The sequence below is a fragment of the Lysinibacillus sp. NPDC093190 genome (genome assembly GCF_050280425.1).
GTDB lineage: Bacteria > Bacillota > Bacilli > Bacillales_A > Planococcaceae > Lysinibacillus.
In genome coordinates this window covers 1-57671 of sequence record NZ_JBNNVG010000029.1, presented here as the reverse complement: position 1 = coordinate 57671, position 57671 = coordinate 1, and the positions used below count along the sequence as shown (strand labels likewise).

67 protein-coding genes and 1 pseudogene are annotated in these 57671 nt (G+C 36.0%); 19 read left to right on the top strand and 49 right to left on the bottom strand.

Annotation, left to right across the window (positions count from 1 at the left end; translation table 11 throughout):
• Positions 1-28 precede the first annotated feature (28 nt).
• The 14 genes from ACQKOF_RS19855 to ACQKOF_RS19790 form a co-directional block, all read right to left on the bottom strand.
• Positions 29-508, bottom strand: coding sequence for a hypothetical protein (locus tag ACQKOF_RS19855; protein ID WP_427560765.1), 480 nt, complete (start codon positions 506-508; stop codon positions 29-31).
• Between the two features lie 163 nt (positions 509-671).
• Positions 672-1016 carry a hypothetical protein gene (locus ACQKOF_RS19850; protein WP_427560763.1) on the bottom strand — a complete coding sequence of 115 codons (345 nt, stop codon included), beginning with the start codon at positions 1014-1016 and terminating at the stop codon, positions 672-674.
• A 68-nt stretch (positions 1017-1084) separates the two neighbouring features.
• Positions 1085-1393, bottom strand: a complete 309-nt coding sequence (locus tag ACQKOF_RS19845; RefSeq protein WP_427560761.1) for a hypothetical protein — start codon at positions 1391-1393, stop codon at positions 1085-1087.
• A 113-nt stretch (positions 1394-1506) separates the two neighbouring features.
• Complete coding sequence (locus ACQKOF_RS19840; RefSeq protein ID WP_427560759.1) at positions 1507-1941, bottom strand: hypothetical protein; 435 nt, start codon at positions 1939-1941, stop codon at positions 1507-1509.
• Positions 1942-1993: 52 nt separating this feature from the next.
• Entirely contained in the window at positions 1994-4210 is a 2217-nt protein-coding gene (locus ACQKOF_RS19835) for a tape measure protein (protein WP_427560757.1), read from the bottom strand.
• A gap of 5 nt (positions 4211-4215) precedes the next feature.
• A complete protein-coding gene (locus tag ACQKOF_RS19830) occupies positions 4216-4551 on the bottom strand; it encodes a hypothetical protein (protein WP_427560755.1) in 336 nt (111 codons plus the stop codon).
• A gap of 131 nt (positions 4552-4682) precedes the next feature.
• Positions 4683-4874 (bottom strand): XtrA/YqaO family protein, encoded by a 192-nt coding sequence (locus tag ACQKOF_RS19825; RefSeq protein ID WP_427560752.1) that lies wholly within the window; start codon positions 4872-4874, stop codon positions 4683-4685.
• A gap of 52 nt (positions 4875-4926) precedes the next feature.
• Positions 4927-5742, bottom strand: coding sequence for a hypothetical protein (locus ACQKOF_RS19820; protein WP_427560750.1), 816 nt, complete (start codon positions 5740-5742; stop codon positions 4927-4929).
• Between the two features lie 55 nt (positions 5743-5797).
• Positions 5798-6424 carry a hypothetical protein gene (locus ACQKOF_RS19815; RefSeq protein WP_427560748.1) on the bottom strand — a complete coding sequence of 209 codons (627 nt, stop codon included), beginning with the start codon at positions 6422-6424 and terminating at the stop codon, positions 5798-5800.
• Positions 6425-6428: 4 nt separating this feature from the next.
• Complete coding sequence (locus tag ACQKOF_RS19810; protein WP_427560746.1) at positions 6429-6860, bottom strand: hypothetical protein; 432 nt, start codon at positions 6858-6860, stop codon at positions 6429-6431.
• Between the two features lie 22 nt (positions 6861-6882).
• On the bottom strand, positions 6883-7068 hold the full coding sequence (locus ACQKOF_RS19805) for a hypothetical protein (protein ID WP_427560743.1): 186 nt from the start codon (positions 7066-7068) through the stop codon (positions 6883-6885).
• A gap of 1 nt (position 7069) precedes the next feature.
• Positions 7070-7192 (bottom strand): hypothetical protein, encoded by a 123-nt coding sequence (locus ACQKOF_RS19800; RefSeq protein ID WP_427560741.1) that lies wholly within the window; start codon positions 7190-7192, stop codon positions 7070-7072.
• A gap of 241 nt (positions 7193-7433) precedes the next feature.
• Complete coding sequence (locus ACQKOF_RS19795; RefSeq protein ID WP_427560738.1) at positions 7434-8054, bottom strand: BRO-N domain-containing protein; 621 nt, start codon at positions 8052-8054, stop codon at positions 7434-7436.
• Between the two features lie 373 nt (positions 8055-8427).
• A complete protein-coding gene (locus ACQKOF_RS19790; RefSeq protein WP_008179092.1) occupies positions 8428-8721 on the bottom strand; it encodes a hypothetical protein in 294 nt (97 codons plus the stop codon).
• Between the two features lie 123 nt (positions 8722-8844).
• Between ACQKOF_RS19790 and ACQKOF_RS19785 the strand changes: the two genes are divergently transcribed.
• Positions 8845-9123 (top strand): group-specific protein, encoded by a 279-nt coding sequence (locus tag ACQKOF_RS19785; protein WP_427560735.1) that lies wholly within the window; start codon positions 8845-8847, stop codon positions 9121-9123.
• 123 nt (positions 9124-9246) lie between these two features.
• Here ACQKOF_RS19785 and ACQKOF_RS19780 read toward each other — a convergent pair whose 3' ends face one another.
• The 7 genes from ACQKOF_RS19780 to ACQKOF_RS19750 form a co-directional block, all read right to left on the bottom strand.
• The gene (locus ACQKOF_RS19780; protein WP_427560732.1) at positions 9247-9618 is read right to left on the bottom strand and encodes a hypothetical protein; all 372 of its coding nucleotides are present in this window, start codon (positions 9616-9618) and stop codon (positions 9247-9249) included.
• Positions 9619-9689: 71 nt separating this feature from the next.
• Entirely contained in the window at positions 9690-10211 is a 522-nt protein-coding gene (locus ACQKOF_RS19775; RefSeq protein ID WP_427560730.1) for an ERCC4 domain-containing protein, read from the bottom strand.
• Complete coding sequence (locus ACQKOF_RS19770; RefSeq protein WP_427560729.1) at positions 10212-10463, bottom strand: hypothetical protein; 252 nt, start codon at positions 10461-10463, stop codon at positions 10212-10214. It abuts the gene before it with no gap.
• A gap of 104 nt (positions 10464-10567) precedes the next feature.
• The gene (locus ACQKOF_RS19765; protein WP_427560726.1) at positions 10568-11506 is read right to left on the bottom strand and encodes a hypothetical protein; all 939 of its coding nucleotides are present in this window, start codon (positions 11504-11506) and stop codon (positions 10568-10570) included.
• Positions 11507-11544: 38 nt separating this feature from the next.
• Positions 11545-11862, bottom strand: coding sequence for a hypothetical protein (locus ACQKOF_RS19760; protein WP_427560723.1), 318 nt, complete (start codon positions 11860-11862; stop codon positions 11545-11547).
• Positions 11863-11933: 71 nt separating this feature from the next.
• Entirely contained in the window at positions 11934-12203 is a 270-nt protein-coding gene (locus tag ACQKOF_RS19755) for a hypothetical protein (protein ID WP_427560721.1), read from the bottom strand.
• The gene (locus ACQKOF_RS19750; RefSeq protein WP_375199981.1) at positions 12204-12410 is read right to left on the bottom strand and encodes a helix-turn-helix domain-containing protein; all 207 of its coding nucleotides are present in this window, start codon (positions 12408-12410) and stop codon (positions 12204-12206) included. It abuts the gene before it with no gap.
• Positions 12411-12638: 228 nt separating this feature from the next.
• Here ACQKOF_RS19750 and ACQKOF_RS19745 point away from each other — a divergent pair, with 228 nt between their 5' ends.
• Both ACQKOF_RS19745 and ACQKOF_RS19740 read left to right on the top strand, forming a co-directional pair.
• Entirely contained in the window at positions 12639-13295 is a 657-nt protein-coding gene (locus ACQKOF_RS19745; RefSeq protein WP_427560716.1) for a helix-turn-helix domain-containing protein, read from the top strand.
• Between the two features lie 70 nt (positions 13296-13365).
• Entirely contained in the window at positions 13366-14568 is a 1203-nt protein-coding gene (locus ACQKOF_RS19740) for a tyrosine-type recombinase/integrase (protein ID WP_427560713.1), read from the top strand.
• A gap of 44 nt (positions 14569-14612) precedes the next feature.
• Here the strand turns inward: ACQKOF_RS19740 and ACQKOF_RS19735 are convergent, their stop codons facing one another.
• The 5 genes from ACQKOF_RS19735 to ACQKOF_RS19715 form a co-directional block, all read right to left on the bottom strand.
• Complete coding sequence (locus tag ACQKOF_RS19735; protein ID WP_427560710.1) at positions 14613-15347, bottom strand: hypothetical protein; 735 nt, start codon at positions 15345-15347, stop codon at positions 14613-14615.
• A 183-nt stretch (positions 15348-15530) separates the two neighbouring features.
• Entirely contained in the window at positions 15531-16337 is an 807-nt protein-coding gene (gene phnE, locus ACQKOF_RS19730) for a phosphonate ABC transporter, permease protein PhnE (protein ID WP_427560707.1), read from the bottom strand.
• 10 nt (positions 16338-16347) lie between these two features.
• The gene (gene phnE, locus ACQKOF_RS19725; protein ID WP_427560704.1) at positions 16348-17163 is read right to left on the bottom strand and encodes a phosphonate ABC transporter, permease protein PhnE; all 816 of its coding nucleotides are present in this window, start codon (positions 17161-17163) and stop codon (positions 16348-16350) included.
• Entirely contained in the window at positions 17120-17920 is an 801-nt protein-coding gene (phnC, locus tag ACQKOF_RS19720; protein WP_427560701.1) for a phosphonate ABC transporter ATP-binding protein, read from the bottom strand. Before phnC ends, phnE (ACQKOF_RS19725) begins: the two co-directional genes overlap by 44 nt.
• A gap of 163 nt (positions 17921-18083) precedes the next feature.
• Complete coding sequence (locus ACQKOF_RS19715) at positions 18084-19151, bottom strand: phosphate/phosphite/phosphonate ABC transporter substrate-binding protein (RefSeq protein ID WP_427560699.1); 1068 nt, start codon at positions 19149-19151, stop codon at positions 18084-18086.
• A 182-nt stretch (positions 19152-19333) separates the two neighbouring features.
• On the opposite strand from ACQKOF_RS19715, the gene ACQKOF_RS19710 reads away from it, so the two are divergent.
• A complete protein-coding gene (locus ACQKOF_RS19710) occupies positions 19334-20896 on the top strand; it encodes a bifunctional metallophosphatase/5'-nucleotidase (RefSeq protein ID WP_427560696.1) in 1563 nt (520 codons plus the stop codon).
• A 92-nt stretch (positions 20897-20988) separates the two neighbouring features.
• Here the strand turns inward: ACQKOF_RS19710 and ACQKOF_RS19705 are convergent, their stop codons facing one another.
• From ACQKOF_RS19705 to ACQKOF_RS19685, 5 genes are all read right to left on the bottom strand, one after another.
• Positions 20989-21777, bottom strand: a complete 789-nt coding sequence (locus tag ACQKOF_RS19705) for a GNAT family N-acetyltransferase (protein WP_427560694.1) — start codon at positions 21775-21777, stop codon at positions 20989-20991.
• Positions 21770-23569, bottom strand: coding sequence for a ribosomal protection-like ABC-F family protein (abc-f, locus tag ACQKOF_RS19700; protein WP_427560691.1), 1800 nt, complete (start codon positions 23567-23569; stop codon positions 21770-21772). The genes ACQKOF_RS19705 and abc-f overlap by 8 nt, the downstream gene beginning before the upstream one ends.
• 103 nt (positions 23570-23672) lie before the next feature.
• Positions 23673-23813, bottom strand: coding sequence for an RAxF-45 family protein (locus ACQKOF_RS19695; protein ID WP_427560689.1), 141 nt, complete (start codon positions 23811-23813; stop codon positions 23673-23675).
• Positions 23814-24182: 369 nt separating this feature from the next.
• A complete protein-coding gene (locus tag ACQKOF_RS19690; RefSeq protein WP_427560686.1) occupies positions 24183-24764 on the bottom strand; it encodes a YjdJ family protein in 582 nt (193 codons plus the stop codon).
• Positions 24765-24842: 78 nt separating this feature from the next.
• On the bottom strand, positions 24843-25871 hold the full coding sequence (locus tag ACQKOF_RS19685; protein WP_427560683.1) for an AbrB family transcriptional regulator: 1029 nt from the start codon (positions 25869-25871) through the stop codon (positions 24843-24845).
• A gap of 224 nt (positions 25872-26095) precedes the next feature.
• Between ACQKOF_RS19685 and ACQKOF_RS19680 the strand changes: the two genes are divergently transcribed.
• The 6 genes from ACQKOF_RS19680 (at position 26096) to ACQKOF_RS19655 (ending at position 29995) form a co-directional block, all read left to right on the top strand.
• Complete coding sequence (locus ACQKOF_RS19680) at positions 26096-26545, top strand: LytTR family DNA-binding domain-containing protein (protein ID WP_427560681.1); 450 nt, start codon at positions 26096-26098, stop codon at positions 26543-26545.
• 1 nt (position 26546) lies between these two features.
• Positions 26547-26954: a DUF3021 domain-containing protein gene (locus ACQKOF_RS19675; RefSeq protein ID WP_427560678.1), complete on the top strand. Its 408-nt coding sequence runs from the start codon at positions 26547-26549 to the stop codon at positions 26952-26954.
• Positions 26955-26960: 6 nt separating this feature from the next.
• Positions 26961-27881 carry an ABC transporter ATP-binding protein gene (locus tag ACQKOF_RS19670; protein WP_427560676.1) on the top strand — a complete coding sequence of 307 codons (921 nt, stop codon included), beginning with the start codon at positions 26961-26963 and terminating at the stop codon, positions 27879-27881.
• The gene (locus ACQKOF_RS19665; protein WP_427560673.1) at positions 27881-28756 is read left to right on the top strand and encodes an ABC transporter permease; all 876 of its coding nucleotides are present in this window, start codon (positions 27881-27883) and stop codon (positions 28754-28756) included. The genes ACQKOF_RS19670 and ACQKOF_RS19665 overlap by 1 nt, the downstream gene beginning before the upstream one ends.
• A gap of 125 nt (positions 28757-28881) precedes the next feature.
• A complete protein-coding gene (locus ACQKOF_RS19660; protein ID WP_427560670.1) occupies positions 28882-29637 on the top strand; it encodes a DUF2087 domain-containing protein in 756 nt (251 codons plus the stop codon).
• A gap of 16 nt (positions 29638-29653) precedes the next feature.
• Complete coding sequence (locus ACQKOF_RS19655) at positions 29654-29995, top strand: GIY-YIG nuclease family protein (RefSeq protein WP_427560667.1); 342 nt, start codon at positions 29654-29656, stop codon at positions 29993-29995.
• A gap of 211 nt (positions 29996-30206) precedes the next feature.
• Here ACQKOF_RS19655 and ACQKOF_RS19650 read toward each other — a convergent pair whose 3' ends face one another.
• The 9 genes from ACQKOF_RS19650 to ACQKOF_RS19610 all read right to left on the bottom strand — a co-directional run bounded on the left by ACQKOF_RS19650 (position 30207) and on the right by ACQKOF_RS19610 (position 38839).
• Entirely contained in the window at positions 30207-30581 is a 375-nt protein-coding gene (locus ACQKOF_RS19650) for an MmcQ/YjbR family DNA-binding protein (RefSeq protein WP_427560665.1), read from the bottom strand.
• A 183-nt stretch (positions 30582-30764) separates the two neighbouring features.
• Entirely contained in the window at positions 30765-31580 is an 816-nt protein-coding gene (locus ACQKOF_RS19645) for a YitT family protein (RefSeq protein WP_427560662.1), read from the bottom strand.
• A 113-nt stretch (positions 31581-31693) separates the two neighbouring features.
• Entirely contained in the window at positions 31694-33019 is a 1326-nt protein-coding gene (locus ACQKOF_RS19640; RefSeq protein ID WP_427560799.1) for a M48 family metallopeptidase, read from the bottom strand.
• A gap of 229 nt (positions 33020-33248) precedes the next feature.
• Positions 33249-33773 (bottom strand): hypothetical protein, encoded by a 525-nt coding sequence (locus ACQKOF_RS19635; protein ID WP_427560659.1) that lies wholly within the window; start codon positions 33771-33773, stop codon positions 33249-33251.
• A 57-nt stretch (positions 33774-33830) separates the two neighbouring features.
• A complete protein-coding gene (locus tag ACQKOF_RS19630) occupies positions 33831-34046 on the bottom strand; it encodes a hypothetical protein (protein ID WP_427560657.1) in 216 nt (71 codons plus the stop codon).
• The gene (locus ACQKOF_RS19625; protein WP_427560655.1) at positions 34043-35137 is read right to left on the bottom strand and encodes an MBL fold metallo-hydrolase; all 1095 of its coding nucleotides are present in this window, start codon (positions 35135-35137) and stop codon (positions 34043-34045) included. Before ACQKOF_RS19625 ends, ACQKOF_RS19630 begins: the two co-directional genes overlap by 4 nt.
• On the bottom strand, positions 35130-36791 hold the full coding sequence (locus ACQKOF_RS19620; protein WP_427560652.1) for an ABC transporter permease: 1662 nt from the start codon (positions 36789-36791) through the stop codon (positions 35130-35132). The genes ACQKOF_RS19625 and ACQKOF_RS19620 overlap by 8 nt, the downstream gene beginning before the upstream one ends.
• 60 nt (positions 36792-36851) lie before the next feature.
• The gene (locus ACQKOF_RS19615; protein WP_427560649.1) at positions 36852-37877 is read right to left on the bottom strand and encodes an ABC transporter substrate-binding protein; all 1026 of its coding nucleotides are present in this window, start codon (positions 37875-37877) and stop codon (positions 36852-36854) included.
• The gene (locus tag ACQKOF_RS19610; protein WP_427560646.1) at positions 37874-38839 is read right to left on the bottom strand and encodes an ABC transporter ATP-binding protein; all 966 of its coding nucleotides are present in this window, start codon (positions 38837-38839) and stop codon (positions 37874-37876) included. Before ACQKOF_RS19610 ends, ACQKOF_RS19615 begins: the two co-directional genes overlap by 4 nt.
• A 137-nt stretch (positions 38840-38976) precedes the next feature.
• On the opposite strand from ACQKOF_RS19610, the gene ACQKOF_RS19605 reads away from it, so the two are divergent.
• From ACQKOF_RS19605 to ACQKOF_RS19580, 6 genes are all read left to right on the top strand, one after another.
• On the top strand, positions 38977-39873 hold the full coding sequence (locus tag ACQKOF_RS19605; protein WP_427560643.1) for a LysR family transcriptional regulator: 897 nt from the start codon (positions 38977-38979) through the stop codon (positions 39871-39873).
• Positions 39874-39952: 79 nt separating this feature from the next.
• Positions 39953-40402: a PTS sugar transporter subunit IIA gene (locus tag ACQKOF_RS19600; protein WP_427560640.1), complete on the top strand. Its 450-nt coding sequence runs from the start codon at positions 39953-39955 to the stop codon at positions 40400-40402.
• 5 nt (positions 40403-40407) lie between these two features.
• The gene (locus ACQKOF_RS19595; protein WP_427560637.1) at positions 40408-40671 is read left to right on the top strand and encodes a PTS sugar transporter subunit IIB; all 264 of its coding nucleotides are present in this window, start codon (positions 40408-40410) and stop codon (positions 40669-40671) included.
• Between the two features lie 60 nt (positions 40672-40731).
• Positions 40732-42000, top strand: a complete 1269-nt coding sequence (locus ACQKOF_RS19590) for a PTS ascorbate transporter subunit IIC (protein WP_427560635.1) — start codon at positions 40732-40734, stop codon at positions 41998-42000.
• A 334-nt stretch (positions 42001-42334) separates the two neighbouring features.
• Positions 42335-43321, top strand: a complete 987-nt coding sequence (locus ACQKOF_RS19585) for a BMP family lipoprotein (protein ID WP_427560632.1) — start codon at positions 42335-42337, stop codon at positions 43319-43321.
• Entirely contained in the window at positions 43318-44979 is a 1662-nt protein-coding gene (locus tag ACQKOF_RS19580) for a methyl-accepting chemotaxis protein (RefSeq protein WP_427560629.1), read from the top strand. The genes ACQKOF_RS19585 and ACQKOF_RS19580 overlap by 4 nt, the downstream gene beginning before the upstream one ends.
• A gap of 179 nt (positions 44980-45158) precedes the next feature.
• Here the strand turns inward: ACQKOF_RS19580 and ACQKOF_RS19575 are convergent, their stop codons facing one another.
• A complete protein-coding gene (locus ACQKOF_RS19575; RefSeq protein ID WP_427560626.1) occupies positions 45159-45731 on the bottom strand; it encodes a helix-turn-helix domain-containing protein in 573 nt (190 codons plus the stop codon).
• A gap of 84 nt (positions 45732-45815) precedes the next feature.
• Here ACQKOF_RS19575 and ACQKOF_RS19570 point away from each other — a divergent pair, with 84 nt between their 5' ends.
• The gene (locus ACQKOF_RS19570) at positions 45816-46781 is read left to right on the top strand and encodes a DMT family transporter (RefSeq protein WP_427560624.1); all 966 of its coding nucleotides are present in this window, start codon (positions 45816-45818) and stop codon (positions 46779-46781) included.
• 108 nt (positions 46782-46889) lie between these two features.
• Here ACQKOF_RS19570 and ACQKOF_RS19565 read toward each other — a convergent pair whose 3' ends face one another.
• Genes ACQKOF_RS19565 through ACQKOF_RS19555 form a run of 3 tightly spaced genes read right to left on the bottom strand, consistent with a single transcriptional unit; the run spans position 46890 to position 48647 of the window.
• Positions 46890-47186, bottom strand: a complete 297-nt coding sequence (locus ACQKOF_RS19565; protein ID WP_427560621.1) for a hypothetical protein — start codon at positions 47184-47186, stop codon at positions 46890-46892.
• Positions 47168-48166 carry an anti sigma factor C-terminal domain-containing protein gene (locus tag ACQKOF_RS19560; RefSeq protein ID WP_427560618.1) on the bottom strand — a complete coding sequence of 333 codons (999 nt, stop codon included), beginning with the start codon at positions 48164-48166 and terminating at the stop codon, positions 47168-47170. The genes ACQKOF_RS19565 and ACQKOF_RS19560 overlap by 19 nt, the downstream gene beginning before the upstream one ends.
• Complete coding sequence (locus tag ACQKOF_RS19555; RefSeq protein WP_427560615.1) at positions 48159-48647, bottom strand: sigma-70 family RNA polymerase sigma factor; 489 nt, start codon at positions 48645-48647, stop codon at positions 48159-48161. The genes ACQKOF_RS19560 and ACQKOF_RS19555 overlap by 8 nt, the downstream gene beginning before the upstream one ends.
• Positions 48648-48966: 319 nt before the next feature.
• On the opposite strand from ACQKOF_RS19555, the pseudogene ACQKOF_RS19550 reads away from it, so the two are divergent.
• A pseudogene (locus tag ACQKOF_RS19550) lies at positions 48967-49913 on the top strand (permease).
• Positions 49914-49923: 10 nt separating this feature from the next.
• Complete coding sequence (locus tag ACQKOF_RS19545; protein WP_427560612.1) at positions 49924-50850, top strand: TIGR03943 family putative permease subunit; 927 nt, start codon at positions 49924-49926, stop codon at positions 50848-50850.
• Between the two features lie 105 nt (positions 50851-50955).
• Here ACQKOF_RS19545 and ACQKOF_RS19540 read toward each other — a convergent pair whose 3' ends face one another.
• The 5 genes from ACQKOF_RS19540 to ACQKOF_RS19520 form a co-directional block, all read right to left on the bottom strand.
• Positions 50956-52335, bottom strand: coding sequence for a YfcC family protein (locus tag ACQKOF_RS19540; protein ID WP_427560609.1), 1380 nt, complete (start codon positions 52333-52335; stop codon positions 50956-50958).
• Between the two features lie 692 nt (positions 52336-53027).
• Entirely contained in the window at positions 53028-53492 is a 465-nt protein-coding gene (locus ACQKOF_RS19535; RefSeq protein WP_427560606.1) for an ANTAR domain-containing response regulator, read from the bottom strand.
• Positions 53493-53764: 272 nt separating this feature from the next.
• Positions 53765-54628, bottom strand: coding sequence for an ethanolamine ammonia-lyase subunit EutC (gene eutC, locus ACQKOF_RS19530; RefSeq protein ID WP_427560604.1), 864 nt, complete (start codon positions 54626-54628; stop codon positions 53765-53767).
• A 15-nt stretch (positions 54629-54643) separates the two neighbouring features.
• Positions 54644-56005, bottom strand: a complete 1362-nt coding sequence (locus ACQKOF_RS19525) for an ethanolamine ammonia-lyase subunit EutB (RefSeq protein ID WP_427560796.1) — start codon at positions 56003-56005, stop codon at positions 54644-54646.
• A gap of 274 nt (positions 56006-56279) precedes the next feature.
• On the bottom strand, positions 56280-57371 hold the full coding sequence (locus tag ACQKOF_RS19520; protein ID WP_427560601.1) for a sensor histidine kinase: 1092 nt from the start codon (positions 57369-57371) through the stop codon (positions 56280-56282).
• Positions 57372-57671: the final 300 nt, after the last annotated feature.

Genomic DNA, 57671 nt, shown 5'->3' with positions numbered 1-57671 from the left:
TTTTCAAAGCATAATAAAAACATCCTTATTAGGATGTCTTTTCATTTTCATCATATTGCATATTTGTTATTAACGAATTAAAGTAAATTGCTGTTGAACGATATTCAATAGTATTAGTAAACAACTTTGTAGTAAAAAGGACCATAAAGACAATAACCAAGACATTAATTATAAATGTAATAAATGTATCAGAAAGATCTCTAAGCATTCCATAGAGTGATATTATAATACCAATTATCGCTATTAATATTGGAAAATATTTAGATGGATCATTGGATTCTTCAAAATGTTTAGCTCTACCTCTCACTAATAATTGTTCATTTTTATCCATTTTTTTCAAAGCATTTATGTTATCATTAATTGCTTCAATACTTAAAGAAGACCTCCTCGGAAATAAATTATCATCAATAAATTTTTTTAATTCTTTATCCTTTTTTCTGGTAACCTCTATTAAATTACTTATGAAGATTTTTTGCTGAACAATATCTGTTTTTATTGATTCTGTCATTTCATTCACCTCCAACCCAATCATAATCCAGAAGATAAAAATTATGTAACACAAATTTGATACAAAAAGCCTTACCGTGCTAGGTGTAAGGCTCGTCTACTGCGGTAATATTTAATTTAATGTTTTAGCAATAGGAAAAACACTTGAAATATGAGTTTAAGAATTAAAACATTGTTTGGATTAATGTTTTATATAATTTTTCATTAATTTCAATTAAGGATTTTTTTCCGTTAGTAAACTCAATTGCGATAACATGTGTACCTTTATTTTTCGCTGATAATCCAGCTAATAACCCCACAGGACCTAAAAGAGCACCACCAACTAAACCTCTAGTTACACCGCTCACAGCACTCTTCCTATGTTCTTCTGTAATTAACTCATAAGATTCAATTGTACTTTTATTTAGCGGAAATGATTTTGTAAACGATGTATAAAGTAAAACTTCATTTCTTCCTAACATCATATTTTTCCCCTGGTATTCACCAGCAATTACTTTATTTTGAGCCATTTTCATCCCTCCATATTCTTAAATATACATAATTTAGGGTAATTCTACTACACCCATCTTCACATAATCTATTTAGAGTTATTTTTTATCCACTCAAATACCTCATCTCGTGGATACCTCCCTTGAATATAGGGAAAACTCGGAAAACCTGATATATTTTTTAATCGATGTACTACTGAACCACTACATTGAAATATTTCCTTTAAATCGGAATTCGTTAGTACGGGAGGCCATTTATGCTGTTGCTTTCCATATTCTACTCCTTGTAGAAAAGCCTCTTCCGCTACCTGCTCAATTTTTAATTTAACTAATTCTAGTTCGAGTTCAGCTATTTTAACCTCAATATTAACTTGATTTGTATCGTCTTTTTTACCCACAACCATACCACCTTTATTATTTAATTTATCAAATATTTTATAAGAAACACCTACATCAGTCTTATAAAAATAAAGAAGCGGCTAGATCATTTTTTTGATCTAAACCGCTTCTTCTATTTGAGTCCATTTCCAAAATCCTTTTTCGATTTCTTTTTCCACATTTGTTTCAACACATCATCCAATTGCTCTCCCTTTTTTACTTCTTCCTCCATGGTTAGTACTTCATCATTAGTGACTTCAAAATAACCTTTATTACTTTGAGCAGCAGACACTTCATCTAAAATTAAGTTTAAATCCTTACCTTCAGTATCTATACCCTGGCTCTTTGTAAGATTGTCCAAAATAATTTGTTCTAGTCCATTTCGTTCGAAAAGGTACTCACGAAATGAATAAAGCTCACTTCTTAAATGGGCTTTATTCAATATTTTTTTTCGTTTTGTGTATATTACAACTCCTGTTAATTTATGAATTACCTTCATCACTAACATATCTCCAATGGTTTTCGCAGTAAATGTATAACTCTTCGTGAAATCTACGCTTTTACTCAAATTTACATACCACCCTTTTTACTACCATTATAAACCATTTAATACATAGTTTTTAATTAAATTCTGTTGGACCTCCTTCCGCTAACATTTGTGCTGCCTCTTCAGCTTTTTCAGTGAAGCGATCAATAACACCATCAATGTCCATTTCGTTATTGATATGGTTTTCACTTCGAGCATCGATATTGATTTCAGCTATAGTATAACGATCTATTGATTCTCGTTCTGCAATGTCACGAAGGTATTTTAGATCCTCTCCTGAGCCCTCCATCGATTTAGCCATTTTTGCTGTATTGCCAGCTGTTTTAGCACCGTTGCGATTTCCTTTGTCTAACTTATCGCCAAGACCTTTACTAGGACCTGCAGCACCATTCATGGCATTTTTCATTGCATTTTCAATTGCTTTATCAGAATTACTCTTATCGGCATTTTTGTCGCTACCAAACAAATTAGCTCCCCAGTTGTAACCTTTATCATAAGCAGCGCCCAATGACTTCATTTCCATCTTAGGAGCTTCCCAGTAATCAGCAGGAGCTTCACCAACCCAATCTTTCAATGCACCTTTCATGGCATTTAAATCACTTGTTATAGATTCACGGTGTGAAAATTCTGTTCCTGTTTTTAAACCAATCCGAGAAGTTATTCCATCTGGCAACAAATTAATAAACCAATTCCATGCCTGTATAGCTAAATTTACTGCTTTAATAATCGCGTTCACGAAACTAGTGGCAAAACCATCCCAACCTTTTGTCATTGAAATTACCACATCTAATACATTTGTGGCTAAATTGTAAAACAATCGTCTAACAGCGTATGTTTTATTTTTTGAAACATTTGCAAAAAATTCAATAAATGAAGCCCACATATTCCACATATAAGCTACTACGTTATAAACAACCGCACCTAACATCATGAAGAAACCTGCTATTGCACCCGTTGCACTATAAGATGTACCTGCGAAATGATTAATAGTAGCTATAGCAAGATAAAACAGGCTGATTAACAATACTATTCCTACTATTATTAATCCTATAGGATTCGCAGTCATTGCTGCGTTCCATGCCCATTGAGCTGCAGTCATTAACATTGTTGCAGTTCTAGCCAAAGTTAAATAGCCTACAAATGCTAATAGTGCTCCGGCAACACCTAAGATTATTGGACCTAGAAATGCCCAATGATCATAAACGAAGCTTCCTCCAGCTATTAATATATCCATAGCGAATGTAGCAACTATAGCCAAATTCTCAATTGCTAATGTAATATTTTCCATCATTTGTTTTACTTTATCGCTATTAGCCACATCATTAATTTTTTGCAAAATAGGATTAAAAGCTCTGAGTGCCCTGTCTGTCATTACTGTCCAAATACCTGACCAAGTTGCAGGCATCTTACCAAATGCCGCGTTTGTTTCTTCGGCTGCATAAAACATCGCTTTTTTAATGATGTCTGCCGTAATAATACCGTCTGATGCTAGTTTTTTAATGTTAGATGCATCTATATTCATTGCTTCTTTTAGGTATCGTTGAATATTAGCTACAATAGGTTGTGCGTTATCTAGAATGGCGTTTAATTCTTCGCCTTGTAATACTCCGGCTGCCATTGCTTGAGTTAATTGGAGCATAACAGAATCTACTCCTTCTACTGAAGTACCAGCAATCCTAAAAGTTTTATTAATTTGCTCTGCGAATGCTACAATCTCTGTTGTATTACTAAATGCTGCCGATGCCTGCATCCCCAATTTACCTACCATGGCTGCCGTGGATTGATAAGATGTATAAGTTCGTTGTGCAGAATCAAAAATCATTTTTTGTAATTCCGATGTTGTCATAAGCATGCTGTTAATGTTATTAACAGCTTCTGCATTTTTATGATAACCGCTATTCATCAACTCAAGGCGAGCTTGCGTATTAATCATTTCATCTGATAAACCAACAATATTTTTACCCGTTTGAAATGAAAAATATGCTGCGGCTATACCCATGATTTTATTCAATAATCCATCAGCTGCACTAGTGCCATCCCTAATATTATTATTAAATTTCCGTTGACCATTATCAGCATTACGAACTTCGTCTTCAATTCTGCTAAATTCTTCAGCAGCTCTCGCCAACTCTCGCCTTGAAATTTCAATACTAGATGTATCCATCATGTGGCCGGAAGCAATATTCATAGCCTCCATCTGATTGACCATCATCGAAATAGAATTATGCATAGCACGCACAGGTCGGCTCAATTGGTCTTGGATTTGAATTGCTGTACGGATTGTTGCCATGAAATTCACTCCTCTCTCATACACCGCTCCATTTTGTGATACGATAATTGATTCTTTATAATCTTTCTGATTTTTTTAACCAACTTGATAGCCTCAATCTTGGGATATCCTTTCATCATAGAGGTACTTTGGCAGAGTCGATTCACACTAATTTGAACTTCCTTAAAGCCTTTCATTGCTTCTTTATACTTTTCCTCATATTCGTCATATATTCGATCGTATGTGACTTTATCAGAAGCAGTTTGTAACGCTACTTTATAATCTTCATGTGTTAGTTGAAACTGTTTCGCTGTTTCTTGTACTGTGTCTAATAAATGTTCTATTGTTTGAAGAATATGCATATATTACATCTCCTTAATTAGATTTAATAAACAAAAAAGGACAACAAACAAAAGCACTTTCCGTGCCATACTTGTTTGTTGCCCTCGATTTTTTCGATAGACAAAATCTTTATTCTCTTAACTATTATACCTCAAAATAGAATAGATTCCTTGCAATTTATACGAGAAACTTTATTATCCTGAGTGATAATTTCCATCGTTCCAAACTGTTGCAATGACTTAATTTTCGCTTTTCCGTCTGAAAAAACAATCACACAAGGACTCTTTAGTTTTTCGTTTGGAATATACAACGCTCCATTAGCATCTATTTTTAACGACTCCATTTACTTCACGTCCTCTTTAAGTAGTTTCATGAAATTCGTCACCCTTCACCATTTATAGCTCCCACTGATCTTTTAATTTGGTTAGAAGCTTCATCTTGCTACCATCATCACCGCATACATCAGGATGAAACTTCTTGGATGCCATTCTATAGATTTCATGCAACATCTTCTTTTCATCATCTGTGTAGTTACTTTGTGAAGTTATATAGTAACTACTATCATCACCCGAATAGTTACTGTAGTTACGTTTGAAACTTTCCTCGTAACTACGTCTTGTATATTCGTCACGTATTTTTTTGTCAGCAATTACTTTTTCTAAGTATTCGGGATTCCTCAATTCGCCAAACACGTCATAGCAATATCTATATGTGTCTTCACCGTATAAATCCTCGAAAGCCTTTTGTACTTTTCTATGGGTTTCTAATATTGCATCTTGCTTCTTCTTAACTCGATATTCTTCTGTTTGTTGAAAGTCCGATTCAATTTGTTCTATTAGTGGTTCCAACTTAGCGTTAATCATTTCATGAAAGGCATCTTCGTCAATGCCCATTTCATTTAATTTCTCCTCTAAAGCACGACTAATATAATGATCGCCGTACCAGGAATCTATGAAATCATAGTAGCCCATTGTGCAAATAACCCATTGTTTCTTTTTAACTTTGCCATTCTCTCGGTAGCTGTGATGAATACTAATTTTATATGCATCTAATACAGGCCTTTCAAAACGTTCATCGCTATATGTGTAACCGTATGATGTTTTCGGCTCTTCACCAACGAAGCCGAATTTTGTTTCAGTGACAATGATTTCTTTTCGTGTGCCATACAGATCCGGCTTCTTCTTTTGTATTTTCTGAATAACACAAAACATGTACCTTACTCCTTTCTGTGTAGTTACTTTCCGATTGTATAAAGTACCTACACGACTAATAACACGCTACTGCCTTATGGAAGCGGTCTTTTATCGTAAATCTATTCCCATAGTTCTGTAACGCTTTTTCAGATAATTCCACACGGCCATACTGTTTTTCTTTTTCTCGCCGCTTCTTAATCTCCTCATCAAATGATCCATCACGATCCCAGTAATCTGAAAACAGCTCTTCATCATCCATCGCCTCTATCTGTGCATCCCATTCAGTTACCGAAATTTCAGCATCTTCATTTATTTGCTCACGCTTTATAACATAGTTCAAGCACTCTCTCAGCGTTTTAAATACATCGGGGTATAAATCAACAGGATTTGCTTTCCAATCCTCATACTGCGCTCGCTCGTCATCATAGAGAAGGGAAACTGCTTCTTCCAATACTTCAACACGCTTTTTTACTTTTTCCATGCGCTGATTACGTTTTTCATAAAGCTCTACCAGGTAACTAGCATAATCTTCAACGTGACAAGCCAATTTGTAGATACGGCCACTACCATAATCGAAACCTGTTATCGTCGGAGCAATACCTTCATAAGCTTCTTGACGCTCTGCATGATATACTCGTTCGATTTCTTCTAATTCTTGTTGTGCATGTAAGTACGTCCAAAATTGGCTGTCTGTTAGCATGCTATCACCCTTTCATTCGTTGTTCTCTAACTTTTAAGCGCTCTGCCATACTCAGCCACCTTTCAACTTCTATGCCAGCTGAATTGGCTTTCTGTACGCATAGAATCTTATACAATTTTTTATAAGCTATTCCCTCTAAGGCTTGAAGATTATGAATAGCTCTTTTAGGTTCAACATGAGCGTATTCATAGAGAATCTGAGCTGTGAGTTCCACCGGCACATTCTCAACTCTATGAGCTAGGATAAGCTCATCCTTAAACCTCAATTCATCCCAGCAACTTGTTAGAATATCCTGAGCCTTTTCAATCACCTCAATAGCAGCAGATATTTTATAACGCTTTACCTCACCTTTTGGCATGGTCTCCGCTTCTTTTAGTGATTCATAAGCAGCTGGTATTTGCTTTTTGAAAAGGCGTTTTAGTTCATCTAAAGTCAATATTTCCACCGCCTTTTAGGTGCTATTTAACTTTCACTCTTTTAAATGGCATTCCTAGCAATTCTTTAGCTTGTTCTCCTTTTTCACCAAGAATAATGAAGCTGTCTCCTTTATTAATCCATTCACCTTCATAGAAGCGGACAGAAACGCCTTTGTGAAAGGCATGCAAAATAAGTTCATCACCAACTATTTCTTGAGCAAATAGCAATTTAGTGCATTCCGTGCTTTTTTGCATTCTCATTGCCATATTTTGAATGACGGTTTCCTTTGTTACCTACTGCCACTGTATTACCTCTTACAAAGCGCCCTCGTTCGTCTCTTTGGCGTTGCATAGTATCACCTCATTCACGGTGTTCGTTCGGGAAAAAATCTGAGTAAAACAAAGTCACATCTTTACATAGAAAACGTTATCAAAAGCTATCATTTATAAAATGAACCTTAGCATTTCTTAGCATCCTTAATACGAAAAAATGTTAGCAAAAGTTAGCATGGTTGCATTCTAGGTGCACACTATTTATGTTTGAATTCATGTATTTGTTTGTTTTTATCACATATTAATAAGTTTACTGCCTGTTATTGCACATACTTTTCATACACTTTCTTACTGACTGATAAATCTAGTCGGAATTTCTCTTTTGCGATCATTAAATCAACTGTATCGGCTAAGATTGGCTCTCGTTCAATTAACATCTCAGGTGTCATCTGATTTTTCTTTAAAGATTTCACGTGTCCATGACGACTAGAAACTGCTTTGTTAGCAATTGTGTTTGCTTTTATAAAGCTCACCGTTGTTGGTTCTAGCAATGATTGTTGCAACTTAGCCATTGTTTCCTTTTGATGCACTTTGTCTAGCATCCTAAAGATTTGAAAACCTTCTAACCCTGACGACTGGCGAAGTGTTTTAACTACTTCAAATAGCCAATCTTCAAATGCTTCTGCTTCAGGTCTTTGTGAACGAGTTATAGCTTTGTAAATCCCTTGTTCGGATATTGCTGTAAACTTACCATTTCCCTTATTTTTACCAACAGTCAATTTGACTGTTTGCAGAAATTTACTTTTGATATGTCTAACCATTGCTTGAGAATCTACGTAACCAAGGGCATCTGCAATATCTTTAGCAATCCCCCACCACTCACCTTCAATTTCCACGAAACGAATTTCATAATCGAGCCAATTCTCTGTTTTGATTTTCACTAGATTACTCCTCCTTTCATTTTTTAAACATTGCAACCGTCGCATGAAAAGGTTGCATCCTTTTTCGTTTGGTATGCACACTTTGGGATGCGTACTTTTTCTATTCTGCAACATGGTAGTACTACGAAGAATTGTCGTAGTTGATTGGAGTACTGCAATGAAGCGCTCCGTAAAATATCAGTTTTCACCAAGCTCTGACACCACATATACCTTACGTTCTCTCACTATCTGTTCCGTTTGGGAAGCGAATTGAGTTCCGTTTTGGAACGTTGCAACCTTAACATTTCTCTACATGCCCAATGCAATGAAAAGCGTAATTTTTCTTGGCTTTTGTAGCCTTTCAAAAGGAACGTTGTTTGTTTTGTAACGAACGTTACCATTCATCGAACCGTTGCATTTCTTCCAACTTCTCATAATCTCGATGCGCTAGTGAAACAGCCAATTTCAAATATTGTTCCTGGTATTCAGTATCCGGAAAATACTTAATCAATTCAGCGCATCGGCATACTGCTACGTTGCCTACCCAGTTTTCTTTTGCTGCTACTCTTCTAACAGTTTGATAAGGTACCTCAAAGAGATTAGAAACATCCTTTAACGATGTACGGCTATTCTGTTGTGAGCGTGCGTAATATTCCCTCATCCAATCCCAATCGAATTTAAGATTCAAAATAGACACTCCTTCACAACATTTTTGTTATAGTGTTTCATTTGAAATTATGTTGTACTACATTAAAAATACGCCCTGCCAAATTATCGACTATGAGATTTACTACAAAGGAGAGATTTAATTATGAACTCAATAATCACCGTTTCTATTGATAAAGCTGAAATGGAACGTCTTGTACAGAAAGAAATCCGAACACAGATTCAAGAAATCAATGCAGAACTAATCTTTTGGGATTTAAAAGAGTTATGCCGTCGAACATGTATGAGCAGACCATTCGTTCTCGATCAATTCTTTTATCATCCAGATTTCCCAAAATTCAAAATTGGGTCAAAGTGGCTTATGCCAGCAAAGGAAACTGAAGCCTTTTTGTTGGACTGGATAAAGAAACAAGCACGTAGTTAATAGTGAATGCCGATAAATGCCAACATTTCGACAGCATTTAAAGTTTGTTAAGCGTTTCTTTATGTTTCGTTAGGTTTTTATGAACGAACGCACAAAATCGCTCTATCAAGTTCCTGCGTGTTCTTATGCTATATCTCCGCCGAATGTTTCTGTTACTTCCGCTTTTCGCAGTTCCTCATAATAGATTCGTTCGTGTTCAGTTAATGCAGATCGTTTTTTATAAAACTGAATGAGCTTTATAACTTGATATATTGCACGTTCCTTATAAATCACTTTTAAGTCACTGGCCCATATTACGAGTGCCTTGTCTTTTCTACTATGGCGTGCACTTGACCATAGACGGACCGCTAACTCTTTTTCATCTATGTTACTTCTCACATTGCGACTGAAATAGTGAGAGACTTTTGCTATATTATTACGTCCATTTGCTTTTAATATTGGGCGTACATCTTCTACAAAAACTTTGTATAATGCTTCAACTTTTACTTTATCCATGTAGTTCCGCTCCTTTACTACGTTTTTAGGGAGATTCAAATTTGACACACGTCGTTTCAGGACTAACATCTCTATCCTTTCAACGCGGCTCGAACATGATAATAAAGATGGTTGTATATCCAGTTACCACTTAATTGCCTATCATTTAAAAAGGTTGTAGAGAAGCTGTAGCGTGCCTCAAACGTTTTGATTCGTGCTAGTAATGCTTTTGCATTGTATTGGCTTCTATAGTTACCGTGTACTAAGTCCGAGTAACTACTTTCAACCAAAAGCGTAAAGTTTGACTTTTGAGATCGAATCAACTCATGTTCGAATCGTTCCTCTTTGATGCTGCTGGCTAATTCGTCAATGCTGTTCTTACGTTCCACAGTGAATGGAAAGTAGGTGTCTCGGTATATACCCAGCTCGAAATTTTGCGGAATCATAGCACTATAATCCCCTGTATCTAGCTTTATAGCTGTATATGGGATATTATTGACTTGAAGAAAGTTTATAATATGCTGATTCACTTGCTCCCTCGTATCAATGAGTATCATCATTGACGAGAGGAGCTTTTTTAGTTCTGTGTCTGTGTACTTGAATTTAGTGATCATTTATAGCTCACCTTCATTCCCTTGATACTCGTTAAATTCATAGCCCATGCTAAAGCCCTGTAAAAAAGCACCCTTTTCCGCTTCCCTTACATTTTGCACCATCAAAGCTACTAATCTGTCATTATCCTCACGACTCAAAGGTAAAGCTTTTAAGAATGCACTTAATTCGTTCGCTGTCTGTATAAAAGCCTCTGTACGTTTAATTTCAATAAACACGTTATCTAAATCAGGAAAATTTATTACGTCCCCCATGTTCCTACCATCCTTTCCAATAGTGTTTAAACAGCCCTAGAAAAGGTTTCAAATTCAGGACAAGTATTAATGTCCACTAGCTTGCTGTTTGCTTCTAATGCACGTTAACCACTCATAGCTTTTAGACTTTGCTTCTTCCATTCGTTCAACATATTCAATATATGGCTACTAAGTTTGGTTGGCGTTTCTTCCAGCTGAGCTGTTTCTTGTAATGCTTTCATGATAGATTCGTAATCGTACATCATGAGCCAACCTGAGATTTCTTTATAAACATTTTCATCAACAGTATCGAAAGTGAACTGGATTGATTTTTCGATGCTAGCTATCTGTTCTGAGCGGGTACGAGTGTTTAAAGATTGTTTTTCTAATACATTTGAATCTACTGGAGAATGGACCGACTGACCGACGACTGTTTTTTCTTTTTTCTTTTCTTCTTTTTCTCTACCTACGCTATTAGTAATACTAGGGTCGTGAAAAGAGTCTTTAAAAGATGTCGTCGGTCTGTCTTTTTTAGTACTTAGTTTGTCAGTCTTTATTTCATCAGTACTTTGTTTATCAATAATTGGTACATCAATACTTTGTTTATTTAATACTTGGTTAATATCAGTACTTAGTAGCCCTTCCTTTTGTACATCTACAAAAACTACATCTACGTTTTGTACTTCTACCTTTTCTACTTGTACATTACCTACTTGTACGTTTTGTACTTCTACCTTTTGGGCAAGTACGGGTGGTTCTAAGGTTTGTGACACCTCATAAACAACGGTGACCCATTTAGTAATTTTTCTATTTTCATAAACAGGAAATTTTTTTAGGTATCCATGTTCTTGTAATTCTTTAAATCCTGCTCTTAATGATTTTTCACCGTCTGTCGAATGTGTCTGTAATTCGTCCATATAAAACACCCAATCGTCAGGTCTTGAAAGCATCATCGTTAACAACCCTTTCGCCTTCAAACTCAAACGAATATCAAATATGTAACCATTGTTAACGACTGTGTAATTTTTATCTTTTTCCACTCTATTAATGTATGGCGGTTCCAACATCACACCCCCTGCCTATTCATTAGTTACTGTACTACTTAAAAAATCGCTTCTGCAGCTCCCTTCATTGCTTCAATGATTTTCTTATGTGTAGCTATATAAAGCTCCTTTTCATGTAAGTAAGCTGCAATTTCATCCTTATTTTGTGCTAACCAATAACCCGAATGATTCCCATTCTTGACACTCACAACTGGTAGACCCTTAGTTCTCAAATTGTATATAAGCTGGTGAAAATAGCGGCGATCCTTAATCATTAATCGCTCCATAATTTGTGAACCTGTTAAACTCTCTGAATCTCTTAAACCCTCTAATATGCGATAGACACGTAATTCGTCATTTGTTAGATTTTCATACATTTCCTTTGACCTCCATTCTTCTTTAACTATTCCTGTACACACGTCCGCCAAGACTTTTTATATTTGTTTTATCACCAAGAATTCGTTATTTCACTTATTACTTCAAAAGCTTGTCTATACGGCCACCAGCGCTTGCGGTTCTTCTTAATCTCAATAGCTCGCATACGCACATCACAAGTAATTACATCCTCTAACCACCGCTTCGACATACATGTTAGCTCAGCCATTTTATCCAAATCTATCAGCCACAGAGTCTCTCTAATTTCCTCGTCAAGTCGCTTTTCGATGTACTGACGAACTGCTATTTTATCGATGTTCACTTCAATTTGTGCTGGTAACAATTAAACAACCTCCTTTGGAATTACAATTAAATCATTTGGAGTACATTTAAAATAATTACAAAGTAAAGTAATTGTTTTTATATCCATACGAGTAGTTTTTTCATGATAAATGCTAGCAATTGTATTTCGTGATATTCCTGTTGCCCCTGAAAGTTGTGTAATATTTATGTGTTTCTGAGCCATTAACAAACGCAAATTATTTTTCATCCATACCCCTCCTTTGATCTCTCGAAAATAAAATGACAACCAAACTAAACATTTTAACAACACATAAAACGACACGTAATCAAAATGATAACTTTACTTGTCATTATGCTTTTAACGAATTCTACCATACGAATTATAAATATACAAGTTTGATTGTCGAATAGATAAGTTAACTTGTCATTTTGCTGAATTATTGATATATTTTCATTAAGAAAGGTGGTTATATAAATGATAAGAAACCGTTTAGCTGCTTTAATGGGGGAAAGGGGATTAAAAATAACGCGGGTAGCGAAAGATACCGGAATATCAAGAAACACAATTACTTCGATCGCTCAAAATGATAGTGAAATGATACGCATGGAAACTATAAATACCTTATGTAAATACCTCGGTGTTACTCCTTGTGAATTTTATGAATACGAACCTATTGATATAGATTTTTCTGTTTTTCTAAATAGCTTTAATTACTATTTAGAAACTGAATTTATCTACTCTTATATTAGTGTCAGTAGTATAGATATTGAGGTAATTTTAGATGTAGATAAATCGCCTCAAAAACAAAGTATCGATTTAAAATGTTCGCTGGTTATGTCTAAAAAATTTGCATTAGAAGAACCAGATACACCTATTCAAATAAAAATTGATTTCGAAAACGATTCAGAGAAAAATAGTTTTATTTACGAGACTTATAACAAAATAAATAGTTCATTCCGCCAAGACATTTATAAAAAATTTACTGATGTCTTAGAAAGTGAACTGAAAGAAAAAGTATTGCAAGAATTGGGCAACACTGCATTCGACATTAATCAAAAACAATTTCTTGAAAAAGGGATAAAGAACAATTTTAGTATTGAATTACTTTCTGATGTGTTTAAAAAGTTTTAATATTATTTGTAAAAACAATCAATAAAATCACTCACCTATTCCTGTACACACGCCGCCAAGCATGAAAGGAATGGACAAGGTGAAGTTATATAAATCAGCAAAAGAACCTGAAATATATCACTATTTCAATACGAATAAAGAAAAACTATGGATGTTTCGGCATAAGTATTATGATGCTGCTGGGAAGCGGAGAGAAAAGAAGAAAAGTGGCTTTAAAACAGAAAAAGCAGCATTGAAAGCCCTGTTGGAAGTGAAGGCTGCAACGCTGCGTGGTGAAACTAAACATATAGAAAATGATAACCTAACTGTCGGACAATGGCTAGATATATGGTATGAAGCCAATCAAAAAAAATGGAAAATCGCGTCACAGAAACAACGTGAAATGGCTATTCGTTTACAAATGAAGCCATTAATCGGTCATTTTAAACTACATCAACTAACAAAAGCGATCTATCAAAAACATTACATTAATGAATTAGAAAAGAAATATAAACCTAGTACTGTCAGATTACTTCACGATTTATTTAAAATTGCTATCAATGCAGCGGTAGAAGAAGAAATCCTAACACGGAATAAATTTCATGGTACTGTCTTGCCTTCTCTAAGAGGAAAAGAAGCAGATAAAAATTATCTTACACCTGAGCAGTTAAGTTTATTACTAAATCATATCAAGCATCACGAAAATATTGCCTATTACAGTTTATTTTTAACGATTGCTTATACTGGAATGCGTAAAGGTGAGGCATTGGGACTTCAATGGCGGAATATCGACTTTACCAATCAAACGATTACCATTGAGCGTCATAGAGGTAGTAATGGTGTAGACTCCACGAAAACAAAGAATAGTGAGCGTACCATAAAAATAGATGAAGTTGTTTTGCAGCAGTTGAAGACTTATCGAAAAGCTGTTAAAGTGCTGTTGCTGTCGCATGGTCGGAAATTACATGACGATATTACGAAAGATGATTCCTTTATTTTTATATCACCTAATACTATCGAACCTTTTGCTTCTACAGGATTAAATGCCACTTTTAACCGTATTGTAGCAGCAGTTGGGTTGCCAGCTACCACTATACACGGCTTACGGCACACACATGCTACAATTTTGATGAATAATGATATTCCTGTGAAAGCCATTGCCGAACGATTGGGGAATACGCCCGAAATAATCCATACAACATACGGGCATGTTTTGAGAGAGATGGAAGATAAAATTATCGACATATTTGACCGTGCTATTGGAAATGGGGCTAAAAGTGGGGCTAGCTCATAGCTAACCCCCTCTCAAACCGCATTATATAGGCATTAACATAGCCTTTAAGATTCTAGTACATTTAAAATAGCATCAAGATCGTTGACAGCAATATCTAGGCGTTCCTTTGCCTCAATATTTTGCTGTTTTAATTGACTAAACTCTAGCAAATTTTTCTCATGCTTTAACTTGATAGAAGACAAGCGTTCAATTCGCGATTCAACCTTTTCAATTGCTTGCTCACAAACTCCTGTCCATATCTTTTCTGAATGCTGCATTTCAGTTGTTGATGGGTTGTGGTGACGCATAATTCGTGCATATACTACTTCAATTTGTTCAATTAGTTCAGAATAAAAATGTCGCTCAACACGAGTTGTTTGGAATGTTGGGTGCTCTACCTCTTTTGCATATGGGGTAATTTGACGTAGCAGCTTTCCAGCATTTTCTCCGAAACCATGTGATAAATTCAATACATTCATTAACTGTAAAAGTAAACGAATTTCTTCTAGATTAATAAGCTGTAAATCGATGCTTTCCTTTACCTTTAAGGATTCCATATAGCGTCGATCAAAGTGCTCAATTTCTCCATTGCGTTGTTCTACTAAATGATCACCTGCATTGTCTTTTAAGCTTTTAATATAGCGAATTGCATGGCTTTTTAGCTCTTCCATCGATAGCAAGTTGTCATTGTCTTGTTGTGGCTTTCCTCGTTGAACATACGCAAATGCATCCATTTTTTTGGGCCATTGTGCTGTTGGGGTTTCTTCTAAGACATTATAGCGTATATAAATTCCGTGCATTCCATATCCTCCAAGTCCATTAAACAAGTATCTCTAAAGAGATTAAATCGAATTCGCCATTTTTTCAAGTAAAAAACTTTTTAAGATTGAAAATCCTTCTTTTGAACAGTAATTCAAAAATCCTGAATAGTAGATACCATTCAGGATTGCCTCATTTTTTATCATGATAAAAATTTTATCATTTTACCCTCTGACAAGCTTTGTTCGTATTCGGTTTGAAACATACTCCACAACTAAAATAAGCAAAATTAGTCCCAATAAAATAGCTCCTACCTCTGACCACTTATAGGCATTCATAGCAAAAATAAGTGGTGCTCCTATTCCGCCAGCCCCAACTAGGCCGAGTACTGTTGCATCACGCAAATTCATATCAAAACGGTAGATCACAATAGATAAAAATAATGCCGTCAGCTGTGGCCATATTCCAAATCGGATCTTCTCCATTAATGTGCAGCCGATAGCCTCCATTGACTCTAGTACACTTTTATCTAAGTCCTCAATTACATCTACATATAGCTTTGATAGCATTCCGATAGACGTCAATGACATTGTTAACACACCAGCAAATGGGCCAGGGCCTGTTACTCTGATAAACATAAGTCCGTAAACGATTGCTGGAATAGTGCGAATGATGATTAACAACAAACGAACTACAAATGCAATTGGTTTTGGCATAATATTTGAAGCTGATAAAAAGGCCAAAGGTATTGCCAACAATGCACCTACAATCGTACCGAGAAAGGCAATTGCCATTGTTTCGATTAATAAATAAGGGATACCACCAGTGGACACATTAAAAATTAATGACCAATCAGGATTTAGAAGTCCTACAAATATGTTTCTAGCAATCTTCGCACCATTTAACGATACATTTTCAAAATGAATTGTTGACACAGACCATACAAATAATATACTTAAAATAAAGATGGTCATGATGTATGACATGCGGCGATTTGGTTGTAATTGTAATTGCTTGTCGATTGCATTCATAGCATCACCCCTACATTAATTTCTTGCGAAGATATTCGCTAGTTGTTTCAATAATAAAAACGGTACAAACAAGCATTAGTAAAATCATGCCCACATTCGCATAGCTTCTCCATCCTAGACTTTCGTTGAGAAGTAAACCAACCCCACCAGCACCGACATAGCCTAAAATAGACGCATAACGAACATTTCCTTCAAAGCAAAATAAAGATGTCGATAAGTAATTAGGAAGAATCTGAGGCATTATCGCATAACGAAATGCTTGAATCGTTGTCAGTCCCATCGAATGCATTGCTTCATATGCCTTCATATCGACATTTTCAATTTGCTCATATAACAATTTTCCAACATATGCAATGGTAAATAAAAAAATAGCAATCGTACCAGCCATTGTACCGAGCCCGAATATAAATGTTGCTATAAGAGCAACAATCAAAGTAGGCAATGTTCGAAGCAAGCTTAAAATAAATTTGCTCGACATAGTGATCCATTTATTTTTTGTAATATTTGTCGCAGCAAGCATTGCAATAGGCAAGGCACAGATAGCACCTACTATGGAACCAAACAATGACATTTTAATCGTATCGAATAACGGCTGCCATAGCTTCGATAAATACGTCCAATTAGGTGGTATCATCTGTTGTATAATGACGAAAAACTGACTGATTCGATTGACAATAACCTCTATGCTAAAACCTGTAATACGCATTGAAAGGAATGTTAATAGAAGCAGAATAAGCCACATCAATGGCATTATCGAGCGTTTCTCCAGCACTTCTTTGCCATTAGGCAATACTATTTTTTTCTGGGATAGCAGCCTCCATTGCATGATTGTTTGCCCCCCTCCTTTCACTATTGTTATAGATATACGAAAGAATTTCCTCGTCAACCTCACTAGCTCGCCCATCAAAAACAATTTCACCGCTTCTCACACCAATAACACGAGTTGCATAGGCTAATGCCAGTTCAACGTGATGAATATTAATAATAATCGTCATATTGAACTCATGATTAATGCGTTTAAAATCCTCCATGACTTGCTTTGCAGTGACGGGGTCTAATGAAGCAACAGGTTCATCCGCTAAAATAATTGATGGATTTTGCGCGAGAGTACGCGCTAAGGCTACACGCTGTTGTTGACCACCAGATAACTGATCTACACGTACATAAGCCTTGTCTAAAATACCTACCTGATCAAGTGCCATCAATGCTTTAAGCTTCTCTTCTTGCGTAAAAATGCCGAGCATTTTTCGCCAAAACGGCATATTAGGCACAAAGGAAACGAGGACATTTTTCAAAACAGATACACGTGTTACAAGGTTAAAAGATTGAAAAATCATCCCGATATTACGTCGTAATTTTCGTATCCCCTTGCTCTTAAGCTGTTGTACGTCAACAGAATCAACTCGTAATGATCCTCCTGTGATGTCATGCATTTTATTTATACAGCGCAATAAGGTTGATTTCCCTGCACCAGATAAGCCAATAATAGCAACAAATTCGCCCTGCTCAATTTGTAGGTTAATTTGATTTAAAGCAAGAAAGCCATTTGGGTATCTTTTTTCTACCTCTTTAAATTCAATCATAGAACCGCTCCATTTCTGACAAAGTGCTGTAGTATTATAAAAAGGGCTTATCGCCATAAAGTCATTCCTAACTTTCGATGAAGAACAAAAAAGAATCTGAAAGCCTTCTGCGGGTAAGCCGCAAGTTTAGCAGATTCTTTACTATGAACAGCTCTGTTCCATTCTATTTAAGGTTTTGAACTAATTCCTGAGCCTTACGCTCATTGTCATAGTCACTATCCTTTGCTACCTGATAACCTTCATGGCTGTAGATAGCGATAACTTCCTTACCTTTTTCAGAGTTTCCAATATTAATAAATGCTTGCTGAATAGCCTTTTTTAAATTATCATTCATGACCTTCGAATTTTTACTTACGCTAATTGTGTCATTATAAATAGCAGGCATTACACCAATTAAATCTGTTTCCTCCCAAATAGATGCTTTGCGACCAAATTCACCTTTCCAACTTTCCTCATAATCTCTACGTGCATCTGCATATGTGACCAGTACATCAGTTTGACCTATAGCCAAACGTGCAAAGGCATTGCCATAGGAATCAGCCTGAACAACCTTCGCTAAATCTAGGATTGTTTTATTAAACTTCTCATGTAACCATAATGTTGGGTAAATATAACCTGCTGGTGAAGACGAAGACATAACATTCCAAGTGACATTATTTAAATCCTCGAAAGTTAATTCTTCACCGTTATTTACTTTCGCTGCTAAAGCTTTTCCTTTTTCCGATGGCCCCGCAACTAAAATCGCTCGATAAGATGTCGTTTGTGTCGTTGTTGGTGCAGTCGGCTTGTTTTTATTCCAATCGACTGGATTATCTGAATCATTATTTAAACTTGCGCGCGTTGCCGTTAAAATGACTTCTGCACCATCATCATAAAGGACATATGTTCCCCCAGGAATTAAACCAATATCAGTAGTACCTGCTGATAATGCTTCGCCAACTGCTTCATAATTTGTGCCTACTGTAATATCAATTTCACCTACGTCATAGCCTAAACTTGCAAGCTCGTCCTTTAATAAATTTTTTAAAGGCTCCGTTGCTGTAATAATTTCATCCGGATCACGCGAAGGCACAAAGCCAATCGTTAATTTTTTTATAGATTCATTGCCTTTTACTCCTGAGGACACATCTACAGTCTCGTCAGAATTAGATGTTTTGGAAGCCTCGTTTCCACATGCCATCAAGAACACTGAAAACATTAATGTTAAACAGAAAAAAAGTATTTTCTTCAAGTTATTATCCTCCCCATTTTCGAAATGCCTCCTCAGTATAAACAGTAAATATTTTCCTAGTATTAATAGCAGGTAAATATATGTTTCTAATATGTAAAACAATATTTTGATATCGTAAATACGCAAAATTATTAAAAATAACTTTATATACTATGGATATACTAACTAACGGAGGACTTCTTATGACTGTAAAAAAAATACAAATACTTGCAACTAGTGATATTCACGGTTATATAATGCCCACCACTTTCCGAAATACACGCAATGAGGCACTAGGTTTAGCCCAGCTAGCAACAATCATCCAGGAAAAAAGGTTGGAAGGGCCAACTATTTTAATTGATAACGGAGATTTTATTCAAGGAAGTCCATTGACCTATTATCATCAAAAATTTCAAGCGCAAGAGCCTAATCCATTAATACAGGTTGCCAATGCTCTTCAATATGATGCGATGATATTTGGTAATCACGAATTTAATTATGGGCTGTCTGCCTTACAATCTGTAATAAGTCAGTCCAAATTCCCATGGCTAGGCGCTAACATTTTAACGAATGATGGACAGCATTTTACAAAGCCCTATATCATCAAAGAAATAGAAGGCGTTCGCATAGCTATTTTAGGTGTTACAACTCATTTTGTAACTAAATGGGAGGTACCGTATCATATCAGAGGGCTTCGTTTTGAAGATGCTTTCTCTAGTGCAAGCTACTGGGCAAAATGGATACGCTCAAATGAGCAAATTGATGTTCTTATTCTTTGCTACCACGGAGGATTTGAGCGAAGTCTAGAAACCGGAGAATTACTCGAAACGGAAGACGGGGAAAATCAAGGATATCGTATATGTACCGAAATCGAAGAAGTGGATATCATCATTTCCGGCCATCAGCATCGTGAAATTAGTACAACATTTATGGGAAAATCAATAGTACAGCCTAACACTAAAGGAACTTGCTTAGCTAGTATAGAAGTAAAAATTATGATGGACAGCCAAAAGAAAATCCACTCGATTACCCATACACCATCACTGATATATGTTACGGAAGAGATGAAACCTAATACATCTGTTTGTGGCATCATCTCCCCTACTTTTGACAAAACAGAGGCGTGGTTAGATGAAACGATTGGGATCATTCATGGAAATATGCTAATCGAGAATACATTTTTTGCACGTATTCAAGAGCATCCATATATCGAATTTATAAATCATATTCAAATGGAGGCATCTGGAGCTTCTATTTCTTGTACAGCGCTCTTTCACGATGAGCGTGGTGGCTTAAAACAAGAGGTAACAATTCGGGATATTGTTACAAACTATATTTACGAAAATACATTAAAAGTTCTTCGTTTATCAGGGCTCGACATCTTACTCGCCCTTGAACAATCAGCGGCTTATTTTACTGTAGAGGCTGGAGAACTGAAAGTAGCCGAGTCTTTCCTTTATCCTAAAGCACAGCCTTATAATTATGACATGTGGGAAGGTATCGAATATATTTTTGATATTTCAAAGCCTATTGGTGAGCGTGTAACTAAGCTTACCATCAACGGTGAGCCTATAAAGATGGATGAAGAATTCGACGTTGTTATGAGTAGCTATCGTGCAACTGGGGCAGGGAATTTTGATTTTTTAAGAAACCGTCCTGTCGTGAAGGAAATACAAATTGATATAACAGAGCTAATTGCAGATTATATTTTAAAACACCCATCTATTTATGCAACATGTAATGAAAATTGGCAGGTAATGTTTTAACATAAAAAAAATTCGCTCTTTTCCTGTAGGAGAATCCACCTTGGATTGCTGTCCTACAGGAGTATGGCGAAATTTTTTATCTTTCATTGTAATTAAGAATCTTGTCGTATTTGCTTAATGCTTTTTCCCTCAGTATAGGCATGAATTGATTTTATTTTACCTACTGATCTGAAATTTGACTTGTCATAGACCTTGGCAACCTGTTCATTGATAGGCAAAATCCAGAGATATTCTAACCCCTGCTTTACCGACTCTTGCTGAATATGCTGCAGAATATATCCAATCAATCCTCGACCTCGATGGCTTTCAAGTGTTGCTACACTCTCGACTCTCCCTTGATTTCCTGAGACGAAAATATTAGCAGTACAGCAAGCTTTGCCATCTAATCTTAATAAATAATACGTAAAATGCGGACAATGATAGGTTTGCTCAAAGGCTTTTTTGATTAATGCAGGATTCCCAAATGTAGTAATATTCATTTCTACGGCTAATGCTTCTTCCCTATTGGCTGTTACCCGTTCAATTTGTATTGCTGGATTATGCGATAATTGCGCGTATTCGCCATTCCAAAGCTGTACATCATCAGTAAAACTTTCATATTGAAAGCCATGGATTTCTAATGCTTCTATACAAGACTGATTTGCCTCCACGTTGTATAAATACAATCTTGGAATGAGAGATTTTGATTGATAGAAACTCTTGATTTTCTTTAATAACATATTTGGATCGGCAATCATCTTCCAAATGTGTGCATGATTGGCGTCGTAATATGTTGGCATTTCCTTATTGTAAAATAATACTCCTTCATTACATGTTTCCATCTCACTAAAACTTTTAATATAATCCATATCTAACTGCATGATATGCTCAATTTTATGCATCTTTTGTTCCTCCCTCAATCCATCTTTCATATAAATCCTCTAACTGCTGTTCAAGCTTTTGACGTTGCTCCGTAGCAAGTGTAGGCTCCTTTAATTTCATTTCGAGCTTTTCAATTTGTTCTTCAATTGGTATCTCTTTTTTAGTAACATAGGATTTTTCAGGTACTACTTTTATAACTGGTTCCTTTACTATTTCTAATCGTTTTTGTCTTGCCCATTCATAATCGCCTTCAAATACTTGAATCGTTTCGTGCTCAATCCATGCAACTTTAGTAAAAATCTTTTGTAAAAAATAACGGTCATGCGAAACACCAATAATGGTCCCTTCAAAGGATTCCAGTGTATCCTCCAATACCTCTCTCGCTTCAATGTCTAAATGGTTGGTCGGCTCATCCAGCATCAATAAATTAATATCCTCATGCATTAACTGCGCTAGACGTAAGCGCATTTTTTCACCACCACTTAAATCCTTCACTTTTTTAAAAACGTCATAGCCATAAAACAAAAACTGAGCAAGAATATGACGCGCTTCAGCCTCTGACACAGAGACACTCTCACGAAAGGCATCAATTAAACGAATGGCCGGATTTTTATGTTCAAATTGCTGTGAAAGGTAACCAATTTTAACACTGCTGCCGACATGACAAGCACCTTCAATAGGTTCTACTTCACCTAACATCATTTTTAGTAACGTTGATTTCCCACTGCCATTGCCACCAACAATCGCCAATCGTTCTCCAAAGTAAACCGCTAAATTACTTTCCTTAAATAATGGTTTCTCAAATGCATGGCTAATGCCCTTCATTTGTACAACCTCTTTCCCACTACGCTCAGCCATCGTTAACGCTAAATTCATTTTCTTTTTCGTTGAAGGCTTCTTCACACGCTCTATACGGGCTAGTGCTTTTTCCATACTTTTAGCGCGTCGATGCAAACCAGCATTTGGCGGATTCGCTTCATTTGCCCATTGCTTTAAGCGCTTTATTGTTTCCTGCATTTTTTTTATTTTCTTTTGCTGTTCTTCATATTGAGCAAATTGCTGTTCAAGATTAGCTTCTTTTTGTTCAACAAATGCATCGTAATTGCCAATATACGTAAATGCCTCTCCATCTTCAATTTCGATTATTTTTTGAGCCATTTGATTCATAAAGTGGCGATCATGTGATACTACAATAACAATTCCTGCAAAGTTCCGGACATAATTTTCTAGCCATTCAATTGCCTGCATATCTAAATGATTCGTCGGTTCATCTAATAGCAAAATAGAAGGATTACTTAAAAGGATTTGCCCAAGCATCACCTTCGTTTTCTCCCCACCACTTAAACTACTAAAAGGTTGCTCAAGCAATGGTGTTATACCTAGACCGTTTGCAATCATCGCTAATTGCGCATCAATTTCATAGCCACCCAGCAGCATAAACTGTTCCTGCACATGGCCATATTGCTGGAGTACCTTATCTGTAACAGCTAACTGCATTTCCTGCTCAACCTTTGTCATTTTTGCCTTTAATGCATAGATTTCCGCAAATGCTTCTTCCAGCACTTCCTTCACTGAGAACATAGGATACTGTGGAATTTGATGTAAATAACCAATCGTCGCTTCCTTACTTTTTATGATTCGTCCCTTATCTGGCATATCCAAACCAGCTAGTAACTGTAATAAAGTCGTTTTCCCACTGCCATTCACGCCAACAATAGCAACATGCTCACCTGTATTTACTTCTAATTGAAGCCCTTCAAATAAAACATTTCCACCAATAATTTTTTGTATTTGTTCAGCCTTAATTTGCATCGTTTTTTCCTCCAATGAAACGTGCGAAAAACATCTATAGACACAAAAAAGACTGCTCGATTAACAAGCAGTCTTTTCCTCATTAGTTTGTGAAAAAGAATGGTTAATTCGCTACGTTTAATATTTGATTTTGCTTAAAAATAGACAGACCTATCCCGTTGTTCGCAAAATCGAAAGTAATAACACGTGCAAAATACATAGCTGTATCCACTTTTACACATGTTTTCGTAGCGTTTTTATTCATTCCTTTTCACCTCCGTTCAAAATAGTTATATTTATAATACCATAATTCAGCAAATTTTGAAAAGGGAAAATTACATTCTTTCACATTTTTTTCAGCCCCGCACCATAACGAGGGTTGATTTCCGTTCCGATCGCCGCTTACCTAAGGTCTTCCAGATAGTCGCATGGACCAACAGATGTTTTTGCGCGAAAGTGAAGCGGCAGCAGCAGATATCATTCATTGTTTTTTCATTTATTTAAATCTTATGAGTAATTATAAGATTGATCTGTGGATATGAAGTTCTATGATAATTCCTTCGATGTTTATAAAAAAAGTGCGAACTCTTGTACAAATACTTATGTACTAGAGCTCGCACTTTTATGTTACTAATCAACTATTATGGCTGTAATTTAAACATTGTATTTTTTTCTTGTACCATAAACTTATCGCCATACTTATAAAAATTAATGCACTGACAGCTGTAATCCAAAAGAATACGTTTCCTCCAACGGTTGATGAATTAAAAAATATACCGCTAATAACAATAAATACACAACTTATAATCCCTGATAAAATAATGGCTAACTGACGATTTAGTTGAAAAATGAAAAATATAAGTACAGTAAAAATATAAAGAACACTTACTGTCATAATAGTCGGGAAAAATGGTTGAAATTTAGCCGCATAGACAAAGTAATCAAGCTGGCTAATATCCTGTCCATTGTTTATCTCAATATTAAATATCTGAGAAAATGGTGTTGAATACTTCCATTCCAGCGGATTATCTATGATACCACTTCCCTCATACCAAGAAATAGCTGTTGACATCAATAATGTCAAGAAACCAAGAATTAGTTGTATCACATATTTGAACAATGTTCTTCTCCCTTCACACTTTGAAGTTAAAGACGTTACACTAAGTTTTAAAGTTTCAAAAAAAACCATAAACAGTGAAATTCTAACAAGTTCCAAACTAAGAAGTCCTGACAATCTACAGTATTTAATATTTTTATTTTTCACTAAAAAAACCGGTGAAATCCACCTACATCTCTATGTTTTCACTTTTTTCACAAACATTTTAACAAACGGAACAAGGAAAACGGATACGACCAGTACGCGGAATAGCTGAAATGCGGTAACGATTGTGACCTTTGCATGCACGGAAGCGGCGATAATCCCCATTTGATCAAGACCGCCTGGTACGATGCTTAGAAAGCCAGTTTGAAAATCAAGGCTGTAAAAACTCTGCATGACAAATGTTAAGCCATAAGCTGCGCCAATAAAGATACCTGCCGATACAAAAGCGTAAAATACATGCTTCTTCGATAAATGTAGATCGTCTTTTTTCAATAAAAGTCCAATGTAAATCCCAAGCATTAGTTGCGCGATATGAAGTAGTGACAATGGCAATTTCGGTACATCAATCCCCGCTATATTTATGCCCATCAATAAAAACACTGGACCAAGCATATAACCTGTCGGAATCTTTGCCTTTTGCGCCAGCCAACCCGCTACTCCACACACAGCAAGTAATCCTATTAAGTTCCATGAATACGCTCCGTTGACGACTACACCAGTTCCCCCAGATCCAGACACCATTAATGGCACAAAGCCGACAATTAAAAGCACCCTTAAAATTTGGAAGAACGTAATTACGACCATATCCATATCCCCTTGCTCCTCGGCAAAGGCAACAACCTGTGACATTCCACCAGGTACACAGCATGTCAACGCAGTCGCAAAATCTAAATCAGCACGTTTTGCTACTAAATAACTAACACCAAAAAACAATACAATAAATAATACGTTTAAAACAATCATACTTCCAATAAATTGTTTAATATCCTGCACCGCTTCTGGTGTAAACGCAAAACCAATGGAATACCCCGCAACGATTAAACCAAAATTACGAAAATATTTATGCCATTTCAATTGTACCTTTGTCGATAACTGAACCATTAGCACCGCTGCTATAGCTCCAAGTAACCACGGCATTGGAATATGTAATACATTAAATAAAATCGCACCTGTTAAACCAATACATAACGTAATAAACATGTGCTTGTCAAAAATAAACATAGAAGCAACCCCTCGTGACTGTATCATTCTATTATGCCGTGAACCTGCCTATTTTTCTACTTCCTTACTTTTTTACAAAGTCGTATATCGTTAAAATTGAACCTGTTATTTATAAAATTTAACCTCTTATCCAATATTTTCTCCAAGCCAAAATTTTCTATGCTACATTATTATTACCTGATTGAGTGATTCTCCATAGCGGAGATATGTAAAGGAGGCCTCCAATGAAAATTCATTTAACAATCAATAGTGAGCTAGAAGAAACTGAGGTTCATATACATGCAAAGGAATACACCGAGCAAATTGAACGACTGATGAAGCAGCTACAAACTTCACAAACAACAATGCTAGATGGCTATTTTCAGCAGGAAATTCATATGCTAAAAATTTCGGATATTTACTCCATTTACGCAGAGGGTGCAAAAGTATTTTTGCAGACGGAGGAACAAGAATTCGAAACGAAGCGTAAATTATATGAGCTAGAAGCACAATTGGCGAAAGACTTTGCCCGAGTCAGCAAATCGACACTCGTCAACATTAACAAAATTGCCTCTATTCAAATGGGTACAATCGGTACAACAGAACTGCTTTTAGAAAATGATGTGTCCGTCCATGTTAGCCGAAAATATTTAAAAGAACTAAAACAACACTTAGGTATTGGGAGGGACTCATAATATGAAAAAAATTATACGTATGATGACGATCGGTCTACTCATATCACTAAGCTCTTCCTACGTCTTAGTAACATTAAGTGTCCTATCTAATAACGCTGTGGTGTCAGGGTCGGAATTACTTGAACAAATTATCATCGCCGCCATACTTGGAGTTGTAATAGGTCTACTGTCCATCATCTATGATATTGAACGTTTACCTTTTATTACTCAGTTTATTCTACATGTAATTGCAGTTACGGTGTGTGTCATGATTGCAGGCTATTTCGGGCGTTGGTTTGAACATTCAAGCATTACATATATTTTTATAAGTGAAGCTATTATTTTCTTTATCGCTTGGTGCATTATTTATGTACTTCAAAAAAATGATATTGCAAAAATCAATCAAGAAATTCGAAAAAGAAAGGAATAAAACAATATGACCTTTGCTATACAAGTTGAAAATCTATGTAAGCAATATGGCGATCAACATGCCGTAAAGGGTATTTCATTTACGGTTGAACAAGGCTTCCTCTTCGCCTTTTTAGGTACAAATGGTGCAGGGAAATCAACGACCATTGAAATACTCTGTACATTATTAAAAAAATCAAGCGGTACTGTAAAAGTTAATGGCTATACACTTGATGCAAGCAATGACAATGCGGAAATTCGAAAATCCATTGGTGTCGTATTCCAACAAAGTTTATTAGATGAACGATTAACGGTGCGGGAAAATATAATTCACCGTGGTAAAACATATGGCTTATCGAAAAAACAATTGGCCGAAAATTATCAATTCGTTTCAACATATTTACATTTAGCTGATATAGAAAAAAGCAAATACGGGACTTTATCAGGTGGTCAAAAAAGGCGCGCTGATATCGCTCGAGCCCTTATCCATCGACCGAAAATATTGTTTTTAGATGAACCGACAACTGGGCTTGATCCACAAACGCGTCAATTCGTTTGGCAAGCGATTAAGCAGCTTCAGCTCGAAACAAACATGACTGTTTTTTTAACAACGCATTATATGGAAGAAGCGGCAGTTGCTCATCAAGTCATCGTCTTAAAAGAAGGAGAAATTGTTGCTGAAGGCACACCAGATGCACTTAAAACTAAATACGCCTATGATTCAATGGCACTTGCTTTTCATAATAGTTCTGAAGGGATACAGTGGCTCGAGGAAAATGCCATCTCCTATACAGAAAAGCTAGGTATTTTTTCCATCCGAGTCGAATCGACACTTCATGCTTTAGCGCTATTAAAAAATGCGGAGCCGCTTATTGCTTCGTTTGAAGTAATCAAAAGTACTATGGATGATGTCTTTCTTCATATTATGGCCGAGGAAGGTGCAACTTAATGGAAGCATTATTTAGCTTAGTAAAACGAAATAACAAGGTTTTTAGACGTGATAAAATGCAAGTCTTTTACTCGCTTCTTTCTGTCATTATCGTCATTGTCCTTTACGCAGTATTTCTTCAAAAAACGCAAGTAAATGCCATTGAAGAAGTGACAAAGGCTACTCCAGAATTGGTCACAATGGTCAATGAGTGGATCGTCGCTGGTTTACTCTCTATGATCACTGTTTCTACTACACTTGCTGCGTACGGCATTGCTGTAAGGGATCTTGAATCGAAAGCGCAAGCTGATTTTCTCACGGCCCCTATCTCGCGAGCAACCATTCAATTTAGCTATGTATTAAATGCCTTTTTCATTGGCTGTATCTTTTCCTTTATCGCCCTTATTGGCTGTGAAATTTTTATCGTATCAACTGGCGGTGAGCTACTAAGCTTTGGAGATTTCTTAAAAGTAGTAGGCTTACTATTTTTATCAGTGTTACTTGCCAGTGTTTTTAATCTCTTCCTTGTGTTACTTGCTAACAGCCAACATTCATTTTCAACGCTCAGTACAATCTTCGGTACAGCACTCGGTTTCTTATGTGGTGTTTATGTACCTGTTGGTGTACTTCCAAGTTTTGCTCAAAATATTATTATGTATTTCCCTATTAGCCATACAACTTTACTATTACGCAATGCCTTTATGGAGAGCTCAATTTCCAAGGTTTTCGAAGGTGCGCCTGCTTCAAAGGTGGAAGAATATAAAAAAATGTATGGTATTGTCTATGACCTTCATGGAAATATACTAAGTATCTCAACTAGCATTGTCATTATTATCGTCACAATTATTGTGCTAGCAATCTTATCTATCATTTTTTTTAACAAGAAAAATAAATAAACACTTTCGCACATCGTTTATAAAACAATGTGTTTTTTATTGATTTTATTTAAACAATTTGTTATTTTAATAATATATAAGCAAACAAAACGAATAATCGTTTGCGTTTTACAGGAGGACTTCCAATGGATGTAAATGAATTATTTTGGCAAGCTTCGATTCATGACATAAAAAAAGGCTACAATGATGAAACAACACATTTCACTTGTTTGCTTTGCGGGGAAAAGATTGAAAAGGGTATTATTTATCCACATGAAGGCGTTCTCTACGAGGCAGAAAAATTCATGCAACATCATATTACTGCTGCACATCAATCTGTATTTCATTATTTAAATGGCCTAAATAAAAAAATGACAGGACTAACTGATCATCAAAGTCATATTTTACGCTTATTTTATGAGGGAAAAACCGATCAAGAGATTAAAGAGGAACTGGAAATTGGTAGTGCAACAACGATACGTCATCATCGCTTTACCCTTAAAGAAAAGGAACGTCAAGCGAAAACATTTCTTGCGATGATGGAGCTATTAAAAGAACAGAATCAAAAGGAAGACAGCTTTGTACCTATTCACAAAACGGCTACGATGGTCGACGATCGCTATAATATTACGATTTCTGAAGAACAGCAATTGCTTGAAAAGTACTTTCCAAACGGTATTGGCAAAGTGCTTGTCCGCTTCCCAAAACGTGAAAAGCATAAAATTGTGATACTCCGTGCAATCACAAAACTTTTCGATGAAACAAAACAGTATTCAGAAAAAGAATTAAACGAAGTGATTCAACCGATATATGAGGATTATGTGCAAATACGTCGCTATTTAATCGAATACGGCTTCATGGATCGACAAGAGGATGGCAGTGCTTACTGGATAAAAAAATAAGAAAGCAGGGTTTCCAATGGACCATAAAAAAGAATTAAAGGAAATGTATAAAGAAATAAAAATCGAAGCTGGTGTTTTTACAATGACCAATAAACAAAATGGTAAAGCGTTTGTTGGTAGCTTCAATAATTTAAAACGCTTAAACGGCTTTCAATTTTCATTAAAAACAAATACACATACTAATAAAAAGCTACAAGCCGATTACAACACATTCGGAAAGGATGCCTTCGATATTGAAGTTGTGGAATATTTGAAGAAAAAAGAAGAGGGCTATTTCGATGCCAAAAAAGAGCTAGAAAAGCTAGAACAAAAATGGCTCGACAAACTTCAGCCATTTGCTGAACGTGGATATAACTAGATAACACCGAAAAAAAGAATCTGTTTTCTCCGCGATTAAGCTGGAGAAATTTGCAGATTCTTTTTTAATTTCATATATTGTGTTATTTCGTATGGGAATTCACTGCTTTCAGGTATTCCTTTTCGCTGGTAGAGCAAATATCAGTTGCACCTGAGTATTTCTTCGCCGGCCTGCCCCTACTTCTTTGCGCGGGGTCACCCTACTTGTTCTCTCACTTCATTTCTTCCATTAAATTAATTTCCTGCTGAGCTTTTTTTGTTAGCTTTCCGAAAACTAGCTCATACGAATGTTTGATTAAATTCTTAACTAAATCAATAGGCACGTCATCTGTATCCATATAGATTGAATTCCAATGTGTTTTATTCATATAATAGCCCGGAATAATACCTTCATAGGCTTCTCTCAACTCTTCAGCTCGATTAGGTTCACATTTCAAAGTAAGTACTGGTCTTCCAGCACCATCTCCGCCCATCATCCCATACATTTTACCACCAATATGATAGCGATCCGCTTGCCATTCTTCTTTGTAATCATACGTTGTTCCACGAAGCTTTAGACAGTATGCATGAATTGTTTCTTTGTTCATTATTTAACCCCATTTTCTCTGAAAATTAAAAACACACGTTCGATTATATTTATTATAATCAACAACGTGTGTTGTGGAAATAATTATTTATTTTAAATTACCCGATGAGCCGCTTTGAAATATGGTTATTTTGTGCGAAAGTGCAGCGTTAGCCACACGAAACGCGTTATTACAGGACACCCTTTATTTTACGCCTCTATCAAACATGCCAATGACCTCGGTAGTTTGCAATATATTGACAAAGGCTTTGGCATCTGTTTCCTTGATCATACCTTTAACTTCAGCAAGCTGATAGCGTGTAATGACGGTAATTAAAACTTTTCGCCCTTCTCCTGAATAAGCACCCTTCGCATCCATAATAGTTACTCCTCTATGAAGTTTTTTCAGTAGCTGCTGTTTCACTTCCTCGCCCTTGCTCGTAATAATCATCAGTGTCAATTTAATATGACTCGTATGAATGGTGTCGACAACCTTCCCTGTAGCATAAATTGATACGAGCGTCAGTAATGCCGCATCCCAACTAAACACGAATCCAGAGATAGCTACAACGATACCATTCATCGCAGAGATTAATGTACCAAGTGGAAAATCTCGTTTGCGGCTTAACAGCATCGCTATAATATCAAAACCTCCAGAGGAACCTGCCGCACGAAAAATCATGCCCATCCCTACGCCCACAATAACACCACCAAATAACGAGGCAAGAATTGGCTCTTGTGTAGCTTTATAAATCGGAATAATATACAAGCTTACCGACAAGACAACTACTGAAAGAATGGTATAGCTAATGAAACGCTTCCCTAATTTCATAACCCCTATAATAAGCAACGGCAAATTCAATAGTAAATTTAAAACTCCCGTATTCAAGGGTGTAATAATACCAAGCATGATGGCAATCCCGCTTAATCCCCCACTTAAAATCTCATGTGGAATTAACAAAAAATTGTAGGCAAAGGCGACTAATATCGATGAAAGTGTAATAATGACAATATTACTCATAACATTTCCCCTATCATTAATGAACGAGTTTTGTACTTCTTTCCCTTAGAATACCCAACTTATTCGTTCAAAAAACCTGGAGTATTGCTCTACTGCAGTTAAAAGAACGGTATTTATTTCTTCTGATGTTCTTTTTTCTGCTCCTCTTTTAACGGCACTTCTTTTAATGGCTCCTCTTTATTCTCTTCTACTTTATCCGCTACCTTATAAATACGTTCAAGCATTGGCGGATGTGTATAACGGAACCACTTTATGAGTAACTGTGGATTTACCTCACTTAAACCAGATATCGTTAGCTTTTGGAATGCAGTAACTGCAGACTCTCGATCACCCGTTAGTGAAATCGCATATTGATCGGCTCTATTTTCCTGATACCTTGAAATATAATTCGACAGAGGGCTTGAAGCAAATAATAAAACAGATGTTATGAGTAAAAACAATGGATAAGAGCCTATATCACCGATTTTTTTAATTTTTAATACCTGTCCGTAACGTCCAATGAACCACCTCAAACATTTCGCCGTCAGCCATAATCCTAGCAATGTCAACAGAAGATACCCAGCAATGCCAAAATAAATATGCTTCTCAACATAGTGTCCCATTTCATGTGCCATGATAAATAATATTTCATTATCTGTTAAACGATTTAAGGTTGTATCCCATAACACAATTCTCGAATTACTGCCAATACCCGTTACATAGGCATTTAAGGCATTTGTTTTTTCTGCCATATTGACTTCATATACATGTTCTGCTGGTATATTTGCCTGTGCAGCAATTGACAGGATTTTCGTCTCTAGCTCTTTATTTTTTAGCGGATAAAAATCATTATATAAAGGATCAATAACTACAGGTTGAATAAACATCACAAATATTGTAAATGGAATCGTTAGAAACCATGCATATAACCACCATCTTTTGGCACTTTTTTTGATGAGCCAATATAGGACAGACACGATAATTAAACTCATACCAAAGTTGACCCAAAAATCAATAATGCCATCTCGCATCCATGAAGAAAACCCTTGTGTACTAATTCCGTAGGTTTTACTTAAAGTGTAACGATAATAATCGAGTGGAAATAGTACAACATATAGTAATAGTGATAATAAGAATAAGTAACTTGCATTTTGTAACAGCTTCCATTTTGTTTGTGATGTTGCTACCTTTTCGAAATAACGTGATACGCCCATAATTAATATCATGAAATAGATTAACCATTCCAAAGGTGTAGCAACAAAGAATAGGAAGTTCCGTATTTTAGAATATTCACCGCTTAAGTATAGTTCTTTTTCAGACATAAACATCACTGGATCTGCAGCTGTCCCCTGCATCGCTCGTGGTATTGTACCACCACCGCTGTGGAATATATACCAATACATACACAGCACATAAACACCGAATAAAAGTAGCGCGACAATTCCCATTTTTTTCGCTATGTCATTTCCTCCCTTGTTCAACACTAAGTTCGTCCTATAGTAAGTGTAAGCTAAAATGAAAAAGTTAGAACAAATTTTTCTTTGTTTTATTTACCTTCTATTCTACTTCACACCAAAAAGAAAAATTCGCTCTACTTCTCCAAACGCGTAACAAGCCATGTAGATGCTAAAGCACCACGGCTTGTTCGCTATTCCTAGAAGTGACGCGAATTTCAAAGAATATTTTTTATTACTTATCCATTACAAATGCTGTTTTGCCACGTTGATCTTCACTTAAATAACCAGCTAATTCTAATCGATCATGCCATTCTTTTTCTATAATAGCAGCCTTTAATGCATCATCCTCTTTCGTTGATAGCTCTACCATAATCTCTCCTTGATATTGCCAAACTTCAATATCCGCCGCATAGCCCGCAAAGCTTCCTTTATATGTTGTTGCCTTTGCAGGACCATATACGACAGCTTCGGATAATGTGTTTTGATACCATGCTTCAGAATCCCAATTTAAAATTTTCTTCGGAACATTTTCTAATATTAATTTTTTTGCCGCATTTGTATCCACTGCATCATAGGAAACTTTAGATGTAGTCTTTAATGATTCTTTACGACTTATGGTGAACGTACGATTGTCACCCTTAACATCCGTTTCAAATTTATAGTTAGACTCTGCTCCAGTGAAGCCATGATTTTCTGTAATAGCAATTGCTTCATCCAGAGGTGTATTTGAAAATCTCTTTTTATAGGTGATATCCATTTTATTGCTTCCTTTGTAGACACGTAAACGGTTGATATAATCCTCATTTAGAAAAACTTAATTCGGAGTATCAAAGAAATAAATCTTTACTTCATCTTTTTTTGTGGCTTGGAAAACATTAAAAATATCCGATTCAGTGAAAAGCTCAGATTTAATATTGAATTTAATTTCATTCCCTGGCTCGATTGCTGCTTTAGCTTGTGTAGAATCAAATCCAATGATGCTAACAAGTACAATACCGATTAAACAAAAATTCAGTACCCATTTCTTCATGTTATTTCCTCCTCATTTTGTAGTAATTGCAAGATAGTCGTTTCTCTATTCGTTAATGAACTATGAAAATAGATTGTCTTATGTGCATGTATTTTCTTAGAAAGTGCAATGATATCATCATAATCTGGATGCGTTTTATAAAAAAATTCCTTATGTTGATTTTCGGAAAATTGAATTCTATATTTTCCTTTATTCCAATATCCCGTAAAGATAACCATAGCTGTTGGCTTTTTGTGAAGTAGTTTCATTAATTTAGCTTCATTACGCTCAGGTACAAAATAAATGAAGTTTTCACTTTCTCTTATCTTTGTCAAACATTCTAGTTTAAACTCTTGCAAAATTGTTTTGGTAGACAATAAATTTTCAAATGACTCATAACAATTATCAAATAACGACAACAAATCATAATCTACACGTATCGCTCTTGTTGTATGCTGAAAAAGATAAGTAGCAATATCTGCTGTTTTTCCTGAGAAAGAAGATGGGAAAATGATCGGGCAGCCTGGATTTGCATTGATATATTCCGTCATTTGCTGCAATACTTCTATATTATTAATGCGCTTCTCAACATGGCCGCTATCCATAATGGCTAGATCATAAACAGTCCCGTCCTCTATCGGTAGTGTTGCTTTTAACAAATAGGAATCCACAACATAATCGCCAGAGTAAAATATCACCTCCTCAAAAAAACGAATCTTAAACCAAACGCTTCCTATTAAATGCCCACTGTAGCCCCATTGAAAGGCAAGACATTTACTAACAACTATCCACTCTCCGATTGATTCTGGTTGAAAGGTTCTTGTATGTTGAAAAGACGGTTTTAATTGCTGCGCAGTCATTTTACTCATAATGATCGGCCCTGTGTATCCCCATTGCTCAAGTAAAGGAATAGCACCTACATGATCTGTATGTGAATGGGAAATAAACACTGCATCAAGCTTTGCCACATGAGCTTGTGTTAAATTAGGAGGAGTCTTCTGTCGATTGTTCATCACTCCGCAATCGAGTAAAATAGCATGTCCATTATTTTCAATGAAAAAGCAGTTACGGCCATACTCACCAACCCCACCTAAAATTTCTACATTAAGCATCCGCATGTCCTCCCCGTTTTTGTAGCCAATCTAATAGAAACATAAAAATAACGGTCATGACGACTGTAATCACCGCTACAGCCATTCCTACACCAACATTTCCTTGTTCAAATTGACTGTAAATAAATGTTGCGCCAGTCTCTACTGAAGGAGGCAAAATGAGTAATCCAGCGACAAGCTCACGCATCGAGATAATAAACGTCATCATCATTCCAGCAAGAATCCCCTGCATTAATAATGGAATAATGATATGTCGATAAACCGCCCAGCTACTTCGCCCAAAAATAGCGGCTGATTGGAATATCGAAGAATCTAATTGTGATAAAGAGGACTTTGTATATTGCACGGAATATGGTAAAAAAAGTACACAATACGTGACTACAACCATTGTCTTTGTGTTATAGATAGTCGCTGGTAGCCACGGTGCATTCCAAAACATGATTAACCCAACTACAAAGACAATTCCAGGAATAATATTAGGCATTAAACTAAAGAAATCTAATACTTGCTGCTTTTTCGTTTCTCCCTTTTTAATGTATAAGGCAATGAACAAGCCAATAATTGCTGTAACGACAGCTGTGATTATGGAGAAAACAACACTATTTAAAAATGCTGACAATCCAGCACTTCCACTTGTAAACACTTCCTGGTAGGAAGCAAAGCTAAAATTCCCTGCCTGCAAACCATCTCCCCTTACTTTCTGCAAAGATGTCACAATAATTGAGAAGTAAGGAATACCGATTGATAACAAAATGATGATTCCCACAAAGAGCCATGAACCGAACTTGACATACCATTTATCTTCGATCTCGCGAATAGCTGGTGTTTTTCCAGATAGCACACTATATGTATATTTTCGTCCAATAAGATTTTGGAAATACCAGATAACGAGACAAACTGATAGTAAAAATAATGACAGTGATGTCGCCATACTAATATCTACTGGCCATCTTGAAAGGTAAGAGTGAATCTCCGTTGTAAATACTTGAAAGCCAATTCGACTACCAAACGTAGCAGGTGTTCCAAATTCAGCTAGCGTTTTGATGAAAATTAGCAAGCTCCCTAGAACATAGCTAGAAACTACTAAAGGCAGGACTATTTTCATCCAATTTCTCCAAGAGCTTCGTCCAAAAATTAATGCAGCATCTAGAAAGGAGCCATTGATTCTTAATAGCGTATTTTTCAGCATTAAATATAAAAAAGGAAAAAGATGCAGGCTCATAATCATGACCATTCCAAATAAAGTGAAGAACGATTCAGTCATCCAAGCAGCACTTGGAAATAGCTGTTGGAGAAAGCCATTATTTTGCATGAACAATATCCATCCCATGGAGCCAATATACGGAGGTGTCATAAATGGAATGGTTAAAATAATATCTAGCCAATCGTATTTATATAAGCTTGTTTTCGTTCTTATTAACGCCATTGGGAATGCTACAATCGTAGTCCCTAAAACAACTAAACCCCCTAATAATACAGAGTTTCCAAGCGTTTGCCACATTCTTGCATTGCCAAACATTCTGTTAATCTGCGAAACATCTAATTGCCCATCTTTCATAAACGTATAAAATGCAATGGCAATTAACGGTGCGATAGCAAACGTGACGACAAGTGTCAGTAAAAATCCAAAAGTTCGTCTGCCTTCCATAATCATTGATGATTCAATCCTTTCCTAGAAAAACTTCAAGGAGGCTAAAAAACCTCCCCTAACTACTTAACGAAAAATATCATTGAATTTAGTTAATACTTCAAGCTGCTTCGCTTCTGCACCTTTCCAATTCACGTTTAGCTGAGGAATTTCATCTAAGGCTGCACGATCCTTAACAGGTATATCTTTGTTGCCTGGTAGTAAGTAGGCATTTGCTACAAGCTTTTGCCCTTCATCTGACAGTAAAAAATCAACGTACGCTTTTGCACTTTCTACGTTTTTTGCATCCTTTAAAATACCAACAGCTCGCGGACTGACAACTGTCCCGCTTTTTGGATAAATAATTTCTACTGGCTCACCATCAGCTTTTGCTTTATAGGCCATGTAATCTACTCCTGAAATTGTGGCATTTTTGTCACCAGTAATAACAGCATCTAACGCTTCCTTATTAGCACCATTCACCTGTAAACCATTTTCCTTCCACTTCTCCATCGTAGTCCAGGCTGTTTTTTCAGCTTCTGTATATCCGAATAGGAAGTCTACAGCAGAGCCTGACAAGCTAGGATCTGGTATATTAATTTTATTTTGCCATTCAGCTTTTGCTAAATCTGTCCATTCTGCCGGAACCTGTTGCGTATTTTTCGTATTATAAGCAATTCCTAATGCTGAGGCACTGTAACCATAGTAATAACCTTCTGCATCTGACCAATCGCTATTGATTTTCTTGGTATTATCAGCGTCTTTATAGCTTTGAAGTTGATCTGTTTCCTTTAAGCCATCCATTGAAGCGACAGAGGCTAGTACGACAACGTCAGCTACAGGGTTATTTTTTTCCGCTTCTAAACGCGATAATATTTTGCCTGTTGTTCCTTGGAACATCTCTATTTTTATGCCCGTTTTCTCTTCAAATGCTTGTTGAATATTCGCTGCTAAACCATCTGGACCAGCAGAGTATACCGTTAAAGTTTGTTCTTCTTTTGCGGTTGAACTTGCTTTATCATTCTTCTCTACCTCTTTATTTCCACAGCCCGCTAATGCTAATGTTAAAAGAATCCCAGCTGTAGCAAATAGTTTTAACCCTCGTTTTTTCAATGGTAACCCTCCAATTGATATATTTGTTTTTCATCAATAAAAACTTCAAGCTGTTTGCCATGTTCTATCGGTTCTGCTTCGTAAAAGCTCCAGTGCTTACCTTCTACCTGTGCTTGCACTAAATAACGATCACCAACAAAGGTACTTTTTACAATCATCGCTTGTTTTGCAATTGTACCTGGGCGTCGTAGTCTGGAAATTCCTTCAGGTCGCACAATATAATTACCTTTATCAAACCAGTTCACTTTGCCGATAAAATCTGCTACATACGGTGTTGCTGGAGCGTGATAAATTTCTTCTGGTGTTCCTACTTGTGCAATTCTTCCTGCCTCCATCACGATAATTTGATCTGACATTGCCATTGCCTCTGTTTGATCATGTGTGACAAAAATTGCCTGACAATCTAACTCGTTAATAATATGCATGATTTCATTTTGCATTTTTTCTCTTAGTACTGCGTCGAGCGCTGATAGTGGTTCATCAAACAAAATAAGCTGTGGATTTGTCGCTAGTGCCCTCGCAAGTGCTACTCGTTGCTGCTGTCCTCCCGATAGCTCCCCTGGCTTTCGTTTTTCAAAACCCTCCATTTTCACCAATCGCATAACATGCTCCACTCGAGCCGGAATGTCTGACTTTGAAACAATATCCTTCAGGCCAAAAGCAATGTTTTGGAAAATAGTCATATGAGGCCATAATGCAAAATCTTGAAAAACCATTGCCATATTTCGCTTATTTGGTTTTACATTTTTATGGAGTTTGGATGAATAAATAATTGTGTCATCAAAACGGATTTCTCCATTTGTCGGTTGTTCAAGACCTGCCAATACTTTCAATAACGTTGTTTTACCACAGCCTGATTGTCCTAAGATGGTAATGAACTTGCTATCCAGCTCCACATTGATGGGCCATAACGCATGAGACTGTCCATATTTTTTTTCGATATTCGTTAATGAGATTTTCATCATATCCTCCTCGTTAATTACAACTATAAATTCCAGATATTTAGAAAATATTAATCTACTATTAATATCTCGTTAAAAAAAATCTAATAAACTAAAGCAAAACAAAGATTTTTTCTAATTTACTTTAGGAGGATAAAATGAATAACATGAAGTTACAGGCATTTTGCCTACTCGTAGAATTTAAAAAATTAGCTCCTGTTGCCAAAGCGCTAGGTCTTACAGCGCCGACAGTATCCTTTCATATTCGTTCCATTGAAGAGGAATATGGCATCCGTTTATTTCGGACAAATGCAGGTGGATACCGTTTAACAGAAGCGGGAGAAGGGCTCTATCATTATGCTCGCCAAATTGTACAGCTACAAAAAGACATGAATCGCTTTGTCGAAAATCTTTTGGCGGGTAATATTGGCTCCGTTCGTCTTGGCGCAAGCGGGCTACCTGCACATATTTTTATGCCGGATATTATTCATCTAGTTTCAACAGCTTACCCAGACATTCGAATATCGCTAGAAGTAAAAACAGCGCCTGAAATTGAACAAAAGGTAGCTCTTCAAGAATTAGATTTCGGGCTAATTATGGAAACAAAACAAGAAAATTCGTCTCTAATATACGAAACAATCGGCGAAGATTCCCTTGTATTAGCATTGAGTCCTACCCATGAGCTTGCAGCAAAAAAGGACATCATAAAAGCAGATGTCCTAAAAAACAAAGTATTATTGCATACATCCTCAAGTTCAACGAATCATTTTATAGAAAAATGGATGAACCCATTTCACCCATCCATTTATACGATTGAGCTAGATTCTGTCAGCACTATTAAGAAAATGCTTACTTTCGGAAAAACAATTGCATTTTTGTCAGTTGCCCTGATAGAAGATGAGTTAAAATCAGGACTTTTGATCAAAAGAGACTTACACGATGTGACACTTAATAGAAAGATTCAACTTATTTATCCTAAATCTCGTCTAGATAGCAAGATGGATGCGTTTGTAAAAACTGCAATTTATGATTTAGCCAAACAATTAAAAAAATAGCCTCTTATGACATAATTCCATAGTCGACAATAATAACATGGAATGGGGAATGTTTATCCCTATGAAGGGAGGGTTGTACTTGCTAACTGAGTTACTGACAAAAGATACTATACAACTTGCAAATTTTGTAAACACTTGGCAGGAAGCTATTCATTTAGCTGCAAGTCCACTATTAAAGCACAATAAAATCGAAAAACGCTATATTGAGTCCATGATTCATTCCATTGAAAAACACGGACCTTATGTAGTCATTACACCCAAAGTAGCAATTCCACATGCACGGCACACAGAAGGAGTCAATGAGCTAGCCATAAGCTTATTAAGCTTACAAAAACCTGTTTTTTTTGGACCAGAAAAGCCAGTTTTCTTAATTATTATCTTAGCTGCGACCGATAGTGCGTCGCATCTGCAAGCATTAGTTGACTTAACAAAGATTTTGCAAGAACCCAATCAAATAGACAGCATCATCGCCTGCCAGCATAAAGACGATATTATCAAAAAAATTCAACAATTTGTGGCAAAGGAGTAATCTTAATGAAGATTTTAGTAGTGTGCGGGAATGGCTTAGGCAGTAGTTTTATTATGGAATTGAATGTAAAAAAAGCATTAACTGAACTTGGAAAAGTTGCAGAAGTAACTCATACAGATTTAGCATCTGCCAAGACAGAGAAAGCGGATATTTATATTGGCGCAGAAGATATTGTCAATCAATTGCCCGAAGAGAGAGGTCATATCGTTAGTATTGTTAATATGATGAGTATTTCTGAAATTAAATTAAAGCTTAATCCACTGTTTTAAAGGATTGAATTTGAACTTTTTGAAATGACTAATTAAAAATTGGATAGGTGAGGTGTTAATATGTTAGATGTTATTATGAATGACATTTTAGGAACACCAGCTATATTAGTCGGCCTATTTGCTTTTGTCGGTTTATTAATACAAAAGAAGTCAGCTTCAACAGTTCTTTCTGGTACGTTAAAAACGGTTATGGGCTTTGTTATACTGGGCGCAGGTGCAACCGTTTTAATTGGTTCTTTAAATCACTTTAGTAAAATGTTTGATCATGCATTTAATGTCCAAGGAGTTATCCCAAATAATGAAGCGATTGTAGCAGCCGCTCAAACTAGTTTCGGAACAGCTACTGCTATGATTATGGTTTTCGGTATGATTATGAACATTTTATTCGCGCGATTTACGCCTTTAAAATATATATTTTTAACTGGTCATCATACATTATTTATGGCGTGTTTAATCGCAGCATCGCTTTCAGTCGGCGGTATGAGTGGCACACCTCTTATAATCGTTGGCTCTATTATTCTTGGTCTTTGTATGGTCGTATTCCCTGCCATTTTACAACCAACTGTTCGTCAAATAACAGGTAGTGATGATTTTGCAGTTGGTCATTTTGGCAGTGTTGGCTATTATGTATCTGCTAAAATTGGAAAGCTCTTTGGAAACAAAGCCAAATCAACGGAAGATATAAAAGTTCCACAATCTCTTGGTTTCTTAAGAGATACATCTGTAGCTGTGTCCTTAACTATGAGTCTGTTTTTTATTATCGTTGCCCTATTCGCAGGTCCATCCTATATTGAGTCACAGTTATCTGGCGGTTCGAATTTTATCGTCTTTGCCATTATTCAAGCTATTACCTTTGCCGCTGGTGTCTATATCATTTTGGCTGGAGTGCGAATGCTAATTGCCGAGATTATTCCTGCCTTTAAAGGTATTGCAGATAAACTTGTGCCAAACACAAAGCCTGCATTAGACTGCCCTACAATTTTTCCGTTCGCACCAAATGCAGTTATTATTGGCTTCCTATTTAGCTTTGTAGCAGGCTTAGTGTCCATGTTTATACTCCCACTCATAGGGCTAAAAGTGATTGTACCTGGGCTTGTGCCACATTTCTTCACGGGTGCGGCTGCAGGAGTATTCGGTAATGCAACTGGTGGTAGACGCGGTGCTATGGTAGGAGCATTTGCCAACGGATTAATTATTAGCTTTATCCCCGCGATTCTACTTATCTTTATGGGTGATATCGGCTACGAAGGAACTACATTTGGCGATTCAGACTTCGGCATTGTAGGAATCATTATTATAAATGTATTAAAATTATTTGGTGCAGTTTAATTCATTACCGTCGAACAGTGGGCCCGCAAACTAATTAGATGTTTGCGAGGCTTTTTTTAATTGCACAAAGAAAAGGGGTAATTTTGCAATATATATAAATATTTCACAATATCCCCCTACCTTTTTCACTATATAAATAGAGGAAATTCATTGCATAACAAACTAAATACTCAGTGATCAGAAAATATCGAGAATGATTTAAACCCATTTTCCTGTAGTAAATTGTAAATAATCTGATAGTATTTAATGGTAAAACAAAAAATCAACGTCTGACCTCTGACTTAGAATAACTTTTTGCCGATATAAATAATACATACAATTGGAGGTATTCATATTGAAAAAATTAATGATTGGCTTTTGTTTAATAGCTTTGTTATTAGCAGGCTGTTCAATTACTCAGCCGGAAAAAGCGCAAGATGACTATAAAATTGGTATCTTACTTTCGGATGCAGGGCTTGGTGATGAATCGTTTAATGACTCAGCTTTTAAAGGGCTAGAGAAAGCACGAGATGAGCTAGGTATTTTATTTGATTATAAAGAGGCGCCTGATGGCAATTACGAACAGAAGCTAGAGGAACTTGTCGCAGAAAAGTATAACGTCATTATTGGTCTTGGCTTCTCTGTACAGGAGGCATTGGAAAAGACTGCGAAGAAATATCCTGATCAACAATTCGTCCTGATTGACGGGCAATCAGATGTTGCAAATATCACTTCCATAACCTTTAAAGAGCAGGAAGGTAGCTTTTTACTTGGAATGGTTGCAGCAATGACGAGTAAAACTGGAAAAATAGGATTTATTGGTGGTGCAAATGTTCCGGTTATCCACCATTTTGAGAACGGCTTTATTGAGGGAGCTAAATATTATAATCCAAATATCGAAATTGTTAGTGAATATGCTGGCTCATTTGATGATACCGAGGCAGGTGCGGCAATCGCAGAACGTTACATAAAGAACGGCGTAGATTTTATTTATCATGCAGCGGGATTCACAGGCTTTGGTGCCATAAAGAAAGCAGAAGAAATGGGCATATATGCGGCCGGAGTTGATATTGATCAATTTTACATTGCAGAAAAAACTGTCGTAACATCGATGTTAAAAAATGTCGACCAAGCTGTTTTTAAAATGGCTAAAACATTAGATGAGGACGGAAAAATTTCCGAAAAATCGTTTTCATTCGGTTTAGCTGATAATGGAGTGGGCCTTGCGGATATACGTGTTATTAAACTTACACCTGAACAACAGGCTGCTATTGAAAAAGCAAAAGAAGATATTGTCTCGGGTAAAATAAAAGTTACTGCAGAAAAGGGGAACAGCCAGTGACACTACGAAAAAAATTATTTATGAACATACTTATTCCAATTGGACTCGCAATGGCTATGATTAGTTTTATTATCGTTCAAACATTCGATATACAAACAACTGCACAAGATGATACAGAACTATTACTGGCAGTGAAAGAACTTGAACAAAGTTTAGTTGTAGCGAGCCAATCATTAAATAACTACACTTTTTTAGATAGTGAGGCCAATAAAAATGAAGCTCTTTCAACTTTAAAAGAAACGAAAGTAAATTTAGAAAAACTCTCAACTATTGCAAAAATATCTGAACATAAGGCAATCATCAAAAAAATCGAAGGTAAATATGACGAATTAGCAAAAGCTGCTGAAGCAGGATTTCTTGCTCACAATCGTCCTGAGATAAAAAAACAAGCAATCAGAATATCCGGTATATTGAACGATATGTATCTACTAAAAAAAGAAACAAATGAATGGTATAAAGAAACGAATGATTTGGCAACGCAAAAAATTTCTTTTATTACAACATCAACAATAATAGGAAGTATCCTTCTAATTATTGCTACTATCATTTTTTCGTATGTCGCAACGAAAAGAATTACTAAACCGATTAACCGAATCGTGGATTGTGCACAATTGGTGGCTGCAGGGAATTTGACAATTGACACCTCTTCCCTCCCCTATAAGAAAGACAGTCGAAATGAAGTTGATCAACTGACTGAGAACTTTTCCAAAATGATTGTTGGGTTAAAAAGCACCGTACAATCAATTGATCATGTAGGCAAAAATGTTGGTCTATTTACAAAAGATGTCACAAGCTATATTGAAACCGTTAACGAAGGCAGTAAACAAATTGCTACATCAACGGATGAATTGGCAAAGGGAAGCCTAACTATTTCAGAAGATATCCAATCAGCGGCTATCCTGATGAATACGATGGCGGATCAATTTACTACTGTTCAGGAGACAAGTGAACAATCAGCAGTGAACGGTAACAAAGCACTTACTGCTGTTCAAAATGGTCGTAGCTCACTAGAGAAGCAATCCTCTATCGCGAAGGATATTTCATCCACTTCGATTAACATCAAAGAGGCTGTTACTCAATTCGCTCAATTCACAACAGAAATTGAAGGAGCGGCTAATGCAGTTCACGCGATTGCTGATCAAACAAATCTTTTAGCATTAAATGCTGCAATCGAAGCGGCACGTGCTGGTGAAGCCGGAAAAGGATTCGCAATTGTGGCAGAGGAAGTCAAAAAACTATCTCATGAAACAGAAAAAGCGACTAGTTTCATTTCTTCGATGGTGACACATATACAAAATGGTATTACGCTCATTCTTTCAACGGCAGAGCATGGCCATCAGCTGTCAAAAGAACAAGTACAATCGATGAACGATACAGAAAGGTCATTTGAGGCGATTGCAACTCATGTATTAGACATAAATGATCAGTTACAGCACCTTACGAAGGATATGGAGCAAACAAGCGAAATGAGCCAGCAAATGAACAGTGCCATTGAAAACATTTCAGCTATTACGGAAGAAACCGCAGCAGGAACAGAAGAAATTTCTGCTTCTACTCAAGAGCAGTTAGGATCATTCCAAAAAATTAGTGAAAAGGTTTCAGAACTTCAAGAAATGACAAATACATTGTCTGTAGAGCTAAAAAAATTCACATTATAATGATCAATGCAGTTTAGGATAAATTAATAATACAAGGTAAGAAAAACAAAATCCCGAATAACGGACATTATTCGGGGTTTTTCTTAATGAAATATTGTGGTAACAAGCCCTCCGCGTAGAAATTGCAGGGACGAAAATATAAATAAACGAAGATGTAAATACTAGAATGATTACTTATTTCAAGATAAATATTTCATTGTTAAATGGAGAACTGCTACTTCATTCCCGGTGTTTTCATAGCTATGCTTTCGATTTGCTTCAAATTGAATAGAATCAAATTCGTTTAATTCATACATTTCTTGTCCAACTTGAATCGAAATTTTCCCTTTCATTACTGTTACAAATTCGATAGCTCCTTCATGATGAGGTTCTGCCTCATATATGCTATTCGGTTGCAAACAAGCACGATGCATTTCCAATCCTGTTTCTTTTTTGTAACGAAATATCGTCTCTAATCGCCACATTTGATTTTCTTCTATAGTAAATCCTTCTCCGCAGCGTGCAACATTTACTATCTCTCCTATAACCATGAGCCGTGACAACGGAATAGATAATCCTTTTGTAATCTTCCAAATGACGCCTAATGTAGGATTCGTTTCTCCTCTCTCAATTTTTCCTAGCGTTAATTTACTAACACCCGTTTTTTTCGCTAACTCTTCTAAACTTAATTTCTGTTCATTTCGTATTTGTCGTAACAGTTGACCAACTTGCAGAATTACTTCTTTTGTTTGCATATCCTCTTGTTCTTTCATATAAACCCCACTTTCGGTATATTATAATTTACTTTTTATCTAAATAATTATATTATAATATATATTTAGAAAGGAGCGAACGAAATGCGCGCTATCTTATTAGGTATTTTATCATCTGCGTTTTTTTCAGCTACATTTATTATAAACCGAGTTATGAACGTTTCAGGAACAAGCTGGGCTTGGACTGCTTCCTTCCGATTTTTATTCGCTTTACCCATTTTATTCTTTATCGTCCTATTTCGCAAAAACCTTCGTCCACTATGGGTAGAAATGCGTAAACATCCTTTGGCATGGCTTGGTTATGGTACAATAGCCGGGGTTGGATTTTATTCCTTATTAAGCTATGCTGCTGTATTTAGTCCTGCATGGCTCGTAGCAGGTACATGGCAAATAACCATTTTAGCTGGTTTGTTATTATCTCCGTTATTTTTTATTACATTGGAGACGAAGTCAGGAGTTAAACGAGTTCGCGGTAAAATTCCCATGCGAAGCTTACTCATTTCCTTATTTATTTTAACAGGTGTCATTTGTATGCAATTAACAGAGGCTGGGGATATTACTGTTTCTCAATTTTTATCCGGGTTCCTCCCTGTAGTCATCGCTGCATTTTTATATCCTTTCGGTAATCGAAAAATGATGGAAGTCGTTGCTGGTCGCTTAGATACATTCCAACGCGTGTTAGGCATGGCAATTGGCAGCCTTCCTGTCAGTATTATATTAGCGATTTATGGTTGGACTACAACTGGCATACCAACATCAGGGCAAATGATGCAAGGTTTCTTATTAGCATTATGTTCGGGTGTTATCGCCACAATGACATTTTTCTTCGCTACTGACTTAGCGAAAAATAACTTTTCTTTGTTAGGAGCAGTGGAGGCAACACAAGCTGGAACAATGGTATTTACTGTTCTTGGTGAAATCGTTTTTTTAAACGGTTCTTGGCCTGTAGGAGTATCTTTAATCGGTATGATCATTATCATGATTGGAATGATAGCCAACAGTATTTTAAATCGCACTGTTCCTGTATCCAAACAAAGGAAAACAGCATAGTTTTACTTTCTCCAAGTAGCATTTTACATTGTGTAAAATGCTACTTATTTTTTATGTTGACATAGATTTATAGTGTAATTCAAGCTATTGCGAAATGGAAGCTAGTTTTTAAGGAAACGGTATTACTATCCATCCTAAAATGAAAATAGTTGCTATAAATATCATGATGAATATTAAAATACTTAATCCCCAAAGCCCTAACGAACGACTTTTTTTAGAAAATATTGCAATGACGCTAAAAGGAGCTGTCAGATACATTAACAAATAGAGGTTATTATTCATCATATCAATATTCGTTAATAGCGTAATATTAAGTAATAGAAGTAGGCATAAGCCACCAAAGATTCCAAACCATCCAGCTGTGACGAATCCCTTTTCAAATCGTTTTAACGTGACCAGTTCCATAATTTCACCTCACCTACTTTTAGATACCGTACAATATTATTCATTTTTTCTAATGATGCAAGGACCTCTTTTTTTGGTCCTGTTACTACAACCCCATAAGTCTTTATGCCATGTTTATTAATGTAAGCAATACGCTCTGGCAATGCTAAATTTTTCGCACTAGATATCGCTGTCGCAAGCTCTTCATGGTTCTCCATCGTCTTTAAAATATCTTTAAATACTTCTTCATTTGACGCTGAATCTCGAAATGGTGACCAAGTAGAATTATCACGTTGCACAGGATAACCAATTGGTGAAACAACGTTGCCATCTTTGCTTAAATTTGTTTTTTCTACACCGGTATCGACAGCAGCCCACAGGACATCGACATTAGGCATTGCATCTTCAACTTCTTTAACTGTCATAAGATCAAAAAATGAAATATAAGCTTCCACAACTGTTTCATCTGGTAAACCGTTAAGCACCCGCAATTCTCGACCCGTATCCATCTTTAAATTCCTGTTTTCAGGATGTATTAGCCAAGGATTAGTTTCTGTTGGGTTTTTTGGAGCTACTTTTTCTAAAAATGTTGTCACTTCTTTTTTAGATAAGCCACCAAGGAAAAAACGTAAATCATACGTGTTCGCTTTATAGTCTTCCTCTCCTATTCGCTTATATTGCTCAAAAGCAAGTTTCATTGAAAATGGCGTAAAGGACATATCAAACTCCATTTCTTCTAATGATGTATTAGGCTCTGTAACATACAACGTTTTACTTGCTACTTCCATTAATGTTGTAGACTTTGTACCGAAGGCGTAATACATTAATGTAAACATAAAACTAATTGGCACAATCAATAATATCATCGTTAAAGTTGCAAAAATCAACTTCGATTTTGACGTAAAAATTGTTCTTTTAATAGCTTTTTGAAATTTACTTTGATCTTTTATATTTGCGATTTCTGCTTTGGAGTTAGCTATTAATTTTTCATAATCATCCATATTGTTGTCTCTCCTTTTCTATTAAAATTCTCATCTTTTTTCGACCACGCAATAAATGACTTTTGAGCGTATTTAATTTTAAATCTAAAATATTTGACGCTTGCTCATAAGTACAATCGTGCAGATCACACAACATAATTGCCTGCTTTTCATAAGGCGATAGCTGATCGAGTAAAGAAATTAACGAATGGAAGGATTCCTCATTTACCGCAATGGTTTCAGGTGTCATATGTGTTGATCGTTCAAGATTATTCGTAAGGTCCACACGGTGCTCTTTTCGTATGTAATCGATATGGGTATAATAAGCTACTTTAAATAACCATGGTTTAATGTCTTGGACCGTATTAGAAAGTAATGTAATGTGCGCTTTATAAAAAGTATCCTGCATTAAATCCTCTGCTAATGTTGGGTTTTTGCTTAAGGAATATAAATACCGATAGATATCGTTTATATAGCGCAAATAAAGCTGTTCAATGTCCATCTCTTCCCACCTTTCAATCTATCCTCGTTTCATAAATAGAAAAAGTTGCACATTTTTTTTTTTTTTGTAATTTTATTCATTCGGATAGTAACTAAGTGTTTCTATCAATTATGCCTCGGCGAAATTCGGTGACATCCGCCGGAGGCTGAAACTAAAATACCTTTCAAAAATCTAATATATTGTGTAATACCTAATTGTCCATGTACATAGTTTATATTAAAACGGAATCATTACACTTTAAAAAGATAGTAACTTCAGGGAGGTAAATGTGGAACGTCTTCATATTCCTAAATATCTATTTAATTTTTGGTTCATTTTCATTTTATTTCTATTCTTTATTCAACCATTCTTAATAGCCTACTCAACATTTGAGACTATCGCTTCTTCCATTATGAATCTTAATACTATATTTATAAGTATTTTAATAGAGGCTCTCCCCTTTGTGCTAATTGGAGTCCTTATTGCAGGATTTATTCAAATCTTTATAACTGAAGATCATATTCAAAAGTGGATTCCTAAAAATAAATTTATGGCAGTTTTAATGAGTTGCATTGTTGGGGCATTATTTCCTGCATGCGAATGTGGAATAGTTCCTATTGTTAGAAGGCTGATTTCAAAAGGAGTACCTATACATGCCGCAATAGGATTTATGTTAACCGGGCCTCTTATTAATCCGATTGTTATTCTCTCTACCTATATGGCATTTGGCAATGACATAAAAATCGCAGGCCTACGAATGATTTTAGGCTTCTTCATTGCTATTATAATATCTTTAATAATTAGCTTGCTTTTTAAGGGGACACAATTTAAACCAGGGATTCAAACAGATTCATCACGTAAAGACGTAATAAAAACTTCATTCATAAAAAAGTTATTTAATATGTTAAAACACTCTATAGATGAATTCTTTGACATGGGAAAATATTTAATAATAGGGGCATTTTTAGCTGCAATTGTACAAACGTATGTGTCGACAAAAACATTAGTCGAAATAGGAAATGATGTATCCTCTTCAATAGTAGTAATGATGGGCTTAGCATTTATTTTATCACTTTGCTCTGAAGCGGAGCATTTATAGGGGCTTCTTTTAGCTCTATTTTCTCCACGCCTTCTATTCTTGCATTTTTAATTTTAGGTCCTATGATTGATCTGAAAAATACAATTATGTTGATAGGCGTATTTCGCTTTAAGTTTGTCATTTGTTTATTAATTTTAATAGCCATTGTTGTCTATTTTAGTTTATTTATACTTTCAAATTATATATAAGGGGGAAAACATGAAATTTCAATTCCAACAAGCAGTAAGAGCTATCATTTTATTAGCTTTTTTTGCCATGATTTTCAACCTACATTGGACTGGAGAAATAACAAAATTCATTAATCCAAAATACGAAAATTTAAGTAAAACAGTTGCTATTTTATTCTTACTTTTATTTTTTGTTCAATTGACAAGAATTTTTTCTTTTTCAACTAAAAAACAACATTGTCACAGTACTGAACACGCTTATTGTACTCAACACGATCACGGAGATTCACCTATTAATAAAAAAAAGGTATTTTCTTATCTAGTTATCATTACTCCATTACTTACTGGTTTCTTAATGCCTGCGAAGGTACTGGACGCTTCTATAGCTGACAAAAAAGGAGCTTCTTTAATTCTCACTAAACAATCCCAAACATCTAAAATAGAAGACTATATCACTTCAAATAGAACCGTTAACGAAAATATATATGACGAACATGCTCAAGATCCAATGTTGATGGAAGAAAGGCAGGAGGTGCCTAAAAAAGAATACGAACTTTTAAAGCAACAGCTCTCACAAAATCAAACTATTAAAATGACAGATAAGGATTACACTATTTATTATGAGGATATTAATAAAGATTTATCAAAATATCTAGGAAAAAAGATACAATTGAAAGGTTTTGTTTTAAATGAAGATAGCTTTCCTCAGAATCAATTGGTTATTTCAAGATTTCTCATTACTCACTGTATTGCTGACGCAAGTATAGTAGGCTTTCTAGCAGAATTTCCAAAAAGTCATACTCTAGATGACGATACGTGGATTGAAGTAATTGGAACAATCGATATTACAACATACAATGGTGAAAGTTTACCCGTTATTAAAGTGGATAATTGGGTAAAAATAGAAGAGCCTGAAAAACCTTATCTATATCCAATTGATATTCTCATAAGCTTTTAAACATATTATTAAGAAAAGGCAACGAGGGAGATCACCTTCATTGCCTTTTGCTACATATGATAGATTTAAATATTCCGACTCATTCGAAGATGCGGACTTTTTTGTTTATTGTACACCAATATAGAATGCAATAATTAAACCGATTAAAGCAATAACCATCCAAATCAAAATTAGTTTCCAAACGAATTTTACCCATTTTTCGTATGGAATACCTGCAATACCGAGGTAGCCCATAAGTGCTGCCGAAGTCGGAATAATTGAATTACTAATTGCGTCTCCATATTGGAAGGCAAGAACAGCTAATTGACGTGACATGCCGAGAATATCCGCCAACGGAACCATGATTGGCATCGTTGTTGCAGCTTGGCCACTTCCAGATGGAATAAAGAAGTTAGTAAAAGTTTGTGCAATGTACATTCCTATGACACCAAATACAGGCGGCAATTGGCTAATAACATGTGATAACCCATAAACAACCGAATCTATAATTGCCCCGTTATCCATTATAACTAAAATTGTACGAGCGAACCCTACTATTAATGCACCAAATGCAACAAGTTTCATCCCTTCAACAAACGCAGCGAATGTTTTATTGACACCTAATTTTCCAACAATCCCTGCTAAAAATCCAATAATCATAAATGATGCGGCTAACTCGTTCAAAAACCAATCCTGCTTGATTACCCCGTACATATTAACGCCAATTCCGCCGAAAAGAATAACTAATACAAGTCTTCGATTCCAAGTAAATTCAGGAATTTGGTTATCATCTGTACGTACAGTACGATCAATTTTTTCTCCATATAGGACAGAAGCTTTAGGATCAGCCTTTACTTTTGCCGCGTATCGCATTACATAAAAAATTGCCGCTGCTAAAATAAAGACATACACACAAGAACGGAATAAGAATCCTGAGAATAGTGGTATTTCTGCAATCCCTTGTGCAACCCCTACTGTAAATGGGTTTAACATACCACCGATGAATCCACTTGCTGCACCCAGTGTAATCATTGCGGTACCAACAATGGCATCATAGCCAAGTGCAATTGCGATACCAATACCAATCGGTACAAAAATAATGTTCTCTTCTGATGTCCCTGTCGTAAAACCAAGAATTGAAAAGATAATCATAATTAAAGGTATAAGTAATTTATCTTTTGATTTTAATTTTGATACAACTACATTAATCCCAGCATCAATGGCCCCTGTTGTTTTTATAATCCCAAATGCTCCTCCAAGTAGGAAAATGTAGAAAATTATTTGTGATCCAGCTTGCATCCCTGCAGGAATCGAAGTAAATAATTCGAATAACCCGACTGGATTCTGCTCTACCGAATGGTAACTACCATCGACTACGTATAGCTTGCCATAAATCTCTTCTTTGTCATATTTACCAGCTGGTATAATATAAGTTCCGATTGCAGCAATAAGTATTATTATAAATATAATTGCATATGTATGCGGTACTTTTATCATTTTTTTCATAAACAAATCTCCTCCCTTTTTATGCAAATAATTATACTATACAACAAAATAACACAGATTCGTATATAGTTTTGCTCAAAAAAACATTAAAATCATTTAAATGTCGCGATTTCAAAAGTTGAAAATATATCAATTATAAAAAGGTATTATATTTTTCTATAGAAATATATACAAAAAATATTAATTTTATAGGATGTTGAAAAAATTAAAAAAATCGAAAGAAACAATTATTACTTATTGTAAAAATGGAAGATGAAAGAAATCTAAAAGTGTAATTAGAACGAACCAATCAAAATATGCTTCAATATTTACACAGTCGAGAATATAAAAAAGAGGAGGTGATTCCGTGACATCCGCCGGGGCTTTAAGCCAACAGATGTAGCTGACGTTGCACTTTCGCTACGAAAACATTTGTAGCTGACGTTGCACTTTCGCTACGAAAACATTTGCTGAAAGAAGTTAAATTGGAGAATAGAAAGTTCCGAAGATCATATTTGTATCTCAGCTAATATTCTCATAATCTTTTAACATAATATTAAGAGAAGGTAACGAGGGTTTACCTTCATTGCCTTTTACCTTATTTATTCTCTATCAAAAAAAACAAATTTTCTGTACATTCACAACAGATGTATCAACAATAATGATTTGGATTAATATAAACACCTTAATATAATCACCTACTACCTAGATAATTATTTCCCATCCAGTTGCCCTTTTGCTCGTTCAATCATCTTTCGTTTTTGAATTTTCTCTTGTGTTAGTTGTAAAGAGTGTTTTAGCGTCTGTGTCCTCTTAGCTTGTTGAAGTGCAATGATAATAGCTGGAATTAAGCTAGCTTCAGAAACGGGTTTAACTAGATACCCCATAATATTATCTTGCCTAGACTTTTCTATAAATTCTTTTTGGCTATATGCAGTAATCAACAATACTGGTATATCTAGCTGACGACCAATAACCTCGCTTGCTTTTAAACCATTTAGTTTTGGCATTTCTATATCCATTAACACCAAATCCGGTTTTAACTTAAAAGCGAGTTCAATCGCTCGATCCCCATCTCCTGCTTCCCCGATTACCTCATAGCCGTTATGTCGAAGCATCATTTTTAAGTCCATGCTAATAATTGGTTCGTCCTCAGCAATCAGAATCCGCTTTTTCATAAAACATCACAACCTTTCTGGACAGAAGGAATATTACATATATCAATTATGCCTCGGCATAGTTGTAGCTGTCGCTTTGCTTTCGCTACAGAAAATATTTGCCGCTATCGCACAGATAAATTGCCACAGGACGTGGCGTTCTTAGACTGAGTTCCTCTATTTCAGCGGATGTCTTTTGTACGAAAGCGTAGCGACAGGTACGGATGTTTGGACACCCACTGAAAAGTAACTTTACCCCGCATTCATCTCACCACCTACAGTGGTGAGAGACTTCAGCTGAAAGAAGTTAAATTCCTTTGTTGAGCAAAAGTAACTCCTGTACACTTTGCATGAAGCATTTGTTCGATTAAATCGGATAGATAGGCACCAGCTTCAACTGAAGTCAATCCATCTTTATGGATATTTGAAATGACCGTCCGATCAGCTTCAACTGTTTTTTCAGTAGGCCTATAAATCATGTATGCGCTCAAGCTTTCATCTGTATTTAGACCTGGCCTTTCACCAATCAATGAAATGACAAGGTCACAATTAACAATAGCAGCTACTTCGTCTTGCACCCATACACGCCCTCGCTTAATAAAAAACGGCTTTGCGACACTTATATTTTTTAATTTTAGCCCTTGTATTAAAGCAGGCAGTAAATCAACTACATTTGCTTCTACCGCAGAGGAGCTCAATCCATCACAAACAATAATTTGAACATCTTTGCCCTTATCCCCGTTCTTTTCAAGATACTTAATAGATTCATCCGATAACTTTCGACCAGCATCTAAATCCATTAAGTAAGTTTTCATATCACTAGCTTTCGTCTCCAGCTTATGCAACCCCATATTCTGAAGAAAATTATCACTTACATCTCTTAATACAGCATCCTGTGCAGCTGCATGATCAATTAAAAATTGTAAATAGCTTGTCGTCAACATACGAGTTCCAGTTCGACCAATACCGATACGGGCAGGTGTAATACTTTGTGCTCGTTCTATAGATGCAGCATTATGCGGCTTGTCTACCCCTTTTATACGTTCTTCCGGAAAATATATGATTTCTTCTTTATTTTGATCGGTAGCGTTTTTTGGTGAATTCATGTTTTTCTTCACTTCTTCTACTACTCTTTGAACAATCTCCTGAATATCCATTTTGCTCCTCCCTCCTCAATCAAAAATTGATAAGTCTCCTGCACGTTTTGTCAACTTTCCATTTTCCATTAGGCCCATATTCTCTAACCATTTTTCAAATTCCCGAAGAGGTCGTAAGCCCAAGATCTCACGCAAACTAGCGTCATCGTGATAGCTTGTATCTTGATAATTCAGCATGACATCATCTCCACCCGGTACTCCCATGTAAAAATTCGCTCCTGCTACTGCCGTTATGATACCGGCAACTTCCTGATCATTTTGATCGGCATCCATATGATTTGTATAAGTCGGAGCAATACCCATTGGCAAGCCATGTAATTTCCCCATAAATCCATCTTCAAGATCCGCTCTAATTAATTGGCGTCCATCATAAAGTGTCTCCGGTCCAATAAAGCCAGAAACGGTATTCACCATGAAAGGCTTCCAGTGACGTGCATAACCGTAGCTTCTTGATTCAAGGGTTTGCATATCTACCCCAAAATCAGCATTTAAAGATACCTCCGAACCTTGTCCTGTTTCAAAATACATAAAGTTTGGACCTGCAGAAGTACCATATCGAGCCATCATCTCATAGCCCTCATCAAGAATTTTTTTAGATATACCGAACGCTTCATTCCCTTTTTGTGTACCTGCTAAACTTTGAAACATAAGAGCGATAGGTGCCCCCTGCTTTAAAGCTTCCATTTGTGTTGTTATATGGGCCAAAACACAATTTTGAGTTGGAATTTGCCATTTCTCAATAAATTCATGAGAAAGTGTTAAAAGTTTTTTGACCGATTCAATCGTATCCACATTCGGATTTATTCCGATTACGGCATCACCTGCTCCGAAGGACAACCCTTCCTTTATTGAATACAAAATGCCTTCTGGAACATCATTTGGATGGTTGGGCTGACAACGAAATGCTAAGCGACCTGGCTCTCCAATTGTAGTATTACAATGTGCTTGATATTTCATTTTCTGTGAAGCAAGAACAAGATCAATGCTTGACATCAGCTTGGCAACCGCTGAAATCATTTCACTTGTTAGCCCCCTTGAAAGTTTCAATAATTGATCTCTACCTGTATCTGATGACAAAATATAATTTCTCAGTTCACCGACAGTCCAACTTTGAATATCTTTGTAAATCGTGTCGCTAATATCATCATAAATCAAGCGTGTTACTTCATCGATCTCATACGGAATAACCGGATTCTCATAAATTTCTTTCAGCTGCATCTCGCTAAGTACTACTTTTGCTGCCATGCGCTCAAGCGATGATTCCGCTGCTACCCGCGCCATCACATCCCCAGATTTCGCTTCACTCGCTTTTGCAAGTACCTCCCTTACCGACGAAAACGTATAATGAGTTCCTTTTACTACACAAGACAATTTCATCATTTAACACCCCTCTTTATATGCTAAAAATTGCAATCAAACGAAAAAAAAAGCGCTTTCACTTATCCCTGAAGAAATTTTCTTCGGGCGTGAAAGGCGCCTTTGCCTCAGTTATTATTTTAATTCATTCTACACTACTAGCAAATATTTTGTAAATAGTTCGAAAACAATAACAACATCAATTAAAAATGATATTTATTTTAAAATATACAATTCCTCGAGATTTAAAAAACTTGTAACTGTTTAACTAAAGCTTTAATTAGGAGACCTAGTGTCATTTAGTATTAACTACGGTAGATACTATCGGAAAGGTTATTGAAACTTTTGTCCCTTCCTCAGAAATAGGGAATGAAAAAACTCCTTGTAGCTTCTCTTCAACTAACATTTCTACAAGCTGTAATCCTAAAGATGATATATCGCCTAAAGAAAAAGAATCACCAATTCCACATCCATCATCCGTTACTGTAATCGTAACCATTTGCTTTCGTTGCCTCAAATTTATAGCAATTTTCCCGTAATTTCGTGAAAGAAAGGCATGCTTAATGCTATTTTGAACTAACTCATTAACAATTAGTGCTACGGCTGTTGCTTGATCTGAAGGACAGCATACAGATTCCCCTTCTACAGACACAGTAATATGTTGACTTGGAATAATGGACGAGGAAACTAACAAAGTAGAAATTTGTTGTATTAAAAGTTTAATATCTGCTTCATCAATTCCACGCTGAGCCAAATAATCATGCACTAAAGCCATACTAGATATACGAGATATACTGTCATGAAATACCTCAGCCACTTCTTCCGAGTGAGTGCTTTGCATTTGTAACCGTAGCAAACTTGAAATAACCTGTAAATTATTTTTAACGCGATGATGAATTTCCTGAACGACAATGGCTTGAAATACACGTTGCTTGTCTTCACTATTAGTCGCTTTCATAAGCTGCTCTATATTTCTCTCATTCTGTACTACCTGTGAGATATCTCTTTCCTTAATTAATACTGCAATAGTATCCCCAAACTGGTCATTTATAGGAACAATATCTTGTTGCATGATTCCGCGCTCTTCCGTAATGCCTCTTGATCCAAAAAGTGGTTTTCCGGTTTTTAAACTAAATAAAACACCCGGCTCCATTTCTTCATATGCAATTTGCCCTAACATACTATTTTTATACAAAGATACTATAGTAGTAGGCTTTGCCTCAGCTACAATTAAAGAGGCGTTATCTTCTTCCAAAAGACAATCTATAAAAATATCTGCTTGAGAAAGGTCAGCTATTATTTGAAGGTTTTGGGCTACACTTAAAATAATTTCACACTGTTCACTTGATAAATTTGTCAATCGTTCTAAATCTAAAATTCCCACCATGATATGCACTCCCCTCTCCCTAGTTTTCCAAACACTATAGCAAAAATAAAAATTGTGTTCAATGTGATGCAATCAAATTATCGAATTTTCAAAATAAAACATTCACATAGTTTATAGTACTTTATCGTTGTTGCAGTTAATAATATAAAATTTAAGACAAGGTTTACCCCATAAGGTGTAAACAAAAAACCTGCTATCCTTAGATGAGGGCACTGAAAAACTTACGTTTTCATAAAAGCGAACCTTTCTCAGATAAAAATAAGGCACTTCTTGTTCGATTTTGAACAGGAAGTGCCTTAT

Coding starts and splice junctions, on each gene's coding strand:
- ACQKOF_RS19735 (WP_427560710.1), bottom strand. CDS start 15,347: ATGCACGGAATTTATATACGCTATAATGTCTTAGAAGAAACCCCAACA.
- ACQKOF_RS19825 (WP_427560752.1), bottom strand. CDS start 4,874: ATGGAGTCGTTAAAAATAGATGCTAATGGAGCGTTGTATATTCCAAAC.
- ACQKOF_RS19760 (WP_427560723.1), bottom strand. CDS start 11,862: ATGTATGAAAATCTAACAAATGACGAATTACGTGTCTATCGCATATTA.
- ACQKOF_RS19645 (WP_427560662.1), bottom strand. CDS start 31,580: ATGAGTAATATTGTCATTATTACACTTTCATCGATATTAGTCGCCTTT.
- ACQKOF_RS19670 (WP_427560676.1), top strand. CDS start 26,961: ATGACCTTTGCTATACAAGTTGAAAATCTATGTAAGCAATATGGCGAT.
- ACQKOF_RS19680 (WP_427560681.1), top strand. CDS start 26,096: ATGAAAATTCATTTAACAATCAATAGTGAGCTAGAAGAAACTGAGGTT.
- ACQKOF_RS19710 (WP_427560696.1), top strand. CDS start 19,334: ATGACTGTAAAAAAAATACAAATACTTGCAACTAGTGATATTCACGGT.
- ACQKOF_RS19545 (WP_427560612.1), top strand. CDS start 49,924: ATGAAATTTCAATTCCAACAAGCAGTAAGAGCTATCATTTTATTAGCT.
- ACQKOF_RS19620 (WP_427560652.1), bottom strand. CDS start 36,791: ATGATTATGGAAGGCAGACGAACTTTTGGATTTTTACTGACACTTGTC.
- ACQKOF_RS19565 (WP_427560621.1), bottom strand. CDS start 47,186: ATGGAACTGGTCACGTTAAAACGATTTGAAAAGGGATTCGTCACAGCT.
- abc-f (WP_427560691.1), bottom strand. CDS start 23,569: ATGCAAATTAAGGCTGAACAAATACAAAAAATTATTGGTGGAAATGTT.
- ACQKOF_RS19630 (WP_427560657.1), bottom strand. CDS start 34,046: ATGAAGAAATGGGTACTGAATTTTTGTTTAATCGGTATTGTACTTGTT.
- ACQKOF_RS19575 (WP_427560626.1), bottom strand. CDS start 45,731: ATGAAAGAACAAGAGGATATGCAAACAAAAGAAGTAATTCTGCAAGTT.
- ACQKOF_RS19800 (WP_427560741.1), bottom strand. CDS start 7,192: ATGCAACGCCAAAGAGACGAACGAGGGCGCTTTGTAAGAGGTAATACA.
- ACQKOF_RS19595 (WP_427560637.1), top strand. CDS start 40,408: ATGAAGATTTTAGTAGTGTGCGGGAATGGCTTAGGCAGTAGTTTTATT.
- ACQKOF_RS19745 (WP_427560716.1), top strand. CDS start 12,639: ATGATAAGAAACCGTTTAGCTGCTTTAATGGGGGAAAGGGGATTAAAA.
- ACQKOF_RS19560 (WP_427560618.1), bottom strand. CDS start 48,166: ATGGATGATTATGAAAAATTAATAGCTAACTCCAAAGCAGAAATCGCA.
- ACQKOF_RS19695 (WP_427560689.1), bottom strand. CDS start 23,813: ATGAATAAAAACGCTACGAAAACATGTGTAAAAGTGGATACAGCTATG.
- ACQKOF_RS19570 (WP_427560624.1), top strand. CDS start 45,816: ATGCGCGCTATCTTATTAGGTATTTTATCATCTGCGTTTTTTTCAGCT.
- ACQKOF_RS19830 (WP_427560755.1), bottom strand. CDS start 4,551: ATGCATATTCTTCAAACAATAGAACATTTATTAGACACAGTACAAGAA.
- ACQKOF_RS19770 (WP_427560729.1), bottom strand. CDS start 10,463: ATGGGGGACGTAATAAATTTTCCTGATTTAGATAACGTGTTTATTGAA.
- ACQKOF_RS19855 (WP_427560765.1), bottom strand. CDS start 508: ATGACAGAATCAATAAAAACAGATATTGTTCAGCAAAAAATCTTCATA.
- ACQKOF_RS19610 (WP_427560646.1), bottom strand. CDS start 38,839: ATGAAAATCTCATTAACGAATATCGAAAAAAAATATGGACAGTCTCAT.
- ACQKOF_RS19705 (WP_427560694.1), bottom strand. CDS start 21,777: ATGCATAAAATTGAGCATATCATGCAGTTAGATATGGATTATATTAAA.
- ACQKOF_RS19685 (WP_427560683.1), bottom strand. CDS start 25,871: ATGTTTATTTTTGACAAGCACATGTTTATTACGTTATGTATTGGTTTA.
- ACQKOF_RS19660 (WP_427560670.1), top strand. CDS start 28,882: ATGGATGTAAATGAATTATTTTGGCAAGCTTCGATTCATGACATAAAA.
- phnC (WP_427560701.1), bottom strand. CDS start 17,920: ATGATTGAATTTAAAGAGGTAGAAAAAAGATACCCAAATGGCTTTCTT.
- ACQKOF_RS19605 (WP_427560643.1), top strand. CDS start 38,977: ATGAATAACATGAAGTTACAGGCATTTTGCCTACTCGTAGAATTTAAA.
- phnE (WP_427560704.1), bottom strand. CDS start 17,163: ATGCAATGGAGGCTGCTATCCCAGAAAAAAATAGTATTGCCTAATGGC.
- ACQKOF_RS19820 (WP_427560750.1), bottom strand. CDS start 5,742: ATGTTTTGTGTTATTCAGAAAATACAAAAGAAGAAGCCGGATCTGTAT.
- ACQKOF_RS19635 (WP_427560659.1), bottom strand. CDS start 33,773: ATGGATATCACCTATAAAAAGAGATTTTCAAATACACCTCTGGATGAA.
- ACQKOF_RS19780 (WP_427560732.1), bottom strand. CDS start 9,618: ATGGATAAAGTAAAAGTTGAAGCATTATACAAAGTTTTTGTAGAAGAT.
- ACQKOF_RS19665 (WP_427560673.1), top strand. CDS start 27,881: ATGGAAGCATTATTTAGCTTAGTAAAACGAAATAACAAGGTTTTTAGA.
- ACQKOF_RS19675 (WP_427560678.1), top strand. CDS start 26,547: ATGAAAAAAATTATACGTATGATGACGATCGGTCTACTCATATCACTA.
- ACQKOF_RS19850 (WP_427560763.1), bottom strand. CDS start 1,016: ATGGCTCAAAATAAAGTAATTGCTGGTGAATACCAGGGGAAAAATATG.
- ACQKOF_RS19540 (WP_427560609.1), bottom strand. CDS start 52,335: ATGAAAAAAATGATAAAAGTACCGCATACATATGCAATTATATTTATA.
- ACQKOF_RS19625 (WP_427560655.1), bottom strand. CDS start 35,137: ATGCTTAATGTAGAAATTTTAGGTGGGGTTGGTGAGTATGGCCGTAAC.
- ACQKOF_RS19815 (WP_427560748.1), bottom strand. CDS start 6,424: ATGCTAACAGACAGCCAATTTTGGACGTACTTACATGCACAACAAGAA.
- ACQKOF_RS19835 (WP_427560757.1), bottom strand. CDS start 4,210: ATGGCAACAATCCGTACAGCAATTCAAATCCAAGACCAATTGAGCCGA.
- ACQKOF_RS19590 (WP_427560635.1), top strand. CDS start 40,732: ATGTTAGATGTTATTATGAATGACATTTTAGGAACACCAGCTATATTA.
- ACQKOF_RS19655 (WP_427560667.1), top strand. CDS start 29,654: ATGGACCATAAAAAAGAATTAAAGGAAATGTATAAAGAAATAAAAATC.
- ACQKOF_RS19520 (WP_427560601.1), bottom strand. CDS start 57,371: ATGGTGGGAATTTTAGATTTAGAACGATTGACAAATTTATCAAGTGAA.
- ACQKOF_RS19740 (WP_427560713.1), top strand. CDS start 13,366: ATGGACAAGGTGAAGTTATATAAATCAGCAAAAGAACCTGAAATATAT.
- ACQKOF_RS19650 (WP_427560665.1), bottom strand. CDS start 30,581: ATGAACAAAGAAACAATTCATGCATACTGTCTAAAGCTTCGTGGAACA.
- ACQKOF_RS19555 (WP_427560615.1), bottom strand. CDS start 48,647: ATGGACATTGAACAGCTTTATTTGCGCTATATAAACGATATCTATCGG.
- ACQKOF_RS19775 (WP_427560730.1), bottom strand. CDS start 10,211: ATGATCACTAAATTCAAGTACACAGACACAGAACTAAAAAAGCTCCTC.
- ACQKOF_RS19525 (WP_427560796.1), bottom strand. CDS start 56,005: ATGAAATTGTCTTGTGTAGTAAAAGGAACTCATTATACGTTTTCGTCG.
- ACQKOF_RS19750 (WP_375199981.1), bottom strand. CDS start 12,410: ATGAAAAATAATTTGCGTTTGTTAATGGCTCAGAAACACATAAATATT.
- ACQKOF_RS19535 (WP_427560606.1), bottom strand. CDS start 53,492: ATGAAAAAGCGGATTCTGATTGCTGAGGACGAACCAATTATTAGCATG.
- phnE (WP_427560707.1), bottom strand. CDS start 16,337: ATGAATGCAATCGACAAGCAATTACAATTACAACCAAATCGCCGCATG.
- ACQKOF_RS19785 (WP_427560735.1), top strand. CDS start 8,845: ATGAACTCAATAATCACCGTTTCTATTGATAAAGCTGAAATGGAACGT.
- eutC (WP_427560604.1), bottom strand. CDS start 54,628: ATGGATATTCAGGAGATTGTTCAAAGAGTAGTAGAAGAAGTGAAGAAA.